General features: G+C 68.6%; 54 protein-coding genes (2 of these 54 running past the window's edge). 37 read left to right on the top strand and 17 right to left on the bottom strand.

Annotation, left to right across the window (positions count from 1 at the left end):
- Positions 1–271, bottom strand: partial view of a DUF2946 family protein gene (locus tag M2351_RS01035; protein ID WP_264654326.1) — the 5' portion only. It extends 125 nt beyond the left edge of the window; the window shows 271 of its 396 coding nt (coding positions 1–271); it begins with the start codon at positions 269–271; its stop codon lies off the left edge, out of view.
- Between the two features lie 280 nt (positions 272–551).
- Here M2351_RS01035 and M2351_RS01040 point away from each other — a divergent pair, with 280 nt between their 5' ends.
- Together M2351_RS01040 and M2351_RS01045 are read left to right on the top strand one after the other, a co-directional pair.
- A complete protein-coding gene (locus M2351_RS01040) occupies positions 552–1,436 on the top strand; it encodes an ABC transporter permease (protein ID WP_264654327.1) in 885 nt (294 codons plus the stop codon).
- Between the two features lie 10 nt (positions 1,437–1,446).
- The gene (locus tag M2351_RS01045; RefSeq protein ID WP_264654328.1) at positions 1,447–2,262 is read left to right on the top strand and encodes an ABC transporter permease; all 816 of its coding nucleotides are present in this window, start codon (positions 1,447–1,449) and stop codon (positions 2,260–2,262) included.
- A gap of 16 nt (positions 2,263–2,278) precedes the next feature.
- Here M2351_RS01045 and M2351_RS01050 read toward each other — a convergent pair whose 3' ends face one another.
- Positions 2,279–2,521 (bottom strand): hypothetical protein, encoded by a 243-nt coding sequence (locus M2351_RS01050; protein WP_209770548.1) that lies wholly within the window; start codon positions 2,519–2,521, stop codon positions 2,279–2,281.
- Between the two features lie 175 nt (positions 2,522–2,696).
- Here M2351_RS01050 and M2351_RS01055 point away from each other — a divergent pair, with 175 nt between their 5' ends.
- Both M2351_RS01055 and M2351_RS01060 read left to right on the top strand, forming a co-directional pair.
- The gene (locus M2351_RS01055) at positions 2,697–3,113 is read left to right on the top strand and encodes an acyl-CoA thioesterase (protein ID WP_264654329.1); all 417 of its coding nucleotides are present in this window, start codon (positions 2,697–2,699) and stop codon (positions 3,111–3,113) included.
- A gap of 11 nt (positions 3,114–3,124) precedes the next feature.
- Positions 3,125–4,444, top strand: a complete 1,320-nt coding sequence (locus M2351_RS01060; RefSeq protein WP_264654330.1) for a class I SAM-dependent RNA methyltransferase — start codon at positions 3,125–3,127, stop codon at positions 4,442–4,444.
- An 82-nt stretch (positions 4,445–4,526) separates the two neighbouring features.
- Here M2351_RS01060 and M2351_RS01065 read toward each other — a convergent pair whose 3' ends face one another.
- Both M2351_RS01065 and M2351_RS01070 read right to left on the bottom strand, forming a co-directional pair.
- Positions 4,527–5,735 (bottom strand): class I SAM-dependent rRNA methyltransferase, encoded by a 1,209-nt coding sequence (locus tag M2351_RS01065; RefSeq protein WP_264654331.1) that lies wholly within the window; start codon positions 5,733–5,735, stop codon positions 4,527–4,529.
- 55 nt (positions 5,736–5,790) lie between these two features.
- Positions 5,791–6,324 (bottom strand): hypothetical protein, encoded by a 534-nt coding sequence (locus tag M2351_RS01070; RefSeq protein ID WP_264654332.1) that lies wholly within the window; start codon positions 6,322–6,324, stop codon positions 5,791–5,793.
- Positions 6,325–6,567: 243 nt separating this feature from the next.
- Here M2351_RS01070 and ccoN point away from each other — a divergent pair, with 243 nt between their 5' ends.
- From ccoN to phoB, 17 genes are all read left to right on the top strand, one after another.
- Complete coding sequence (gene ccoN, locus M2351_RS01075; RefSeq protein WP_264654333.1) at positions 6,568–8,064, top strand: cytochrome-c oxidase, cbb3-type subunit I; 1,497 nt, start codon at positions 6,568–6,570, stop codon at positions 8,062–8,064.
- A gap of 21 nt (positions 8,065–8,085) precedes the next feature.
- Positions 8,086–8,826 carry a cytochrome-c oxidase, cbb3-type subunit II gene (gene ccoO / locus M2351_RS01080; RefSeq protein WP_264654334.1) on the top strand — a complete coding sequence of 247 codons (741 nt, stop codon included), beginning with the start codon at positions 8,086–8,088 and terminating at the stop codon, positions 8,824–8,826.
- A gap of 13 nt (positions 8,827–8,839) precedes the next feature.
- Complete coding sequence (locus M2351_RS01085) at positions 8,840–9,001, top strand: cbb3-type cytochrome c oxidase subunit 3 (RefSeq protein ID WP_209770558.1); 162 nt, start codon at positions 8,840–8,842, stop codon at positions 8,999–9,001.
- A gap of 3 nt (positions 9,002–9,004) precedes the next feature.
- Positions 9,005–9,892: a cytochrome-c oxidase, cbb3-type subunit III gene (gene ccoP, locus M2351_RS01090; RefSeq protein ID WP_264654335.1), complete on the top strand. Its 888-nt coding sequence runs from the start codon at positions 9,005–9,007 to the stop codon at positions 9,890–9,892.
- Between the two features lie 253 nt (positions 9,893–10,145).
- The gene (gene ccoG, locus M2351_RS01095) at positions 10,146–11,696 is read left to right on the top strand and encodes a cytochrome c oxidase accessory protein CcoG (protein ID WP_264654336.1); all 1,551 of its coding nucleotides are present in this window, start codon (positions 10,146–10,148) and stop codon (positions 11,694–11,696) included.
- 55 nt (positions 11,697–11,751) lie between these two features.
- Positions 11,752–12,276, top strand: a complete 525-nt coding sequence (locus tag M2351_RS01100; RefSeq protein ID WP_264654337.1) for a FixH family protein — start codon at positions 11,752–11,754, stop codon at positions 12,274–12,276.
- Positions 12,277–12,325: 49 nt separating this feature from the next.
- Positions 12,326–14,809 carry a heavy metal translocating P-type ATPase gene (locus tag M2351_RS01105; RefSeq protein WP_264654338.1) on the top strand — a complete coding sequence of 828 codons (2,484 nt, stop codon included), beginning with the start codon at positions 12,326–12,328 and terminating at the stop codon, positions 14,807–14,809.
- Complete coding sequence (gene ccoS, locus M2351_RS01110) at positions 14,715–14,915, top strand: cbb3-type cytochrome oxidase assembly protein CcoS (protein WP_264654339.1); 201 nt, start codon at positions 14,715–14,717, stop codon at positions 14,913–14,915. Before M2351_RS01105 ends, ccoS begins: the two co-directional genes overlap by 95 nt.
- A gap of 181 nt (positions 14,916–15,096) precedes the next feature.
- On the top strand, positions 15,097–15,759 hold the full coding sequence (locus M2351_RS01115) for a Crp/Fnr family transcriptional regulator (RefSeq protein ID WP_264654340.1): 663 nt from the start codon (positions 15,097–15,099) through the stop codon (positions 15,757–15,759).
- Positions 15,760–16,020: 261 nt separating this feature from the next.
- Positions 16,021–18,291 (top strand): NADP-dependent malic enzyme, encoded by a 2,271-nt coding sequence (locus M2351_RS01120; RefSeq protein WP_264654341.1) that lies wholly within the window; start codon positions 16,021–16,023, stop codon positions 18,289–18,291.
- A gap of 149 nt (positions 18,292–18,440) precedes the next feature.
- Positions 18,441–19,961, top strand: coding sequence for an ATP-binding protein (locus M2351_RS01125; RefSeq protein WP_264654342.1), 1,521 nt, complete (start codon positions 18,441–18,443; stop codon positions 19,959–19,961).
- 242 nt (positions 19,962–20,203) lie between these two features.
- The gene (locus M2351_RS01130; protein WP_264656811.1) at positions 20,204–21,202 is read left to right on the top strand and encodes a PstS family phosphate ABC transporter substrate-binding protein; all 999 of its coding nucleotides are present in this window, start codon (positions 20,204–20,206) and stop codon (positions 21,200–21,202) included.
- Positions 21,203–21,218: 16 nt separating this feature from the next.
- Positions 21,219–22,601 carry a phosphate ABC transporter permease subunit PstC gene (gene pstC, locus M2351_RS01135; RefSeq protein ID WP_264654343.1) on the top strand — a complete coding sequence of 461 codons (1,383 nt, stop codon included), beginning with the start codon at positions 21,219–21,221 and terminating at the stop codon, positions 22,599–22,601.
- A complete protein-coding gene (gene pstA, locus M2351_RS01140; RefSeq protein ID WP_406567350.1) occupies positions 22,594–23,892 on the top strand; it encodes a phosphate ABC transporter permease PstA in 1,299 nt (432 codons plus the stop codon). Before pstC ends, pstA begins: the two co-directional genes overlap by 8 nt.
- Positions 23,893–23,896: 4 nt before the next feature.
- Positions 23,897–24,727, top strand: a complete 831-nt coding sequence (pstB, locus tag M2351_RS01145; RefSeq protein WP_406567351.1) for a phosphate ABC transporter ATP-binding protein PstB — start codon at positions 23,897–23,899, stop codon at positions 24,725–24,727.
- A gap of 37 nt (positions 24,728–24,764) precedes the next feature.
- Complete coding sequence (gene phoU / locus M2351_RS01150) at positions 24,765–25,541, top strand: phosphate signaling complex protein PhoU (RefSeq protein WP_264654344.1); 777 nt, start codon at positions 24,765–24,767, stop codon at positions 25,539–25,541.
- Positions 25,538–26,242 (top strand): phosphate regulon transcriptional regulator PhoB, encoded by a 705-nt coding sequence (gene phoB / locus M2351_RS01155; protein WP_264654345.1) that lies wholly within the window; start codon positions 25,538–25,540, stop codon positions 26,240–26,242. Before phoU ends, phoB begins: the two co-directional genes overlap by 4 nt.
- A gap of 47 nt (positions 26,243–26,289) precedes the next feature.
- On the opposite strand, the gene M2351_RS01160 is transcribed toward phoB, so the two are convergent.
- Entirely contained in the window at positions 26,290–29,070 is a 2,781-nt protein-coding gene (locus M2351_RS01160; protein ID WP_264656814.1) for a [protein-PII] uridylyltransferase, read from the bottom strand.
- Positions 29,071–29,326: 256 nt separating this feature from the next.
- Here M2351_RS01160 and M2351_RS01165 point away from each other — a divergent pair, with 256 nt between their 5' ends.
- Both M2351_RS01165 and M2351_RS01170 read left to right on the top strand, forming a co-directional pair.
- On the top strand, positions 29,327–31,564 hold the full coding sequence (locus tag M2351_RS01165; RefSeq protein WP_264654346.1) for an ATP-binding protein: 2,238 nt from the start codon (positions 29,327–29,329) through the stop codon (positions 31,562–31,564).
- A gap of 76 nt (positions 31,565–31,640) precedes the next feature.
- The gene (locus tag M2351_RS01170; protein WP_264654347.1) at positions 31,641–32,012 is read left to right on the top strand and encodes a hypothetical protein; all 372 of its coding nucleotides are present in this window, start codon (positions 31,641–31,643) and stop codon (positions 32,010–32,012) included.
- Between the two features lie 124 nt (positions 32,013–32,136).
- Here the strand turns inward: M2351_RS01170 and M2351_RS01175 are convergent, their stop codons facing one another.
- Positions 32,137–32,658, bottom strand: coding sequence for a hypothetical protein (locus M2351_RS01175; RefSeq protein WP_264654348.1), 522 nt, complete (start codon positions 32,656–32,658; stop codon positions 32,137–32,139).
- Positions 32,659–32,905: 247 nt separating this feature from the next.
- On the opposite strand from M2351_RS01175, the gene mutS reads away from it, so the two are divergent.
- Positions 32,906–35,554 carry a DNA mismatch repair protein MutS gene (mutS, locus tag M2351_RS01180; protein ID WP_264656815.1) on the top strand — a complete coding sequence of 883 codons (2,649 nt, stop codon included), beginning with the start codon at positions 32,906–32,908 and terminating at the stop codon, positions 35,552–35,554.
- 96 nt (positions 35,555–35,650) lie between these two features.
- Here mutS and M2351_RS01185 read toward each other — a convergent pair whose 3' ends face one another.
- From M2351_RS01185 to M2351_RS01195, 3 genes are all read right to left on the bottom strand, one after another.
- A complete protein-coding gene (locus M2351_RS01185; protein WP_264654349.1) occupies positions 35,651–36,253 on the bottom strand; it encodes a GNAT family N-acetyltransferase in 603 nt (200 codons plus the stop codon).
- 110 nt (positions 36,254–36,363) lie between these two features.
- Complete coding sequence (locus M2351_RS01190) at positions 36,364–36,858, bottom strand: lysozyme (protein WP_264654350.1); 495 nt, start codon at positions 36,856–36,858, stop codon at positions 36,364–36,366.
- Between the two features lie 139 nt (positions 36,859–36,997).
- Positions 36,998–37,261, bottom strand: a complete 264-nt coding sequence (locus M2351_RS01195; RefSeq protein ID WP_264654351.1) for an usg protein — start codon at positions 37,259–37,261, stop codon at positions 36,998–37,000.
- 300 nt (positions 37,262–37,561) lie between these two features.
- Here M2351_RS01195 and groES point away from each other — a divergent pair, with 300 nt between their 5' ends.
- The 3 genes from groES to M2351_RS01210 all read left to right on the top strand — a co-directional run bounded on the left by groES (position 37,562) and on the right by M2351_RS01210 (position 41,494).
- On the top strand, positions 37,562–37,852 hold the full coding sequence (gene groES, locus M2351_RS01200; protein WP_209770591.1) for a co-chaperone GroES: 291 nt from the start codon (positions 37,562–37,564) through the stop codon (positions 37,850–37,852).
- Between the two features lie 51 nt (positions 37,853–37,903).
- Positions 37,904–39,547 (top strand): chaperonin GroEL, encoded by a 1,644-nt coding sequence (groL, locus tag M2351_RS01205; RefSeq protein WP_264654352.1) that lies wholly within the window; start codon positions 37,904–37,906, stop codon positions 39,545–39,547.
- Positions 39,548–39,760: 213 nt separating this feature from the next.
- Positions 39,761–41,494 carry a catalase gene (locus M2351_RS01210; RefSeq protein WP_319801860.1) on the top strand — a complete coding sequence of 578 codons (1,734 nt, stop codon included), beginning with the start codon at positions 39,761–39,763 and terminating at the stop codon, positions 41,492–41,494.
- A gap of 171 nt (positions 41,495–41,665) precedes the next feature.
- On the opposite strand, the gene M2351_RS01215 is transcribed toward M2351_RS01210, so the two are convergent.
- Positions 41,666–41,983: an antibiotic biosynthesis monooxygenase family protein gene (locus M2351_RS01215; protein WP_264654353.1), complete on the bottom strand. Its 318-nt coding sequence runs from the start codon at positions 41,981–41,983 to the stop codon at positions 41,666–41,668.
- Positions 41,984–42,038: 55 nt separating this feature from the next.
- Positions 42,039–42,926 (bottom strand): LysR family transcriptional regulator, encoded by an 888-nt coding sequence (locus M2351_RS01220; protein ID WP_264654354.1) that lies wholly within the window; start codon positions 42,924–42,926, stop codon positions 42,039–42,041.
- Positions 42,927–43,075: 149 nt separating this feature from the next.
- Here M2351_RS01220 and bla point away from each other — a divergent pair, with 149 nt between their 5' ends.
- The 3 genes from bla to M2351_RS01235 all read left to right on the top strand — a co-directional run bounded on the left by bla (position 43,076) and on the right by M2351_RS01235 (position 45,962).
- A complete protein-coding gene (gene bla, locus M2351_RS01225; protein WP_264654355.1) occupies positions 43,076–43,999 on the top strand; it encodes a class A beta-lactamase in 924 nt (307 codons plus the stop codon).
- A gap of 175 nt (positions 44,000–44,174) precedes the next feature.
- Complete coding sequence (locus tag M2351_RS01230; RefSeq protein WP_209770602.1) at positions 44,175–44,438, top strand: hypothetical protein; 264 nt, start codon at positions 44,175–44,177, stop codon at positions 44,436–44,438.
- Positions 44,439–44,705: 267 nt separating this feature from the next.
- Positions 44,706–45,962, top strand: coding sequence for a BaiN/RdsA family NAD(P)/FAD-dependent oxidoreductase (locus M2351_RS01235; protein WP_264654356.1), 1,257 nt, complete (start codon positions 44,706–44,708; stop codon positions 45,960–45,962).
- Here M2351_RS01235 and M2351_RS01240 read toward each other — a convergent pair.
- A complete protein-coding gene (locus M2351_RS01240) occupies positions 45,959–48,142 on the bottom strand; it encodes a transglycosylase domain-containing protein (RefSeq protein ID WP_264654357.1) in 2,184 nt (727 codons plus the stop codon). The two genes, M2351_RS01235 and M2351_RS01240, sit on opposite strands and share 4 nt — an antisense overlap.
- A 205-nt stretch (positions 48,143–48,347) precedes the next feature.
- Here M2351_RS01240 and M2351_RS01245 point away from each other — a divergent pair, with 205 nt between their 5' ends.
- Positions 48,348–48,659 (top strand): polyhydroxyalkanoic acid system family protein, encoded by a 312-nt coding sequence (locus M2351_RS01245; RefSeq protein WP_264654358.1) that lies wholly within the window; start codon positions 48,348–48,350, stop codon positions 48,657–48,659.
- A gap of 23 nt (positions 48,660–48,682) precedes the next feature.
- Here the strand turns inward: M2351_RS01245 and pspF are convergent, their stop codons facing one another.
- Positions 48,683–49,681, bottom strand: coding sequence for a phage shock protein operon transcriptional activator (gene pspF / locus M2351_RS01250; protein WP_264654359.1), 999 nt, complete (start codon positions 49,679–49,681; stop codon positions 48,683–48,685).
- A gap of 166 nt (positions 49,682–49,847) precedes the next feature.
- Here pspF and M2351_RS01255 point away from each other — a divergent pair, with 166 nt between their 5' ends.
- From M2351_RS01255 to pspC, 4 genes are all read left to right on the top strand, one after another.
- Entirely contained in the window at positions 49,848–49,994 is a 147-nt protein-coding gene (locus tag M2351_RS01255; RefSeq protein ID WP_264654360.1) for a hypothetical protein, read from the top strand.
- Positions 49,995–50,013: 19 nt separating this feature from the next.
- On the top strand, positions 50,014–50,685 hold the full coding sequence (gene pspA, locus M2351_RS01260; RefSeq protein WP_264654361.1) for a phage shock protein PspA: 672 nt from the start codon (positions 50,014–50,016) through the stop codon (positions 50,683–50,685).
- A gap of 180 nt (positions 50,686–50,865) precedes the next feature.
- The gene (gene pspB, locus M2351_RS01265) at positions 50,866–51,093 is read left to right on the top strand and encodes an envelope stress response membrane protein PspB (protein ID WP_264654362.1); all 228 of its coding nucleotides are present in this window, start codon (positions 50,866–50,868) and stop codon (positions 51,091–51,093) included.
- Between the two features lie 19 nt (positions 51,094–51,112).
- Entirely contained in the window at positions 51,113–51,544 is a 432-nt protein-coding gene (gene pspC, locus M2351_RS01270) for an envelope stress response membrane protein PspC (protein ID WP_264654363.1), read from the top strand.
- A gap of 81 nt (positions 51,545–51,625) precedes the next feature.
- On the opposite strand, the gene M2351_RS01275 is transcribed toward pspC, so the two are convergent.
- From M2351_RS01275 to M2351_RS01290, 4 genes are all read right to left on the bottom strand, one after another.
- Positions 51,626–51,748, bottom strand: coding sequence for a hypothetical protein (locus M2351_RS01275; protein ID WP_264654364.1), 123 nt, complete (start codon positions 51,746–51,748; stop codon positions 51,626–51,628).
- A gap of 139 nt (positions 51,749–51,887) precedes the next feature.
- Positions 51,888–52,400, bottom strand: a complete 513-nt coding sequence (locus M2351_RS01280; protein ID WP_264654365.1) for a hypothetical protein — start codon at positions 52,398–52,400, stop codon at positions 51,888–51,890.
- An 11-nt stretch (positions 52,401–52,411) separates the two neighbouring features.
- On the bottom strand, positions 52,412–52,990 hold the full coding sequence (locus M2351_RS01285) for a hypothetical protein (RefSeq protein WP_264654366.1): 579 nt from the start codon (positions 52,988–52,990) through the stop codon (positions 52,412–52,414).
- A 190-nt stretch (positions 52,991–53,180) separates the two neighbouring features.
- A complete protein-coding gene (locus M2351_RS01290; RefSeq protein WP_264654367.1) occupies positions 53,181–54,764 on the bottom strand; it encodes a diguanylate cyclase in 1,584 nt (527 codons plus the stop codon).
- Between the two features lie 324 nt (positions 54,765–55,088).
- Between M2351_RS01290 and M2351_RS01295 the strand changes: the two genes are divergently transcribed.
- Entirely contained in the window at positions 55,089–55,562 is a 474-nt protein-coding gene (locus tag M2351_RS01295) for a DUF411 domain-containing protein (RefSeq protein ID WP_264654368.1), read from the top strand.
- A 131-nt stretch (positions 55,563–55,693) separates the two neighbouring features.
- Positions 55,694–55,805: the 5' portion of a helix-turn-helix transcriptional regulator gene (locus M2351_RS01300; RefSeq protein WP_264654369.1), read on the top strand. Its footprint extends 782 nt past the window's final position; only the first 112 of its 894 coding nucleotides appear in the window; its start codon is at positions 55,694–55,696; the stop codon falls past the right edge of the window.

Here is a 55,805-nt window from a genome sequence, read left to right on the forward strand (position 1 = left end):
CGGCCGGACCAAGGACCTTGCCGCCGTGCAGCGACAGGCAGATCGGGCAGTAGGTGAAATGCCCCGGCATCCCCGCCGGGACCTTGCCGGACCCGCCATGGTCACCATGGGCGGCCATCGGCGTGTCCGTCTCCGCCATGCCATGGTCCATCCCATGGTCATGGCAGGGCTCGTCGGCGACCACGACGGCCGCCGCCTGCGACAGAGCGGCGGCGAGCGGCGGGGGCACGTGCGTGCCCATGACGATCGCGTGGACGAACAGGGTCAGCACGGCACACCATGCCGTTACCCATGTCGCCCTCGGTGCTGATCGCCACGCGTGCATAAGGTCACTATGAACGCATACGAAGAGCACAAAAACACAATAATTGTAAGGCCTTTCGCCCGTGCTGGACGGCCTCGCTTGCGCTCGGGAGCCTGCCCGTGATAGGCTTTCGATCCTACGACCCAGCCGGCGGGTGGCGGATGAAACAGCGCGACGTCCGACGTTTCACAGCGTTTCATTCCGTTTCATCCACCGGAGCCGTTTTCAAGAAGAGGGACCCCCGGCGATGACTGAGGTCCTGCGCCGCTACGGGCCGGTGCTGACGGGGCTCATCTTGCTGGCCGTCGCGGTCTGGCTGCTGCTGTTGGTCATTTTGCCGCAGCTGCTGATGGTGGACTTCTCCTTCCGGCCGTCGCTGCCCCCAAGCAAGCTCGGCGGGCCGGAGGACGTCTACACCGTCAAGAACTACGCGACGCTGTGGACCAACCAAATCCACCTCGCGATCTTCCTGAAGACGATCTGGGCCAGCAGCCTGGTCACCGCCGTCACGCTGGTCGTCTGCTACCCCGTGGCCTTCTACTTGGCGCAGGTGGCCCCCAGGCGCCGGCTGCCGACGCTCATGCTGATGCTGGTGATCCCCTTCTGGATCAACGAGCTGCTGCGCACCTTCGCCTGGTACATCATCCTGGCCTTCAACGGGCCGCTGAACACGCTGCTGGTGGGCTTGGGGATTTTCAGCGAGCCGCAGCGGCTGCTGGGCGGCGACGCGGGCGTCATCGTCGGGATGGTCTACGTCTACATCCTCTTCATGGTGTTCCCGATCATGAACGCCATGGAGTCGCTGGACCGCAACCAGATCGAGGCGGCGCGGGACCTGGGCGCCGGCTGGGTCCGCATCCACCGTCGCGTGGTCGTTCCGCACGCCAAGCCGGGCATCGCGGTCGGCTGCATCATGACCTTCATGCTGGCGGCGGGCAGCTACGCCGTGCCCGCCCTGCTCGGCGGGCCGCAGAGCCGCTGGTTCACCGAGGTCATCTACAACTGGTTCTTCGAGGGCGGGAACTGGAACCAGGGGGCGGCCTACGCCTTCATCCTGCTGGTCCTGTGCATCGGCTTCATCCTGCTGATGATGCGCCTGTTCCGCGTCGGCCTGACGGATATCGCGAAATGACGGGTGCCAAATGAGCGCCGCAAGCTTCCGCCGCTGGGCCACCGGGGCCTATCTCGTGGTCTTCTTCGGCTACCTGTTCCTGCCGCTGGGGATCATGGCGGCGGCGACCTTCAACAGCAGCCGCTTCCCCACCGTCACCCCCTGGACGGGCTTCACGCTCGGCTGGTTCTCCGCCCTCTGGGCCGACCAGCGGATGTGGCAGGCGTTGGGGACCAGCCTGCTGGTCGGGGCGGGGGTGATCGCGGTGGCGGTGCCGCTGGGGCTGGCGGCGGCCCTGCTGCTCGACCGGCTGCACAGCCGGGCGCGGACCTTCCTCTACGCCGTCATGGTGTCGCCGCTGCTGACGCCGGGGGTGATCGTCGGCATCTCCACGCTGGTCTTCTGGCGGCAGTGGTTCGGGGTGACCGGCGGCCTGTTCCTGACCATCGTGGCGCAGTCCAGCTTCATCGCCGCCTACGCGATGCTGCTGTTCCTGGCCCGCCTGCAACGCTTCGACCAGACACTGGAGGAGGCGGCGCTGGACCTGGGCGCCACGCACGGGCAGGTGTTCCGGCGCATCACGCTGCCGTACCTGACGCCGGCGATCCTGTCGGCGGCCTTCCTGGCCTTCCTGCAGAGCTTCGAGAATTACAACACGACTCTCTTCGTCCGCGGGCTCGACACCACGCTGACGGTCTACATCGCGTCCAAGGTGCGCACGGGGCTGACCCCGGCGGTCAACGCGCTGTCGCTGATCCTGATCGCGCTGACGGTGCTGGGCGCCGTCACCTACGAGATCCTGCGCCGGCGCGAGGAGCGCCGGCGGCAAGAACCCGCCCAGGAATAACGCGGAGGATGACGGATCAGTCCTCGTCCTCGTCGGCGTCGGCCTCGATCTGCGAGGCGAGGTCGCGCAGCATGTCGATGACATCCTCGTGGCTGGTCTCGTCCACGGCGGCGTTGACGGCGGCCTCGATCATGGCAACGGCGATGTAGGGGCCGAGAACGCCTCCCTCCTGGATCGCCGACTCAAGGTGCTTCTCGGCGATCGACAGGGCCTTCTCGAACAGGGCCTCGGCCGTCTGGTTGGTGGTGTCCTTGCTCATCGTTCGGTCCGTTGCGGGTGTTGGTCCGACTCCTATAACACCCGTGCGGGCGGCTTGGCGCGGCAAATCGGGCCCTTGACGGGATTGTGCGGGGAATGACCGCCATGCCCGGGCTTGCTCTCGCGCGACCGGCCGGCCACATTCCGGCAGGCTTTCCCCCATTTCCATGGCGACCATGACCGACCCGACCAGCCCCGACCATTACCGCTTCTGGATCGACGAGCACGTCCGCTTCGCCGACCTCGACACCCTCGGCCACGTCAACAACAACGCCATCGGGGTCTATTTCGAGCAGGCGCGCGTCCTCCTGTTCCGCGAGGCGAGCGGCTTCGGCGCGGAGTCGCCCTGGACCGTGGTGCTGGCCCGCAGCCTGATCGAGTACAAGGCGGAACTGCTGTACCCCGCCGACATCCGGGTCGGCGTCCGCGTTCTGAAGGTCGGCAACAGCTCCGTGGCGCTGGCCGTCGGCGTCTTCCAGGGCGACCGCTGCATCGCCACGCAGGAGGCCGTCTGCGTGATCGTCGACCGGGCCGCCCACCGCCCGACCCCCGCGCCCGACGACCTTCGCGCCGTGCTCGCCCGCTTCCAATGAGTTCCCCGCCCGTGACCCGTCCTGCCAAGCGTCTCCCTCCCAAGCGCCGCCCGCAACCGGCCGCCGAACCCCGCACCGTCGAGGTGACCGTCACCGAGGTCGGCGCCCGCGGCGACGGCATCGCCTCCGCCGAGGGGACCAAGCTCTTTGTCCCGCTGACCGTCCCCGGCGACCGGGTGCGGGTGCGCGTCCAGGATTCGGGCGGCGAGTCGAAGGGGGAGGGGCTGCGCGCCGAGCTTCTGGAGATTCTGGAACCCGGCCCGGGCCGCGGCACGCCGCCCTGCGGCCATTTCGGCAGCTGCGGCGGCTGCACGCTCCAGCACATGGACGATGCGGCCTACGCCGGCTGGAAGGTCGGTCTGGTGCGGGGGGCGCTGGCCCGGGTTGGTCTCGGCGACGCGCCCATGGCTCCGCTCTCCCGCACGCCGCCGGCCGCGCGCCGCCGCGCCCGCTTCGCGGCGCTGAAGCGGGGCCGGCGCGTCTGGTTCGGCTTCAACGAGCGGCAGAGCCACCGGCTCGCCGACCTGGAGGACTGTCCGGTCCTGCTGCCGCGGCTGGCCGCGCTGATCGAGCCCCTGCGGACCCTGCTGCTCGACGTCCTGCGGGACGGCGGCGGCTGCGACGTCATCGCCACCGACCTGGAGGGCGGCATCGACCTCGTGCTGGTCGGCCCGCGCAGCCTCGACCGCGCCGTGCGGGAGCGTTTGGTCGCGTTTGACGAGGCGGCGGTCGCCCGCATCTCCTGGCAGGCCGATGATCGGGGCATGCCGGAGCCCATCGTCCACCGGCGCCCCGTGGCCGTGCGTTTCGCCGGCCATCCGGTGACGCCGCCGCCCGGCGCCTTCCTGCAGGCGAGCGCCGAAGGTGAGGCCGCGCTGGTCGCGGCGGTGCTGGAAACGGTCGGGGAGGCCCGGCGTGTGGCCGATCTGTTCGCCGGGCTCGGCACCTTCGCGGTCCCGCTGGCCCAGCGCGCCGCGGTCCACGCGGTGGAGGGCGACGCCCCGTCGTTGGCCGCTCTGGCCAAGGAGGTCGGCGGGCTGCGCCTGACCACGGAGCGGCGCGACCTGTTCGAGAACCCGCTGACCGCGAAGGATCTGGCCCGCTTCGACGCGGTGGTCTTCGACCCACCGCGCGCCGGGGCGGCGGCCCAGGCCCAAGCCCTGGCGGGCAGCAAGGTGCCGCTGGTTGTCGGGGTGTCCTGCAACCCAGCCACCTTCGCCCGCGACGCCCGGACCCTGGTCGACGGGGGCTACGCGTTGGAACGTGTTTACCCCGTGGACCAGTTCCTGTGGTCCGCCCATGTCGAGGTGGTCGGGGTATTCCGGCGCTGAAGAACAAAGAGTCACCACAGAGACACAGAGAGTCCACGCCCTCCGTGCCTCTGTGTCTCTGTGGTGAATTTTCTCCTTACCCTCAGTCGAGCTGCATCACGATGGCCTTCAGGTAGGCCGACTCCGGCAGGTGCGGGTGCACAGGATGGTCCGGCCCAGCGCCGGCGCTGCGCAGGATGCGGCCCGTGCGGCCGGCGTCGGTCAGGCCGCGGGCGACCTGCTCGGCGAAGGTGGGCGTGTCGACGTTGTGGCTGCACGAGGCGCAGAGCAGGAAGCCGCCGGGCTTCGTGATCTTAGCGGCCAGGCGGGTCATCTTGCGGTAGGCGCGGCAGCCGACGGCGAGGTCCTTCTTGGACTTCACGAAGGCCGGCGGGTCGGCGATCACCACGTCGAAGAGTTCGCCGGCGGCGTTCAGCCGCTCCAGTTCGTTGAAGGCGTCGGCACGGCGCGCCTCGAAGCGGTCGGCGACTCCGTTGGCCTCCGCCGCGCGGGTCGCGTTGTCGAGCGCCCCCTGCGAGCGGTCCACCGACACCACCGACTCCGCCCCCGCCACCGCGCACAGCACGCCGAAGCCGCCGTTGTAGCTGAAGAAGTCGATCGCCCGCGCCCCCTTGGCGAGGCTGGCGATGAAGGCGCGGTTGTCGCGCTGGTCGTAGAACCAGCCGGTCTTCTGCCCGCCCAGCGGGTCGGCGAAGAAGGTGGCGCCGTTCTCCTCCAGCCGGATCGGCCCGTCGATCTCGCCCTTGACCAGCCGGGTCTCCTCCGCCAGCCCCTCCAGCGCGCGCTGGGTGCTGTCGTTGCGCAGGATCACCGCACGCGGGGCCAGCACCTCGTCCAGCGCCGCCAGGATGTCGTCGATCCGCTGGTCCATGAAGACGCTGTTGGCCTGCACCGTCACCACGTCGCCGTAGCGGTCCACGATCAGCCCCGGCAGCCCGTCGGCCTCCGCGTGGACGACGCGGTAGTAGGGCCGGTCGAACAGTTTCTCGCGCATCTCCACCGCGCGGCGGAGCCGGCCGGCGATGAAGGCGTGGTCCACCACCGTCGCCGGATCGGACGACAGCATCCGGGCGGCGATCAGCGTGTGCGGGTTGAACGTGGCGATGCCCAGCGGCGTGCCCCCGGGGTCGAGCAGGCGGACCGGGCTGCCCGGCGGGATCGCCTTGGCCGCCGTGTCCATCTGGACTTCGTTGGAATAGACCCAGGGGTGGCCGTGCAGGACGCGCCGCTGGCGGCCGGCCTGCAGATGAATCGCCCGGTACTTGACGGGTTTGGTCGTGGTGTCGGTCATGGGAGCGCATCCTAGCGCCTTGGCCGCCGGGCGCAATCCATCACGTTTGCGGACTCTACAGAGGGCGTTCGGCGTCCCGCGAATCGCTCTGCTGCGGCCGGGCCTTGTTGTCGTTGGCGCCGTCGAGCGGCTTGCACAGGCGCAGCGCCTCCGCCCGGTAGCCCTCGTTCCGGAAACAGCCCAGCAGGGACGGCTGCGAGCCCGGCTCCGCAGCGCCCTCCAGCAGGGTCGTGTGGATGGCCGAGCAGCCGTGGCCGCGCGCCAGCCCCTCCATGGAGCGCAGCAGCGTCTCCGCCGGGCCCGTCATGTCGAACAGGTCGAGCACGACGACGTTGGTCACGGCCAGGATTCGGCCGTGGCGGAGGCTCTGCTCGACCGTGAAGGAATACAGGCCGTGGATGTACCCCCGCGCGTTCTGGACGGTCATGATGCCGCTCGGCGCCGCGGGCGCCTCTTTCCGCGCGAGAAACACTGCGGCAAATGCGCGCCATTGCTCGACCGCCAAGTCCGGGGCGACCGCCCGCACCAGCGGATAGGCCTGGTCGATCTGGCGCTGACCGAGAGGTTTCGCGATGAAGCTGTCGTCCATGCCCATGCAGCCGCGTGAAGGACGATGAACGATGGCAGCGGGCGGTCGGAACGGTCGTTGACGTAGATCAATGTTGCCAAACCCACCCCTACACATATTGGGCCTATTGGAGGCAGGCGCGTCCGGCGTCGGCATGTGTGCATCGTGCGCGAACCTGCCCCCCTCCTTAACAGTACGTACCCAGCGGTGGTGCAACCTCAGAGGGAGCGGCCCGAGCCGCCCGGGGCAAACGGGAGAGATTGAATGACATCAGCGACTCTGACGCCAGGGGCCGCCCTGGGCAGCCAGCGGGTGTCGGAAAATGTGCGTTACCACGAAGACGCCGTCCGACTCTTCGTCATCGCTGCAGTGTTCTGGGGCGTCGTCGGCTTCCTGGCCGGCGTCTTCATCGCGCTGCAGCTTGCTTTTCCGGCGCTGAACCTCGGCCTTGAGTGGACGAGCTTCGGTCGCCTGCGGCCGGTCCACACGTCGGCCGTGATCTTCGCGTTCGGCGGCAACGTTCTGTTCGCCACCTCGCTCTACTCCGTGCAGCGCACCAGCCGCCAGTTCCTGTTCGGCGGCGACGGCCTCGCGAAGTTCATCTTCTGGAACTACAACGTCTTCATCGTCCTGGCGGCGCTCAGCTACGTGCTCGGCTACACCCAGGGCAAGGAATACGCGGAGCCGGAGTGGATCCTCGACCTCTACCTGACGGTCATCTGGGTCCTCTACGCCATCCAGTTCATCGGCACGGTGATGACCCGCAAGGAGTCGCACATCTACGTCGCGAACTGGTTCTTCATGGCGTTCATCCTGACCGTCGCGATCCTGCATCTCGGCAACAACGTCAACGTCCCGGTGTCGCTGACCGGGATGAAGTCTTACCCGTTCGTCTCGGGCGTCCAGAGCGCCATGGTGCAGTGGTGGTACGGCCACAACGCGGTGGGCTTCTTCCTGACCGCCGGCTTCCTCGGCATCATGTACTACTTCGTGCCGAAGCGCGCTGAGCGGCCGGTCTATTCGTACCGGCTGTCGATCGTGCACTTCTGGACCCTGATCTTCCTCTACATCTGGGCCGGCCCGCACCACCTGCACTACACGGCGCTGCCGGACTGGGCGCAGACGCTGGGCATGACCTTCTCGGTCATGCTGTGGATGCCGTCCTGGGGTGGCATGATCAACGGCATCATGACCCTGTCGGGTGCCTGGGACAAGCTGCGCACCGACCCGGTCCTGCGCTTCCTCGTCACGTCGGTGGCCTTCTACGGCATGTCGACCTTCGAGGGCCCGCTGATGTCCGTGAAGCCGGTCAACGCCCTGTCGCACTACACCGACTGGACCATCGGCCACGTGCACTCCGGTGCGCTCGGCTGGGTGGCCTTCATCTCCTTCGGCGCGATCTACTACCTGGTTCCGGTCCTGTGGAAGCGCTCGCAGCTCTACAGCCTGCGCCTGGTCAGCTACCACTTCTGGACCGCCACGATCGGCATCGTGCTCTACATCACGGCCATGTGGGTGTCGGGCATCATGCAGGGCCTGATGTGGCGCGCCTACGACAACCTCGGCTTCCTCCAGTACTCGTTCGTCGAGACGGTTGCGGCCATGCATCCCTTCTACGTGATCCGTGCGATGGGCGGTCTGCTGTTCCTGACCGGCGCCCTGATCATGGTCTACAACCTGTGGCGCACGGCGAAGGGTGACGTCCGCATCGAGAAGCCCTATGCCACCGCCCCGCACAAGGCGGCGGTCGGTGCGGCCTAACGCCCGGAGGATCTGAAGAAAATGGCTGAGGAAAAAAAGGGCTTTAGCCACGACACGATCGAGCGGAACACGCTTCTGCTCATCGTGCTGATCCTGATCACCGTGTCGATCGGCGGCCTCGTCCAGATCGTCCCGCTGTTCACGATCGAGTCGACCATCGAGAAGGTGGAGGGCGTCCGTCCCTACTCGCCGCTCGAGTTGGCTGGCCAGAACATCTACATCCGCGAAGGCTGCTACAACTGCCATAGCCAGCAGATCCGTCCGTTCCGCGACGAGGTGGAGCGTTACGGGCATTACTCGCTGGCCGCGGAAAGCATGTACGACCATCCCTTCCAGTGGGGCTCCAAGCGCACCGGTCCGGACCTTGCCCGCGTCGGCGGCAAGTATTCCAACGACTGGCAGGTCGCCCACCTGATCGATCCGCGCGCCGTGGTGCCGGAGTCGATCATGCCGGGCTACTCCTGGATGAAGGATCGTCCGCTGAAGTACGCCGACATTCAGGATCACATGAAGACCCTGAAGATCGTCGGCGTCCCCTACACGGACGACCAGATCGCCAACGCCAAGGCCGACCTCGAAGCGCAGAAGAGCCCGGACGGCGACACCGCCGGCTTGGCCAAGCGCTACCCGAAGGCCGTCGTGGCGAACTTCACGGGCAACAAGGGCGTCACCGAGATGGACGCGCTCGTGGCCTACCTGCAGGTCCTGGGCACGATGGTGGACTTCACCAAGTACCAGTCGCCGAAGCAGCTCCAGCAGTAACCGGGAGGGATCCATGGACTTGGATTCGATCACCATTGCCCTGCGGTCCTTCTGGACCATCTGGCTGACCCTGCTCTTCACTGGCATCGTGGTCTACGCCATGTGGCCCGGGAACCGGGGCAAGTTCGAAGACGCCGCCCGGATCCCGCTCAAGGATGATGGTCAGGAGTTTTAGGCCATGGCACAGAAGGAAAAGGACGCCCTGTCCGGCGTCGAAACCACCGGCCACGAGTGGGACGGCCTGCGGGAGCTGAACAACCCCCTGCCCAAATGGTGGTTGTACATCTTCTACGTCTGTATCGCGTGGGCGCTCGTCTACTACGTCCTGTACCCGGCTTGGCCGCTGGGCAAGACCTACACCAAGGGTCTGCTCGGCTACTCGCAGCGCGAGGAAATCGTCGCCAAGCTGGCCGAGGGCAAGAAGGCCCAGGAGAAGTACCTGACCGCGATCGCGGCCAAGTCGGTTGACGACATCCAGAAGGACAAGGATCTCCTTGCCTTCGCGATGGCCGGCGGCCGCTCCTACTTCAACGAGAACTGCGCCGCTTGCCACGGCGCCGGCGGCCAGGGCGCCAAGGGCTTCCCGACGCTCGCCGACGACGTGTGGCTGTGGGGCGGCACCACCGCCGACATCTACAAGACCATCCAGCACGGCATCCGTTCCGACGACGCGGACACCCGCGGCACGCCGGGCAGCGGCATGACGGCCTTCGGTCGCGACGGCATCCTGAAGCCGGAGCAGATCAACCAGGTCGCGGAGTATGTCCTGTCGCTGAACAAGCGCTCGACCGACGCCGCCGCCGCCGAGAAGGGCAAGGCCGTGTTCGACGAGAACTGCGCCGCCTGCCACGGCGACAAGGCGCAGGGCTCGCTGGCGGCCGGCATGGACGTCGGCGCCCCGCCGCTGGTCCAGGCGAACTGGCTGTACGGCGCGGACAAGGCGACCATCGTTCAGACGGTCACCAACGGCCGCGCCGGCGTGATGCCGGCCTGGTCGAAGCGTCTGGACGACGCCACGATCAAGTCGCTGGCGGTCTACGTCCACAACCTGGGCGGCGGCAAGTAAGCCAAGGCTTCGGTTGGTTCTACGGTGCCGGGGAGGCGACTCCCCGGCACTTTCTTTTTGCGCCCGCCGCACCGCCGGGCCGCCTCCGAATGCGCCCCGATTCCATTGATCCAGCGCAATGCCCCTGTGACGATCTGCCGCCATAGTCCCCTCGCCAAAGCCGCACCACGTCGGCACGGGCGTCCCGCTTTTTCGACGAACGGGCAGGCCCGCCGAACGCAGAAGCCCGACGAACGAACGAGAAGGCGAGGTCATGAGCACGAGCACGGACATCAAGCCGTCCAAGGGGCAGGCGCCCACCGCGCAATCACCGGCCGACACCACCCCGGGCGCCGAAGCCCTGACGGCCGCGCCGCCGAAGGCGCAACGGCGCGCGTCGCGGTCGATGTACCAGAAGCACAGCAAGGTTTATCCGAAGGCCGTGTCGGGCACCTTCCGCCGCCTGAAATGGACTGCGCTGGCCGTGCTGCTGGCGATCTACTACGTGCTTCCCTGGATCCGCTGGGACCGCGGGCCGAACGCCCCGGACCAGGCGGTCCTGCTCGATCTCGCCAACCGCCGCTTCTACCTGTTCGTCGTGGAGCTGTGGCCGCAGCAGATCTATTACCTGACCGGCGCTCTGATCCTGGCGGCGCTCGGTCTGTTCCTGGCGACCTCGCTCGCCGGACGCGTCTGGTGCGGCTACGCCTGCCCGCAGACGGTCTGGACCGACCTGTATGTGTGGGTCGAACGGCTGGTGGAGGGTGACCGCGGCGAGCGGATCCGTCTCGACCAGGGCCCCTGGACGGCCCGCAAGCTCGGCCGCAAGGCGCTGAAGAACCTGATCTGGCTGCTGATCGCCGCGGCGACCGGCGGCGCCTGGATCTTCTACTTCACCGACGCCCCGACGCTGCTGGGCGAGTTGGCTCGCTTCGAGGCCTCCTCGACCGCGGTCGGCTTCATCGCGCTGTTCACCGGCACGACTTACCTGCTGGCCGGCTTCGCGCGCGAGCAGGTCTGCACCTACATGTGCCCCTGGCCGCGCTTCCAGTCGGCGATGATCGACGAGGACAGCCTGATCGTCACCTACCAGGACTGGCGCGGCGAGGGCCGCAGCCTGATGCGCAAGTCGCAGAGCTGGGAGGAGCGCAAGGCCGAGGGGCTGGGCGACTGCATCGACTGTTTCAACTGCGTCCAGGTCTGCCCGGCCGGCATCGACATCCGCGACGGGTTGCAGATGCAGTGCATCGGCTGCGGCTTGTGCGTCGACGCCTGCGACGAGATCATGACCAAGGTCGGCCGCCCGACCGGGCTGATCAAGTTCGACACCCAGACCAACCAGGTGGCGCTCGCCACCACCGGCCAACCGGCGCCGACCCACCTGATCCGCCCGCGCACGATCCTCTATTCAATGATGATGCTGGTCATCGCCGGCGCCATCGCGATCGGGCTGGTCCTGAAGCCGGGGTTGGACATCAGCGTGCTGCGCGACCGCGCGCCGCTGTTCGTGACGCTGGCCGACGGCACGGTGCGCAACGCCTACACCTTCAAGATCTCCAACATGACCCGCGACCCGCGTGACTACACGCTGGCCGTGGCCGGGCTGACGGGCGCCCGCATCGCCGTCGCCGGCGAGGAGCAGGAGGACCAGGAGACGCAGCAGCGCCTGACCGCCGCGCCCGACATGGTCGCGACCTACCGCATCTTCGTGACCGCCCCGCGCTCCAGCCTGCAAGGCGCCTCCCAGCCTCTCACCTTCCGGCTGACCTCGGCCAACGGCGAGACGGCGACCTACGAGTCCGTCTTCATGGGGCCCGCCAACTAGCGGCCGGCCCCGCCCACCGCTTCGCTTCACCCTGACAACCAAGGTCCAAAACGCGATGACGATGTCCACCGACGCCGGAAACCGCCGCCTGCCGCCCCGCCGGATGGGCCGCCAGCCCGGCTGGTACATTCCCTGGATCTTCGTGGCCGGCTTCGCCGTGGTGATCGCGGTCAACGCCCTGATGGTGCACTACGCCATGTCGAGCTGGACCGGTGTGCAGACCGAACAGCACTTCATGAAGGGCATCAAGTACAACCAGGACCTGGCCGGCGCCCGCGCCCAGGCCGAGCGCGGCTGGAAGGTGGAGACGGAATTCACCGGGACCGAGTCGCAGAAGGGCCTCGTCGCGCTGACCCTGCACGATAAGTACGGCAACCTGCTGAAGGACGCCAAGGTGAAGGTCACCTTCATCCGCCCGACCAGCGAGGGCCACGACGTCGCCCTGGACCTGCCCTACCTGGGCGAAGGGCGCTTCGGCGCGCCAGTGGCGTTGCCCATGCCCGGCCAGTGGGACCTCCGTGTGGAGATCGAGCACGCGACCGGCGACTACCAGGACGAAAAGCGCATCACTGTGAAGTAAAATCGAGGCCAAGTAAGCCATCTCAAAATCCACATCCAGGTCTTGTGACATGACCGTCTGCCTCCATTGCGGACAGGAGCACGCGGAGGGAAGCGGCACCACCGCCTCCGACGGCGCCGGCCCCTTCTGCTGCACCGGCTGCGCGGCCGCCTTCGACCTCGTCCGCGGGCTGGGGCTGGAGCGCTACTACGAGCGGCGTTTGGTGGATCCCGCGGCCCGGCCCCTGCGGCCGGACAGCGATGCCCCGCCGACCGACTACGCCCCACACGCCAAGCGCGCCGCCGACGGCACCGCGACCTTGCACCTGATGGTGGACGGGATGCAGTGCGCCGCCTGCGTCTGGCTGATCGAGACGGCGCTGGGGCGGCAGCCGGGGGTGACGCACGCCCGGCTCAACATGACGACGCGCCGCCTGACCGTGACCTGGCGCGAGGACGCGACGGACGCCAACACCGTCATCGACACCATCGCGCGCATCGGCTACCGGGCCGTGCCCTTCGACCCAGAGCGGCTGGGCGACGCCCAGGCCAAGTCGGAGAAGGAGCTTCTGCGCTCGCTCGCCGTCGCCGGTTTCGGGGCCAGCAACGTCATGCTGCTGTCGGTGTCGGTCTGGGCCGGCCACGCCACCGGCATGGGGGTCGCCACGCGCGACCTGATGCACTGGATCTCCGCGCTGATCTGCATGCCGGCCATCGCCTACGCGTTGCGCCCCTTCGCGCGCTCCGCGCTGGGGGCGCTGCGGCGCGGGCGCACCAACATGGACGTGCCGATCACCATCGGCGTCCTGCTCGCCACGGGCATGAGCCTGTTCGAGACGATCCACAGCGGCGAGCACGCCTATTTCGACGGCGCGATGATGCTGCTGTTCTTCCTGCTGATCGGCCGCTACCTCGACCAGCGCGCTCGCGGGCGGGCGCGGTCGGCGGCGGAGCAGTTGCTCGGCCTGCACGCGACCTCCGTCACTGTTCTGCGGGAGGATGGCCGCAGCGCCATCGTCCCACCGGAGCAGGTCAGCCCCGGCGCCACCATCCTGGTCGCGGTGGGCGAGCGCATCGCTGTGGACGGCCGCGTGTCCGATGGTGTGTCCGACCTCGACACCGCGCTGATCACCGGCGAGACGGTGCCCGGCTCCGTCCGGCCGGGCGACCAGGTGTTCGCCGGCATGCTGAACCTGACGGCTCCCCTGCGCGTCACCGTCACGGCGGTGGGGGAGGGCACCCTGCTGGCCGAGATCGTCCGCCTGATGGAGGTGGCCGAGCAGGGCCGCGCCAAATACGTCGCCATCGCCGACCGCGTGTCGCGCCTCTACGCCCCCGTGGTGCATGTGACCGCGCTCAGCACCTTCCTCGTCTGGCTGCTGCTGGTCGGCGCCCCGTGGCAGGACTCGCTGATGAACGCGGTGGCGGTGCTGATCATTACCTGCCCCTGCGCGCTGGCGCTGGCCGTGCCGGTGGTGCAGGTGATCGCCAGCGGCCGGCTGATGCGGCAGGGCATCCTGCTGAAGACCGCCACGGCGCTGGAGCGGCTGGCCGTCATCGACACCGTCGTCTTCGACAAGACCGGCACCCTGACCGAGGGGCGCCCCGTCCCGCAGCTCGCCGGCGTGGCGGAGGACGACCTGCGCCTTGCCGCGTCGCTCGCCGGGGCGAGCCGCCACCCGCTGGCCCGCGCGCTGGCCCGCGCCGTTCCCGGTGTCGCCGTCGCCGCCGGCGTGCGTGAGATTCCCGGCGCCGGCCTTGCGCTCGACGCGGCCGACGGCGAGGTGCGCCTGGGCAGCCGCCGCTTCACCGGCGCGCCGGAGTCGGCAGAGGAGATGGCCGGGCCGGAGCTGTGGCTCGCCCGTCCGGGCGCAGCGCCCGTCCAGATCACCTTCCTCGACGCACCGCGCGCCGACGCCGCGGCGGTGGTCCGGGCGTTGAAGGCGCGGGGCATCGACGTCCGGCTGCTGTCCGGCGACCGCCGCGGCGCCGTGGCCGCCGTCGCCGCCCGGCTGGGCATCGAGGACTGGCGTGCCGAGCAGACGCCGGCCGACAAGACCGCCGTGCTGGCCGACCTCGCCGCCCAGGGCCGCAAGGTGCTGATGGTCGGCGACGGGCTGAACGACGCCCCGGCGCTGGCCGCCGCCAGCGTGTCCATGTCGCCCTCCACCGCGGTGGACGTCAGCCAGACCGCCGCCGACGTGGTCTTCCAGGGCCGCCACCTGCGGCCCATCGTGGAGGCCTTCGAGGTCGCCCGCCGCTCTGGCCGGCTGGTCCGGCAGAATTTCGGCATCGCGCTGGTCTACAACCTGTGCGCCGTGCCGCTGGCCATGCTGGGCCTGCTGACCCCGCTGCTCGCCGCCTTGGCGATGTCCTCCTCCTCCCTTATCGTCATTGCCAACGCGCTGCGGCTCAGCCGCGCCGCGGTGGCCAGGGATCTGATGCCCAGGGATCTAATGAATGACCGAGCTTCTCTATCTGATCGCGATCGCGCTGAGCCTGGGCCTGCTGGGGCTGGGGGCGTTCCTGTGGGCTCTCAAGTCCGGCCAGTTTGACGACCTGGACGGGGCGGCCCACCGCATCCTGTTCGACGACGATCCGCCCCCGCCGCAACCGAAGGCCGCGGCGGCGCCGGGCGAGACGCCCATGAAGGGTGCCTGACCGGAAGGTTTATGACAATCCGGCAGGGGGTCATGCGAGCACCGTTGCGAAACGGAACGATTATGACCATGATGGGGGCCTTGCACGGCTAGGGCTGGGTCACGCCATGCCACCCTTCGACATGGGACGCGCCCGCGAAAAGGGCGCCGCGAGCGACATGAACCCCTGTGGGGCCTGTCCCGTGCGCAGCCTCACGGTCTGCGCCGCCTTGGACCCGGAGGAACTGCGCCGTCTCGCCGACATCCTGCAGACCGTCCGCGTCGAAGCCAACCAGACCCTGTTCAGCGAAGGCGATGGCGCCGACGCGCTCTACAACGTCACCGCCGGCACGGTGAAGCTGTACAAGCTGCTGCCCGACGGCCGGCGGCAGATCACCGGCTTTCTGGTCACCGGCGACTTCCTCGGCCTCGCCGTCAACGAGAGTTACGCCTACACGGCAGAAACGGTCACCACCGCGACGCTCTGCCGCTTTCCGCGCAAGAAGATCGACGCGCTGATGGACGAGTTTCCGAAGATGCAGCGCCGCCTCTTCTCCATGGCGTCGAACGAGCTGGCGGCGGCGCAGGACCAGATGCTCCTGCTCGGCCGCAAGACGGCGAAGGAGAAAATCTGCTCCTTCCTGCTGATGCTGTCGCAGCGCGCCGCCCGGCGCGGCCACAAGGAAAACCCTGTCTACGTGCCGATGAGCCGGGCCGACATCGCCGACTACCTGGGCCTGACCACGGAAACGGTCAGCCGCACCTTCACCCAGCTGAAGACCGCCGGGGTCATTTCGCTTCAGGAAGGAAACAAGGTCCTGATCAGCGACATGGACGCCATCTACGACATGGCCGAGGGCTGCTGAGCCACCCGCTCCTTCAACAGGATCCTGAATCGTTGCGCTGCCGGTTTGATCGGCGGCGCCATTCCGATTCGGATCCGGAACGATCGCGACCAACGTCGTCCGTGGTCTGAAATGTCGCATATCGAGCGATTTTCGCATGATTCGTGCGAGCACCCCCTGGCAGGGCGCGCAAGAGAGGGCTAACATCGCCCGCCCGATGGCCGGCACCCTCACAAGAACAAGACCGGCCGCAACAGCCCCCGCTTCAGGATCCGAACAACGATGGCCGAGCCCGATACCAAGCGCGTCACCGACGAAGAAGCCCTGCTGCTCCATTCCTCCGGCCGCCCCGGCAAGCTGGAGATCACGCCGACGAAGCCGCTGACCACCCAGCGCGACCTGTCGCTGGCCTACTCCCCCGGCGTGGCGGTCCCCTGCCTGCGCATCGCCGAGGACCCGAGCACGGCCTACGACTACACGGCCAAGGGCAACGTCGTCGCGGTGATCTCCAACGGCACGGCGGTGCTGGGGCTGGGCGACCTGGGCGCGCTCGCCTCCAAGCCGGTGATGGAGGGCAAGGCCGTCCTGTTCAAGCGCTTCGCCGACGTGGACGGCATCGACCTGGAGGTCGACACCCGCGACGTGGATGAGTTCGTCAACTGCGTCCGCTTCCTGGGGGCGAGCTTCGGCGGCATCAACCTGGAGGACATCAAGGCGCCGGACTGCTTCATCATCGAGGAGCGCCTGCGCGAGCTGCTGGACATCCCAGTCTTCCACGACGACCAGCACGGCACCGCGATCATCGCCGCCGCCGGCCTGATCAACGCCTGCGACATCACCGGGCGCGACATCCGCGACGTGAAGATGGTGGTCAACGGCGCCGGGGCGGCGGGCATCGCCTGCGCGGAGCTGTTCACGACCATGGGCGTGCCGCGCGAGAACATCATGCTGTGCGACACCAAGGGCGTCGTCTACCGCGGCCGCACCGACGGCATGAACCAGTGGAAGTCGTCCTTCGCCGTTCAGACCGACAAGCGCACGCTGCAAGACGCGGTCGCCGGCTCCGACGTGTTCGTGGGCTTGTCGGCCAAGGGCGCCATGACGCCGGACATGGTCAAGTCCATGGCGGACAAGCCAATCATCTTCGCGCTGGCCAACCCCGACCCGGAGATCACGCCGGAGGAGGTGAAGGCGGTGCGCAGCGACGCCATCGTGGCGACCGGCCGGTCCGACTACCCGAACCAAGTCAACAACGTCCTGGGCTTTCCTTACCTGTTCCGCGGCGCGCTGGACGTCCGCGCCACGACCATCAACGAGGCGATGAAGATCGCCGCCGCCAAGGCGCTGGCGGCACTCGCGCGCGAGGATGTGCCGGACGAGGTGGACGCCGCCTATTCCGGCCGCCGCCTGCGCTATGGTCCGGAATACATCATCCCGGTGCCCTTCGACCCGCGGCTGATCGTGACGGTGCCCGCCGCCGTGGCCCAGGCGGCCATGGAATCGGGTGTCGCGCGCAAGCCCATCGTGGACATCGCCGGCTACAAGAGCAGCCTGCGCACCCGCCTCGACCCCACCGCCGACAGCCTGGAGCTGATCCTGGAGAAGGTGCGGACCAACCCGCGCCGCGTGGTCTTCGCCGAGGGTGAGGAGGAGCGCACGATCCGGGCGGCACTCGCCTTCCGCGCCGCCGGCTTCGGCACGCCGGTGCTGATCGGCCGCGAGGCGGTGATCAAGGAGCAGCTGGCCGCCATGGGCCAGCCGGGCGTGTCGCTGGAAATCCATAACGCCCGCGTCTCCGACTCCAACCGCCGCTACAGCGACTTCCTGTACCGCCGCCTGCAGCGCAAGGGGACCCTGCTGCGCGACTGCCAGCGCATGGTCAACCAGGACCGCAACGTCTTCGCCGCGCTGATGGTGGCGCAGGGCGACGCGCACGCCATGGTGACCGGCCTGACCCGCACCTTCGGCGTGGCCTACGACGAGATCCGCCGCGTCATCGACCCCAAGGCGGACGAGACGGTCTTCGGCCTGCACCTGTTCCTGACCCGCAACCGCACGGTCTTCATCGCCGACACCACGGTGCATGTCCGGCCGGATGGCAAGACCCTGGCCGACATCGCCATCGGGGCCGCGGCCAAGGCGCGCCAGATGGGGCACGAGCCGCGCGTGGCGCTGCTGTCCTTCTCCAACTTCGGGCAGCACCCGCACCCCAACGCCGATCCGCTGCGCGAGGCCATCGCCATCCTCGACAGCCGCCGCGTCGACTTCGAGTATGACGGCGAGATGTCCGCCGACGTGGCGATGGACTACCAGCTGATGAAGCGGGTCTACCCGTTCTGCCGCCTGTCCGGCCCGGCCAACGTGCTGGTCATGCCGGGCCTGCACTCGGCCAACATCACGGCCAAGCTGCTGAACAAGATGGCTGGCGGCCAGATGATCGGCCCGCTGCTCATCGGCCTCGACAAGCCGGCGCAGATCGTGACCATGGGCGCCTCGGTCAACGACCTCGTCACCGCGGCGGCGCTGGCCGCCCATGACTCGCTGCCCTGGTAAGCCTGTCTTTAAACCCCCTCTCCCTGCTCCACAGGGAGAGGGGAAGGTTGGGGGCTTCGCGGGTTAATCTTTTGTGACGCACGCCCGCGGGGCTCGGCAATGGTGTAAGAACAGGCGTCAAGCCCCGCGACGCACGAGTTCCGCCGCCCATGAGCCCCAAGGTGATGCCGCCGCCCCGGTTGATCGTCGGTGCCCTGCTGATGCTGGGGCCGCTCGCGGCGTCGCTGTACCTTCTCCTGCACGCTGGGCTGATCGCGCCGGTCGTCGCGGTCATCGTCGGGCTGCTGGCCCTGGCGGGCGTCGCGGTGATCCTGCGCTCCCAGCACCGCGACTCGCGCGCGGTGGCCGATTACGTCGCGCGGCTGACCAACGATCCCTCCAGCCCGGCTCCTCCGCCGGCGGCCCCCACTTCCGTGCGCGGGCTGACCGCGGCGGTGGCGCGCCTGCACCGGGTGATGACCGGCCGGGTCGAGCAGGCGCAGGTGCAGCTGGAAGCCAACGAATCGATCCTGGAGGCGCTGCACGACCCGCTCGTGCTGGTCGGGGCGGACCGGCAGGTGGTGCGCGCCAACCAAGCGGCGCGCGGCCTATTCGGCGACCGCATCCTCAACCGCGACCTTGCCGCGTCCTTGCGGAACCCCAGTGTGCTGGAGGCGGTGGACGCCGTGCTCGGCGGGGCGGCGTCGCGCATCCTTGAATTCAGCCTGCCGGTCCCGGTGGAGCGCATGTTCGAGGTGCGCGTGAAGCCCTTCCAGCGGCGCCTCCCGCGCCCCGTTCCCGACGAGAACGCCCTGGTGCCGGAGGATCCGGCCCCCGCGCCACCGGTCCACGGGCGGATGGTCATCCTGACGCTGCACGACATCACGGCGCTCCGCCGGTCGGAGCAGATGCGCGCCGACTTCATCGCCAACGCCAGCCATGAGCTGCGCACGCCGCTGTCGTCGCTGCTGGGCTTCATCGAGACGCTGCGCGGCCCCGCCCGCGACGACCTGGAGGCGCACGAGCGTTTCCTCTCCATCATGCACGACCAGGCGAGCCGCATGGCCCGCTTGGTCAACGACTTGCTGTCGCTGTCGCGGATCGAGTTGGACGAGCACATGCCGCCGGCCGGCCGGGTGGACGTGCTGGACCGGCTGGACGGGGTCATCGCCGCGCTGGAGCTGAAGGCGGCCAGTCGCCGCATCCGCCTGAAGCTGGAAGCGCCGGAGCATCTGCCCCCGGTCGTGGGGGACGAGGACCAGCTGACCCAGGTCTTCCAGAACCTCGTCAGCAACGCGATCAAATACACGCGCGAGAACACCGACGTGACCGTCGCCGTGTCGCTCGCCGACGGCGCCATGGTCGGCTTCACCAGCGCGGTTCCGCTGGCCCAGCGCAACGGCCGCGGAAGCCCGATGGTCGCGGTCGCCGTGCGCGACCAGGGAGAGGGCATCGCCCGCACCCACCTGCCGCGCCTGACCGAGCGCTTCTACCGGGTGGACGCGGCGCGGTCGCGCGCCATGGGCGGCACGGGGCTCGGCCTCGCCATCGTCAAGCACATCCTGAACCGCCACCGCGGGCGGCTGACCATCGAAAGCGCGGTCGGGGTGGGCAGCACCTTCACCGTCTACCTGCCGGCCGCGGCCGACGCGGCGCTCCCCGCGGAAGAGCCGGCGCGGCGGCAGGCCTGAGGGCGATGACCGAAAAAAGACGGCGTCATAAAACTGTCATGAAACTGTAATCAACGAGTCGCGGTCGCTGATTAACGTCCCGCCGCAAGCCGCCGCCCCCTTTAGGCTGGGCGCGGCGCGGCACGGTGCGGGCGCATCGCGTTCCCCCCGTCACAGCGATCATCGATTTTCGGAGGGGAAATCCCGTGACCACCAGGACGCTCACCCTCACCGTCGCCGCGAAGGTCGCCCTGGCCGTCGCCATGACCGCCGCCCTCTCCGGCGCGGCGCACGCCCAGTCGCGCGACCAGATCCGCGCGGTCGGTTCGTCCACGGTGTTCCCCTTCACCACCGCGGTGGCCGAGGCATTCGGCAAGGGCGGCAAGTTCAAGACGCCGGTCATCGAGTCGACCGGCACGGGCGGCGGCCTGAAGCTGTTCTGCGCCGGCGTCGGCCCGCAGCACCCGGACATCGCCAACGCGTCCCGCCGCATCAAGACGTCGGAGGTCGAGCAGTGCGCCGCCAACGGCGTCACGCAGATCACCGAGCTGAAGATCGGCTTCGACGGCATCGCGCTGGCCTATTCCAAGGCCGCCCCGCACATCGACCTGACCACGGAGATCCTGTGGAAGGCGCTGGCCAAGGAGGTCCTGGTCGGCGGCAAGATGGTCGCCAACCCCTATAAGAAGTGGTCGGACATCGACGCCAAGCTGCCGAACAAGGACATCGAGGTGCTCGGCCCGCCCCCGACCTCCGGAACCCGCGACACCTTCAACGAGCTGGTGATGCTCGAAGGCTGCAAGAAGGTGAAAGAGGTCAAGGACGCCGTTCCGGACGAGAAGGCGCGCGAGAAGGCCTGCATGACCATCCGCGAGGACGGCGGCTACGTTGAGGCCGGCGAGAACGACAACCTGATCGTCCAGAAGCTGACCGCCAACCCCGACAGCTTCGGCGTGTTCGGCTACAGCTACATCGACCAGAACCGCGACAAGCTTCAGTGCGCCAAGATGGACGGCGAGGAACTGACCCCGGAGGCGGTCGCCGCCGGCAAGTACGAGCTGGCCCGCCCGCTCTACGTCTACGTCAAGACCGCCCACGCCGGCGTGATCCCGGGCATCCGCGAGTTCATCGCCGACTACACGGCGGAGAAGGCCTTCGGCGACGACGGCTATCTGGCCGACAAGGGCCTGATTCCGCTGCCGAAGGCCGACCGCGACGCGGCCCGTGCCGCTGCGGCGAACCTGGCTCCGCTCCAGCTCTGAGCGTCGGCGGGCTCAAATGCAGATCATGGCGCTGCTTCTCGTTCTGGCCCTGCTCACGGTCATCGGTTTCCAGCTCGGCCGGTCGCGCGCCACTGCGTCGGTCGGCGGGCGCACCGTCGAGCTTCACTCGGTGCCGTCCTACCACGGCTTCTACGTGGCGCTTTGGGCCGGTCTGCCGGCCCTGCTGCTGTTCGCGCTGTGGACCGCGTCGGAAGGCTGGATGGTCATGCAGATGGTGCTGGCCGGCCTGCCGGGCCGGCTGACCCATGTGGACGGCCAAGCTCTGAGTTTGCTGCGCGCCGACATCCTGAACCTCGCGCACGGCGTCAACACCGGCCGCGTGCCCGACCCGGCGGTGGCCGCGGCGGCGGAGCAGTATGTCCGGCTGCGGTCGCTCGGCGACTGGAGTTTGCTGGTCATCGGCTCCTGCCTGGCGATGGGCGGGCTGCTCTTTGCGCGGGGCCGCATCACGCCGGACCTGCGCGCCCGCAACCGGGTGGAGCGCACGGTCAACGTCGCGCTGGTCGTCTGCTCGCTGGTTGCCATCCTGACGACCATCGGCATCGTGCTGTCCCTGCTGTTCGAGGCCATGCGCTTCTTCGCGGCGGTGTCGCCGATCGACTTCCTGTTCGGCACGCACTGGAGCCCGCAGATGGCCATGCGCGCCGACCAAGTGGGGTCCAGCGGCTCCTTCGGCGCGATCCCGCTGTTCGCGGGCACGCTGCTGATCACCGCCATCGCCATGGCGGTGGCCGTCCCGGTCGGGCTGATGTCGGCCATCTTCATGTCCGAATACGCCAACCCCACCCTGCGCACCTGGCTGAAGCCGATCCTGGAGGTGCTGGCCGGCATCCCCACCGTCGTCTACGGCTTCTTCGCCGCCCTGACCATGGCCCCCTTCGTGCGCGGGCTGGGGCAGGCGGTGGGTCTCGACGTCAGCTCCGAATCGGCGCTGGCGGCGGGCATCGTCATGGGGGTGATGATCATCCCCTTCGTCAGCTCGCTGTCCGACGACGTCATCAACGCCGTGCCGCAGAGCTTGCGCGACGGCTCCTACGGGCTGGGCGCCACCAAGTCGGAGACGATCCGGCTGGTCGTGCTGCCGGCGGCCCTGCCGGGCATCGTCGCCGCGGTCATGCTGGCGGTCAGCCGCGCCATCGGCGAGACGATGATCGTCACCATGGCCGCCGGCCTGACCGCGAACCTGACCGCCAACCCGCTGGAGGCGGTGACCACCGTCACGACCCAGATCGCCACGCTTCTGGTCGGCGACCAGGAGTTCGACAGCCCCAAGACGCTGTCGGCCTTCGGGCTGGGGCTCGTGCTGTTCCTGGTGACGCTCACGCTCAACATGGTCGCCCTGCGGGTGGTCCAGAAGTACCGAGAGAAGTATGACTGACCTCGCGCAACAGGGTTCCCGTCACATGTCGGTCACCGCCACCAAGTCCCGCTACCAGAGCGCGGAATTCGCGGACCGCCTGCGCCGCCGCTACGCCGCCGAACGGCGCTTCCGCCTGGCCGGAATGGCCGCGGTGGGCATCGCCTCGCTGATGCTGGTCGTGCTGCTGGGCTCCATCGTCGGCAAGGGCTACACGGCCTTCTGGCAGACGCAGATCCGGCTGGAGGTCACCTTCGACAAGGCGCAGGTGGAGGAGGGCAACACCATGCCGCTCCTTCGCCAGGCGCTCTACGCCGTGGTGCCGGAGGTGACCGACCGCGCCGGCCGCCGTTCGCTGAACGAGCTGCTGTCGTCCGGCGCCCCCTATCAGCTGGAGGCGATGGTCAAGGCGAACCCGGCGCTGGTCGGCACCAAGCAGACCGTCTGGGTGCTGGCCGACGACGAGGTCGACCAGTTCATGAAGGGTTTCATCCGCCGCGACGTGCCGGAATCGGAACGCCGGCTGAACGACATCAAGATCGGCGCGCTCGACAAGCTGGCTGCGGCCGGCGCGGTGAAGAGCGCCTTCAACACCACCCTGTTCACCGCCGGCGACAGCCGCGAGCCGGAGCAGGCGGGCATCTGGGGCGCTATCGTCGGGTCTTTCCTGACGCTGACCGTCACCATGCTGCTGTCGGTGCCCATCGGCGTCGCCGCCGCGGTGTATCTGGAGGAGTTCGCGCCCAAGAACCGCTGGACCGACCTGATCGAGGTGAACATCAACAACCTCGCCGCCGTGCCGTCGATCATCTTCGGCCTGCTGGGTCTGGCGGTCTTCCTGGGCTTCTTCGGCATGCCGCGCTCCGCCCCGCTGGTCGGCGGGCTGGTGATGGCGCTGATGACGCTGCCGGTCATCATCATCGCGTCCCGCGTCGCGCTGAAGGCGGTGCCGCCGTCGATCCGCGAGGCGGCGCTGGGCGTCGGCGCCTCGCCGCTCCAGACCGTGGCCCACCATGTGCTGCCGCTGGCCATGCCGGGCATCCTGACCGGCACCATCATCGGCATGGCCCGCGCGCTGGGCGAGACGGCGCCGCTGCTGATGATCGGCATGGTCGCCTTCATCGTGGACATCCCGCACGGCCTGACCGACAGCGCCACGGCGCTGCCCGTGCAGATCTACATGTGGGCGGACAGCCCGGAGCGCGCCTTCACCGAGCGCACCTCGGCGGCGATCCTGGTCCTGCTCGCCTTCCTCATCCTGATGAACGGCCTGGCCGTGTTCCTGCGCAAGAAATTCGAGAGGCGTTGGTAGTCCCATGAGCGTGCAGACCCAGTACCCGACCGCGTCCGTTCCGCCGCGCGCCGAAACCCAGGTCAGGGCCGGCGGGCCGGGCGTGAAGATGGTCGCCCGCGACGTGAAGGTTTATTACGGGGCCAAGCAAGCGCTGAAGGGCATCGACCTGGACATCCAGGAGAACCGGGTGATGGCCCTGATCGGGCCGTCGGGCTGCGGGAAGTCGACCTTCCTGCGCTGCCTGAACCGCATGAACGACACCATCGAGAACTGCCGGGTCGAAGGGCTGATCGCGCTCGACGGGGAGGACGTCTACGGCCGGACCATCGACGCGGTGCAGCTGCGCGCCCGCGTCGGCATGGTCTTCCAGAAGCCGAACCCCTTCCCGAAGTCGATCTACGACAACATCGCCTACGGGCCGCGCATCCACGGCATCGCCACCCACCGCGACGAGATGGACGAGATTGTCCAGACCTCGCTGGAGCGCGCCGGCCTGTGGAACGAGGTGAAGGACCGCCTGCGGGAGCCCGGCACCGGCCTGTCCGGCGGCCAGCAGCAGCGCCTGTGCATCGCCCGCGCCATCGCCGTCAGCCCGGAGGTGATCCTGATGGACGAGCCCTGCTCGGCGCTCGACCCCATCGCGACCGCGCACATCGAGGAGCTGATCGACGAGCTGCGCGAGAACTACACGATCGTCATCGTCACCCACAACATGCAGCAGGCGGCCCGCGTGTCCCAGAAGACCGCGTTCTTCCACCTGGGCGAGATGGTGGAGTGCGACGACACCGAGGAAATCTTCACCAACCCGCGCGACGAGCGCACCCAGGGCTACATCACCGGCCGCTACGGCTGATCCGGTGGGGAGCTGTTGCCCGGAGAGGGAGCCGGCCATGACCGACCACATCGTTCGCTCCTTCGCCCAGGAGTTGCAGCGCCTGTCCAACCTGATCACGCAGATGGGCGGCGTGGCGGAAGCGCAGGTGGACGCCGCCGTGAAGGCGGTGGCCCGCCGCGACGTCGCGCTGGCCGCCCAGGTGATGCAGTCCGACCAGCGCATCGACGCCTACGAACGGGACATCGACGCGGAGGCGATCCGTCTTCTGGCGCTGCGCCAGCCGCTGGCGCAGGACCTGCGCGAGATCGTGTCGGCGCTGAAGATCTCCTCCGACCTGGAACGGATCGGCGACTACGCCTCCAACATCGCCAAGCGGTCGCTGGCGCTGGCCCAGGTGCCGGCGGTGCGGCCGGTGGTGGCCGTCCCGCGCATGGGCCGGCTGGTCGAGGCGATCATGAAGGACGTGCTCGATGCCTACATCGAGCGCGACGTGGGCAAGGCCATCGCCGCCTGGGAACGGGACGAGGAGCTGGACGACCTCTACACCAGCCTGTTCCGCGAGGTCCTGACCTACATGATGGAAGACCCGCGCACCATCACCCCCTGCACCCACCTGCTCTTCATGGCGAAGAACCTGGAACGGATCGGCGACCACGCGACCAACATCGCGGAAACCATCCACTTCCTGGTGGTCGGCGCACCGCTGCGCGTCGAGCGGCCGAAGAGCGACGGCAGCAGCTTCGCGGTGGTGAGGCCGGCCACCGACCCGACCATTGATCCAAACACCGACCCAACCACCGAAAACGAATCCGACCGAACGGGGCAAGCATGAACTCGGCGCTGAAGCCGCTCGTCCTCATCGTCGAGGACGAAGCCGACATCGTCACGCTGTTGAAGTACAACCTGGAAAAGGAAGGCTTCCGGGTGAACGCCGCAACCGACGGCGAGGAGGCCCTTCTCCTGGCCGGGGAGCAGACGCCGAACATCGTCCTGCTCGACTGGATGCTGCCGCTGATGTCGGGGCTGGAGGTCTGCCGGCAGATGCGGCGCAACACCAAGATGCGCGACATCCCCATCATCATGCTGACCGCCCGCGGCGAGGAGGCCGACCGGGTGCGCGGCCTGAACTCCGGCGCCGACGACTACATCACCAAGCCCTTCTCCCCGACCGAGCTGGTCGCCCGCATGCGCGCCGTCCTGCGCCGCGCCTCGCCGGGCATGGCGGAGGAGGTGCTGCAATTCTCCGACGTCACCATGGACCTCGCCGCCCACCGCGTGCGCCGCAACGGCCGCGACGTCCACCTGGGCCCGACGGAGTTCCGCCTGCTGCGCCACTTCATGCAGCACCCAGGCCGCGTCTTCTCGCGCGAGCAGCTGCTCGACGTGGTGTGGGGCCACGACGTCTACGTCGAGCCGCGCACCGTGGACGTCCACATCCGCCGCCTGCGCAAGGCCATGAACGACGACACGGAACTGGACCTGATTCGCACCGTCCGCTCTGCCGGCTACGCGCTCGACACCAAGTCGATCTGACGGGCGGGCCTGTTGGGTTGCGACAGCGCAACCCAACACCCGCACCATCACCCCGCCGGATCGGCCAGAGCCGAGAGCAGGCGTTCGCGGATCTGCGCCAGCTTGTTGTCGTGGCTGACCTTCAGGCCGAAGACGTCCTTCACGTAGAACACGTCGATGGCCTTCTCCCCGTAGGTCGAGATCTTCGCCGAGGAGATCTGGAGCGTCAGGTTCGACAGCGCGCGGGTCAGGTCGTACAGCAGGCCCGGCCGGTCGCGGCCGTTCACCTCGATCACCGTGTGGGTGGTGGAGGCGTTGTTGTCGATCAGCACGCGCGGCGGCACGTGGAAGACCCGCGTGCGGCTGGCGTGCGGCGCCTTGCGCTTGGCCAGCTCGTGCAGCGGCTTCAACTGGCCGGACAGCACCTTGTCGATCATCACCGACAGCTTGGCCAGCTTGTCCCCGCTCTCGAAGGCGCCGCCGCCGGCCGCGTCCTGCACGGTGAAGACGTCCAGCGCCATGCCGTTGGTCATGGTGAAGATGCGCGCGTCCACGATGTCCGCTCCCGAAGCCGCCAGCGCGCCGGCAAGGCGTGAGAACAGGCCGTGGTGGTCGGTGGCGTAGATCGTCACCTCAGTGATCGCCCGGCCGCGGTCGATGCGGGTGTCCACCGTCAGCGGCCGTTCCTCCCGGTTCGCTTCGCGGACCAGCCGGGCGTGGCGCCCCAGCGTCTCCGTGTCGAAGGCCAGCCAGTAGGCGGGGTAGCCCAGCGCCGTGTGCCGCTCGAAGTCGGCGTCGTCGAAGTCCGACAGCTCGGCCCGGAGCGCCGCCTGCGCCGCCTGGATGCGCCGCCCGCGCCCTTCCACCGACAGGCCGCCGGACATCAGCTCTTCCGACCGGTTGTACAGCTCGCGCAGCAGCGTGGCCTTCCAGTTGTTCCAGCGCTGCGGCCCCACCGCCCGGATGTCGGCCACGGTCAGCACCAGCAGCAGGCGCAGCCGCTCCGGCGACTGGACGAGCGAGACGAAGTCGCGCACCGTCTTGTCGTCCTCCAGGTCGCGCTTGAAGGCGACCTGCGACATGGCCAAGTGCCAGCGCACCAGCCAGGCGACCGTCTCCGTCTCCTCCGCCGACAGGCCGAGCCGCGGGCACAGCTTCTCCGCCACGCGGGCGCCCAGCACGGAATGGTCGCCGCCGCGTCCCTTGGCGATGTCGTGCAGCAGCACCGCGACATAGAGCGCGCGGCGCGACACCACCTTGTGGATCACTTCCGACGACAGCGGCAGCTCGTCCTTCAGGTCGCCGGTTTCGATCTTGTGCAGGATGCCCAGCGCGAACAGCGTGTGCTCGTCCACCGTGTAGACGTGGTACATGTCGTACTGCATCTGCGCCACCACCCGGCCGAAGTCGGGGATGAAGCGGGCCAGCACCCCGGCCTCGTTCATGCGGCGCAGCGTGATCTCCGGGTCCTTCGCTCCGGTCAGGATCTCCAGGAACAGCCGGTTGGCCTCCGCGTCCGCGCGCAGCTTCGGCCCCACCACCGACAGCGAGCGCGTGATGGCGCGCAGCGCGTTGGGGTGGATGTCGATGTCGTTCTGCTGGGCGGTGTGGAACAGCCGGATCATGTCCAGCGGCTCGTCCTTGAACTGCCGGTCGTTGCGGACGTTCAGCCGCTCCCCGTCGACGACGAAGCCGTCCACGTCCTTGCGGCGGGTGAGCGCCGCCAGCCGCAGGATGTTGAACTTGGGCGGGCGCTTCGATTCCGCCTCCAGCGCCGCGCAGAAGATGCGCGTCAGGTCGCCCACGTCCTTGGCGACCAGGAAATAGTGCTTCATGAAGCGTTCCACGCCCTTGGTCCCGGCGTGGTCGGTGTAGCCCATGCGCCGGCCGATCTCCGTCTGCACGTCGAAGGTCAGGCGGTCCTCCATGCGGCCGGCCAGGTAATGCAGGTGGCAGCGCGCGGTCCACAGGAAGTTCTGCGCCTTGGCGAAGCGCTGCGCCTCCTCCGGCAGCAGCACTTTCTTGCCGACCAGATCCTCCACGTCCTCGACGCGGTACAGGTACTTGGCAATCCAGAACAGGGTCTGCAGGTCGCGCAGGCCGCCCTTGCCGTCCTTCAGGTTGGGCTCCAGCACATAGCGGCTGTCGCCCAGCTTCAGGTGGCGGTTGTCGCGCTCGGCCAGCTTGGCCTCCACGAACTCCGGCCCGGTGCCGGCGACGACCTCCTTGTCGTAGCGGCGGCGCAGCTCCGCGTAGAGCTTGCGCGGGCCCCAGAGGTAGCGGGCCTCCAGGATGGCGGTGCGGATGGTGACGTCGGCCTTGGACTGCCGGATGCACTCGTCCACGCTGCGCACCGCGTGGCCGACCTTCAGCCCCAGATCCCACAGGATGTAGAGCATGTACTCCACCACCTGCTCCACCCGCGGCGTGCGCTTGTAGGGCAGCAGGAACAGCAGGTCGATGTCGGAGAAGGGGGCCAGTTCGCCGCGCCCGTAGCCGCCGGTGGCAGCGATGTCGAACACCTCGCCCGAGGTCGGGTTGGCGGTCGGGTAGATGTGCGTCACCGTGAAGTCGGCCAGCGCGCGGACCAGCCCGTCGGCCAAGTAGCAGTTCTGCCGGACGCAGTCCTCGCCCGACCCCTTGGCCTCGAACCGGCTGCGCACCTCCGCACGCCCGTCGTTCAGGGCGGCGCGCAGGCAGGCGATCAGGGCCGGGCGCAGCGCGTCGCCGGTCCCGTGCGTCTCGACCAGCCCTTCCAACTCCTCCGCCAGCTTGCGCCGGGACAGGATGGCGCGCTTGTTCGCGATCTGTGGGGCGTCGGCGGGTTCGGTGGTGCGGGTGGAAAGCATCGGCAAAGCGGTAGGCCTTCGCAAAGGGTGGTGGGCCCCGACGGCGACGGGACGCTGATTATATAGCGGGAAACAGCGGCGACCGCACGCCCTGGACCCGCATCGCACGAATATCTCCTTCATCCCCGCCGCGGATTGTCTTACGCTGGTTGAGGGGGGCGGCCGATGATTGCAACCCTGCGGGTGCGCCCGGCATCCCGCATCGCCCGCGGCATCACGTGAGTCTCCAGATGGGCCACCGCCGGATGGATCGCTGATGGCACAGCCCGTAACATCACCCGTGACATCGCCGATGCGCAGCCTGCTGGCGATCCTGGTCGCCAGCGTCGTGCTGCCGCTGGCCATCTTCGCCGGTGTGGCGGCCTACGACCGCGCGCGCATCCTGGAGGCGGCGGAGGAGTCGCTGGCCCGCACCGCCGACATCCTGCGCGAACACGCCCTGCGCGTGGTGGAAATCCAGGACCTTGTGCTCCGGCAGGTGGACCGCCGCGTCGCCGGCCTGTCGTGGGAGGAGATCGGCCGGTCGGAGGAGGTGCACCGCTTCCTGCGCGACCTCGACCAGGGGCTGGAACCGGTGGACTCCATCTGGCTGACCGCGCCGGACGGGGTAACGGTCAGCGGCAGCCGCTTCTTTCCCGCGTCCCGGCCGGACGTTGGCCACCGGGAGCATTTCGCGGCGCTGCGCGGCGGCGGGACCGACCTCGTCATCTCCCGCGCCTTCCGGGAAAACGCCACCGGGGAGAACGTCTTCGTCGTGGCGCGCCGGCGCACGCCGACACATGGTGCTGGGGCGGATGGCGCGGCGCCGGGGACCTTCGACGGGGTCGTGGCCGTGTCGGTCAAGGCCGACACGCTGCTGCGCCTCTACCGCGAGACGGCCCCCCACCAGAACCATTCCGTCGGGCTGGTCCGTGCGGACGGCGTCTTCCTGATCCGCGACGCCGAGGTGCCGCCGCCGGACGGCGCGCCGCAGCTGGCCAGCGGGAACTTCCGCGCCGCGGTGGCCCAGCGCCCCGACGTCGGGATCTTCACCGGAACCTCGGCCATCGACGGGGTGACCCGCATCGTCGCCTACCGGAAGGTCGGCGCCTACCCGCTGCACATCCTGGTGGCCGCCGGCACCGACGCGGTGCTGCAGCCGTGGCGCCAGCACACGCTGATCCTCGGCCTGCTGTGCGGCGGGGCGTCGCTGTCGCTGGTCCTGATGACCCTGCTGGCCCTGCGCCGCACCGGGCGGGAGCGCGCGGCCCTCCAGCGGCTGGAGCAGGAGGCGGCCAAGCGCGAACTGGCCGAGGCCGCCCTGCTGCAAAGCCAGAAGCTGGAAGCCATCGGCAAGCTGACCGGCGGCATCGCCCACGATTTCAACAACCTGCTGACCGCCATCATCGGCAGCCTGGAGACGATCCGCAGCCGCGCCGCCGGCGGGGCGCCACCCAATGTGTTTGCGGACCTTGCCGGCCCGCTCGACATCGCATCGCAGGGCGCCAACCGCGCGGCCAACCTGACGCAGCGCCTGCTCGCCTTCGCCCGCCAACAGCCGCTGAACCGCAGCGCGGAGGACCTGAACCTCCTGGTGGAGGGGATGGAACCGCTGCTGCGCCGCTCGCTGACCGAATCCACCGTGCTGGAGACGGCCCTGGGCGACGGCCTGTGGCTCACCTCCTGCGACCCGGTGCAGGTGGAGACGGCTCTGCTCAACCTCGTCATCAACGCGCGCGACGCCATGCCCGGCGGTGGGCGGCTGAGCGTCCGCACCGCCAACGTCCGGCTGGACGGCGCGCAGGCCGCCGCCGTCGGCGACGTGACCCCCGGCGACTATGTCCGCCTGTCGGTGTCCGACACCGGCACCGGCATGACCGCGGACGTGCTGGCCCGCGCCTTCGACCCCTTCTTCACCACCAAGCCGGTCGGGCAGGGCACCGGGCTCGGCCTCAGCCAGGTCTACGGCATCGTGCGGCAATGCGGCGGCACGGCGCGGATCCTCTCCGGAACCGGTGAGGGCACGACGGTGGAGCTGTACCTGCCGCGCCTCCTCCGCGAGGACACCGTCACCGCCACTCCCGTCCCGGCCCCCGCTCCCCGTCCGGACGGCGTCGCAGAGGCCGACGGGCCGGCGCGCATCCTGCTGGTGGAGGACGAGGCCATCGTCCGCTTCGTCGCCGCCGAGGCGCTGCGCGAGGCCGGCTATGAGGTGGAGGAAGCGGAGGACGCGGACTCCGCCCTGGCGCTGATCGAAGGGGCGGGGGTCTTCCAGCTGATGCTGACCGACGTCGGGTTGCCCGGCCTGAACGGCCGCCAGCTGGCCGAGATGGCCCACCGCCTGCGCCCGGCGATGAAGACCGTGTTCATGACCGGCTACGCCGGCGTCGCCGGGGAACCCTCGGTCGCGGTGGGAGCGCCGCTGCTGGCCAAACCCTTCACCCCCGACGCCCTGCTGCGCAAGGTCCGCCAGACGCTGGATGAGGACGCCTCGTCCTTTGAGACGCTCGTGTGACCGCCGTCACTGCGGAGGCTGGCATTCGCGGGTATGAACTCAACCCGGACGCTGCTTGGCAACGGGGAGGGGGCCGATGAGGGGGGAACGCGAGACGTCACGGCGCGAGCTGGCCAGCCTGGGCAACGCGCTGACCCTGGCTGAACTGACCCTGGCTGAACGCGGCCAGCCGCGCCACAGCCCGGCCGACCTTATGGCGTGGCTTCTGCGCGTCGCGCGGCTGTACCCGGCGGCGCTGGCCGACAGCACGCTTCTTCAGCTGTGCGACGTGATCTCCGGGGATTTCGTCGAGGACGAGGACAAGGTCGCCCTGGTCCGCATGAGCTGGGCCGCCATCGTCCAGGCCGAACACAAGCAGCGCGGCTTGGCGCTCATCGAGGGCGGCGTCGGCGTCAGTGCTCGATTCTCGTTGGACAACAGGGACACACGGATTTCACGGATTTTTTGATGCTCGCCCAGCGGCGGCCCTGACGACGGGCGCGCGGTGACGCAAGACCAACGAAAAATCCGTGGAATCCGCGTTCAAATCCGCGAAATCCGTGTGAATCTTTGTTCCCGGCTGCCCGCCTTCGCTACTCCGCGCGCACGGCCAGATGCACGTTCTTGCCGCCGTTGGTTTCCAGCAGCTCCGCGGCCTTGACCTCCTCGGCCGTGTCGTCGGCGCAGACCCACAGGATCACGCCGCCGGCCTCCAGCGCGCGGGTGAACTCGTCGGTGTCCGGGTGGCTGGTCAGCTCGTCCAGGTAATCCTTGATGGCGACGCCGCCCAGCCCGGCGGTGACCAGCGCCGCCAGCGGGGCGGCGATCGGCCCGCCGACGATGGCGAGCAGCCCGGCGGTGGTCAGGGGGAAGGCGTATTTCAGCTCGCCCACCAGCCCGGTCAGCGCCTCGTCGCGCGGGGTTGGCGGGACCCGGTCCGCCGCCTCCAGCGAGGTGTGGCTGGCGAGCACCGACAGTTCCTCCCGCTCGAAGCCGGCGGCCAGCAGGGCGGCGACGGCGCGGTCGAAATCGGCGCGCGTCTCGAACAGGGCAACGACCTCGCGCACCTCGCGGCCAATTCCCCCGGTGCCATTGTTTTCGGACGCTTGCGTCAAGGCACTCTCCTTCCCAGCTTCCTCAAAGGTCCGGCTCGGACCTCGACAGGCACCACCAGTCTACCACCGGACCAGGTCCGCCGGAACCGGCCCGGAGGAAACCCCTCTCTCCTGCGGCGCTTCGCCCGTGCTAGGGTGGCGCCCCCGTAGACCCCTTCCACGCAGATTTGGTTCCCGATCCGTGTCCGACGCCATCGCCGCCCCCGCCCAGATCCCTGCGTCCTCCATCCCCGCGGACGCCACCCCGATGATGGCGCAGTACCTGGAGATCAAGCAGGCGCACCCCGATTGCCTGCTGTTCTACCGGATGGGCGATTTCTACGAGATGTTCTTCGACGACGCGGTGAACGCGGCCCGCACGCTGGACATCGCGCTGACCAAGCGCGGCCAGCACCTGGGGGAGGACATCCCCATGTGCGGCGTGCCCGTCCACAGCCACGAATCCTACCTCCAGCGCCTGATCCGCCAGGGATTCCGCGTCGCCATCTGCGAGCAGATGGAGGACCCGGCGGAGGCGAAGAAGCGCGGGTCCAAGTCGGTGGTGAAGCGCGGCGTCATCCGCATCGTCACCCCCGGCACCCTGACGGAGGACAGCCTGCTCGACAGCCGCTCCTCCAACTGGCTGGCCGCGGTCGCGGAGACGGCGGGCGGCCTGGGCCTCGCCTGGTTGGAGCTGTCGACGGGCGAGCTGGTGGTGCAGCCGGTGGAGCGTCCCGGCCTGGGTGCAGCACTCGGCCGCCTCGACCCGCAGGAGGTGCTGGTCTCCGAGAAGCTGTGCCAGAGCCCCGACCTGTACGAGCTGTGGGCGGAGTGGAAGTCGCGCCTGACCGTGCAGCCCACCCCGCGCTTCGACAGCGAGAACGGCAAGCAGCGCCTGCTGGCGCTCTACGGCGTCGGCACGCTGGACGCCTACGGCCAGTTCTCCCGGGCCGAAGTCGCGGCGGCCGGCGCGCTGGTCGCCTATGTGGAGCTGACGCAGAAGGGCCGCGTGCCCCGCCTGTCGCCGCCGCGCCGGCTCGGCCCCGGCGCGGTCATGGAGATCGACGCGGCGACCCGCCGCAACCTGGAACTGACCCGCACCCTGACGGGGGAGCGGCGCGGCAGCCTGCTGGCCACCATCGACCGCACGGTGACCGGCGCCGGCGCCCGCCTGCTGGCCGCCCAGCTCTCCGCCCCGCTGACCAATCCGACGGCGATTGCCAAACGCCTGGACATGGTCGAATACGCCATGGCGGAGGAGCGGCTGCGCGCCGACCTGCGCGAGTCCCTGCGCCGCTGCCCGGACCTGGAGCGCGCGCTGTCCCGTCTGGCGCTGGGGCGCGGTGGCCCGCGCGACCTCGCCGCCGTGCGCGACGGTCTGGCCCAGGCGTCGGCCATCCGCCTGCTGCTGAACGACAACCCCGGCGGCCCGCTGCCCGACGGCCTGTCCGCCGTCGCCCGCGGCCTCGGCGAGCATGGCGAGCTGGTCCAGCAGTTGACGCAAGCCCTGGCGCCGGAGCTGCCTCTGCTCGCCCGTGATGGCGGCTTCATCGCGCGGGATTATTCCTACGCGCTGGACGATTTGGTGACGCTGCGCGACGAGAGCCGCCGGCTGATCGCCGGACTCCAGGCCAAATACGCGGACATCGCCGGGGTGCCGGCGCTGAAGGTCAAGCACAACAACGTGCTCGGCTACCACATCGAGGTGACGGCGACCCACGCGGACAAGCTGATGTCCGAGAAGGGGCGCGAGGTCTTCATGCATCGCCAGACCATGGCAAACGCCGTCCGCTTCGGCACGGTGGAGCTGTCGGACCTGGAGCGCCGCATCTCCGAGGCCGCCGACAAGGCGCTGGCCGTGGAGCTGGAGCTGTTCAACGAGCTGGTGGAGTCGGTGACCGGCCGCGCCGAGGCCATCGCCCAGGCCGCCCACGCGCTGGCCGCGCTCGACGTCGCGACCTCGCTGGCGGAGCTGGCGGTGGAGCGGCGCTACAGCCGGCCGGTGGTGGACGACAGCCTGTCCTTCGTCATCAAGGGCGGCCGGCATCCGGTGGTGGAGGCGGTGCTGGACGCCGCCAACGCCGGGCCCTTCGTGGCGAACGACTGCGACCTCGCCCCGGACAACCGGCTGTGGCTGCTGACCGGCCCCAACATGGCCGGCAAGTCGACCTTCCTGCGCCAGAACGCGCTGATCACCGTGCTGGCCCAGATGGGCAGCTTCGTGCCGGCGGACAGCGCGCGCATCGGCGTGGTCGACCGGCTCTACAGCCGCGTCGGTGCCGCCGACGACCTGGCGCGCGGCCGCTCCACCTTCATGGTGGAGATGGTGGAGACCGCGGCCATCCTGAACCAGTCCGGATCCCGCGCCCTGGTCATCCTGGACGAGATCGGGCGCGGCACGGCGACCTTCGACGGCCTGTCCATCGCCTGGGCCTGCGTGGAGCACCTGCACGACGTCAACCGCTGCCGCGCCCTGTTCGCCACCCATTACCACGAGCTGACCATGCTGGCCGGCAAGCTGCCCGGCCTGTCCTGCCACACCATGCGCATCAAGGAATGGCAGGGCGACGTGGTCTTCCTGCACGAGGTGACCGCAGGCGCCGCCGACCGCAGCTACGGCATTCACGTCGCGAAGCTGGCCGGCCTGCCCGGCGCCGTCGTCGGCCGCGCGGAGGAGGTGCTGACCATCCTCGAATCCGGTGAACAGAACGCCGCCATCCACCGCCTCGCCGAAGACCTGCCGCTGTTCAGCGCCGCCCTGAAGCGCCCCCCGGCGCCGTCGGTGTCCTCCGCCCCCGCCGCCCCACCGGAACCCTCCCCGGTGGAGGAGGCGCTGAAGTCCATCGACCCCGACAGCCTAACGCCACGGCAGGCGCTGGAGGAGCTGTACCGGCTGCGCGGGATGGTGGCGCGGTAGCAAGTATCCCCCTCTCCCGGCTCCGGCGGGAGAGGGAGGGACCCACGCCCATGGCGTGGGAGGGTGAGGGCAAGGTCATCCCGAGAATCTTAGCCCTCACCCTCCCTCTCCCTGCGGAGCAGGGCGAGGGGACTTCCGTGCCCGCCATTCCTCGCGCGTGATCTCCCACACCTCGCTCAGATGCTCGCCGGACACGTAGGCGTGCATCTCCGTGCGGATCACCCGCATCCCCGTCCGTTCCGACACGCGGCGGGAGGCGCGATTCGCCGCCGCCTTCGGCACGCGCAGAACCTCGCGCCCCAATTCCTCGAACCAGAAGTCGGTGACCGCCTCCACGGCCTCGCTCATCAGCCCTTGCCCCTGCCAGGGCAGGCCGAGCCAGAAGCCGCGGTTGTTGCCCTCCTGCGCCATCAGGGCGATGGCCCCGATCAGGTCGTCCGGCCGGTCCTTCAGCCGGATCGACCAGTGCCACTCCTCGCCGCGCGCCATGGCGGGCAGGGCGATGTCGCGCAGGTAGGTCAGCGCCCCGTCGGCGGGGTAGGGCCAGGGAACGCGGCCGTTGACGAAGCGCACGATCTCCCAATGCGGAAAATGCCGCTGGATGGCCGCGGCATCCTCCAAAACCAGCGGGCGCAGCAGGAGGCGCGCGGTGGTCAGCGGCGTGGCGGGGGGTGCGGCGGGGTGATGGGCCTGGGGCATCCGCGAACATACTCCAGACATCGGCCGGGGCGCCATTGAAGCGCCCCAGTCGATGCTCTCCGGTCCCGATGCTCTCCAGTCCCGATGCCTCCCGGTCCGCTTGGCGACGGTTACGCCACGCCGTCGGCCGTGGTGACGCTGGCTTGCGGCTGGGTGCCGGTGCTGCCCTCGAACAGATCGGCCTCGGCGGCGCGGCGCTTGACAAGGCCCGGCAGCTGCGTCTTCACGCCGTTCACCGTGGCGTAGACCCAGCGGCCGAACTGGCCGGCCGCGTCGGCGTAGTCGCCCTTGTTCAGCAGGACCAGCAGAGTGGAGCTTTGCAGGCTTCCCGCCCCCAGATTGAACACGAAGGAGGCGAGGGCGCCGCGCTGCTGCGGGTTCAGCGCCACCTTGACCAGCTTATCCACCTGGGCCGCGGCGGCGGTCAGGTCGGCTTGCAGGAACGCGTCGGCGTCCGCGGCGGTGATGGTCTGGCCCATCTTCACCCCGGCCGTGTGGCCGTAGCCGATGGTCGGCACGCCCGCCGGGCACAGGTAGGCGTTGAGGTACAGGCCCTCGAAATGCTTCACCAGATTGACGGCTTCCTCGCAGACCGGCGCTGTCATGATTCCGCTTCCTTCAAAGTCCGGCGACGTGCATCGGGGCGATCCCGTCGCGCGTCGTGGAAGGTAGCGGAATGTCGCCTCCCGCAAAACGGGATTTTTCATAAGAGTACTCCCGTATGGAGGCGTGCGGCGCGCGCCGCTACTGCCAGCGGAACTCCGCCGCGACCACGCGGGCCTCCGCCGGCGTGATCAGCTTCTGGGTCGCCAGTTTCACGGAGTGCAGCTTGCCGTCGAGATTCGCCTGCCAGAAGTCGAGGAACCGGCGCAGCACCGGGTATTCGGGCGCCAGGTCCAGATCCTGCCAGAGATAGCTTTGCAGAAGCTTCGGGTGGTCCGGCATGTGGTAGAGGATCTCCGCCGTCGTCAGGCGGTAGTCGCGGAGCTGGAGACTGAGGTTGGCCATGCGCTGACTCCGTGCTGGTGGAACCGTGGCGCCCTTCCCATGCGGGTCTTTGGTGTGACCCCTTGATGAAAGTTTGCCTTCGCCAACAACAATGTTCAACGGAATTTTTTGTTCCACATCAATACGTTAGCAGCCACCTGAGACGAGTGCTGCCAGTATTTGAGACGATTGTCCGCACGACCCTCTTGAATCGAAACGCGTCCTCCATTAGCTGTCTGGCACTCGCCGGGGGGGGAGTGCTAACAACCGCCCCGGACCAATCCTTTGACCCAATAAGCCTTGATCCTAGGAGGCATCCCCATGAAGTTCCGTCCGCTGCACGACCGCGTCGTCGTCAAGCGTCTGGAGTCCGACACCAAGACCAAGGGCGGGATCATCATCCCCGACACCGCGAAGGAAAAGCCCCAGGAGGGCCAGGTGATCGCGGTGGGCCCGGGGGCTCGTGACGAGAGCGGCAAGGTCGTTGCCCTCGACGTTAAGGCCGGCGACCGCATCCTGTTCGGCAAGTGGTCGGGCACCGAGGTGAAGATCGAGGGCGAGGATTTCCTGATCATGAAGGAATCCGACATCATGGGCGTCATCGAGGGCTAAGTCCTCCGCCCGGTAAACCCCGATCAACCCGAATACAGAGGATAGTGAGCAATGGCTGCCAAGGAAGTTAAGTTCTCCGCCTCCGCGCGCGAGAAGATGCTGCGCGGTGTGGACATCCTCGCCGACGCCGTGAAGGTCACGCTGGGCCCGAAGGGCCGCAACGTCGTCATCGAGAAGTCCTTCGGCGCTCCGCGCATCACCAAGGACGGCGTGTCGGTCGCCAAGGAAATCGAACTGTCGGACAAGTTCGAGAACATGGGCGCCCAGATGGTCCGCGAGGTCGCCTCGAAGACCAACGACCTGGCCGGTGACGGCACCACCACCGCGACGGTCCTGGCCCAGGCCATCGTCCGCGAGGGCGTGAAGTCGGTCGCCGCCGGCATGAACCCGATGGACCTGAAGCGCGGCATCGACCTCGCGGTCGAGACCGTCGTGAACGACATCCGCGGCCGCGCCAAGAAGGTCACGACCAACGACGAGATCGCCCAGGTCGGCACCATCTCCGCCAACGGCGAAGCCGAGATCGGCAAGATGATCGCCCAGGCGATGGAGAAGGTCGGCAACGAGGGCGTCATCACGGTTGAAGAGGCCAAGAGCCTGGAGACCGAGCTGGACGTCGTCGAGGGCATGCAGTTCGACCGCGGCTACCTGTCGCCGTACTTCATCACCAACGCCGACAAGATGATCGCGGATCTCGAGAACCCGTTCATCCTGCTGCACGAGAAGAAGCTGTCGGGTCTGCAGGCCCTGCTGCCGGTCCTGGAGGCCGTCGTGCAGTCCTCGCGTCCGCTGCTGATCATCGCCGAAGACGTCGAGGGCGAGGCCCTGGCGACCCTGGTCGTGAACAAGCTGCGTGGCGGCCTGAAGGTCGCCGCCGTGAAGGCCCCGGGCTTCGGTGACCGCCGCAAGGCGATGCTGGAAGACATGGCCATCCTGACCGGCGGCCAGGTCATCAGCGAAGATCTCGGCATCAAGCTCGAGAACGTCACCATCGACATGCTCGGCACCGCCAAGAAGGTCGTGATCTCCAAGGAGAACACCACCATCGTCGACGGCGCCGGCTCGGCCGACGACATCCAGGCCCGCATCGCCCAGATCAAGGCGCAGGTCGAGGAGACCACCTCGGACTACGACCGCGAGAAGCTGCAGGAGCGTCTGGCGAAGCTGGCTGGCGGCGTTGCCGTCATCCGCGTCGGCGGCGCCACCGAGGTCGAGGTGAAGGAGCGCAAGGACCGCGTTGACGACGCGATGCACGCCACCCGCGCCGCGGTGGAAGAGGGCGTCGTCGCCGGCGGCGGCTCGGCCCTGCTGTACGCCACGAAGGCTCTGGACACCCTGAAGCCGATCAACGACGAGCAGCGCGTCGGCATCGAGATCATCCGCCGCGCCCTCCAGGCTCCGGTCCGTCAGATCGCCTACAACGCGGGCACCGACGGTTCGATCGTGGTCGGCAAGCTGCTCGACCAGTCCGACGCCAACTTCGGCTACGACGCCCAGAAGGGTGAGTTCACCGATCTGGTCGCGGCCGGCATCATCGACCCGGTGAAGGTGGTTCGCACCGCCCTGCAGGACGCGGCCTCGATCGCCGGCCTGCTGATCACCACCGAGGCGATGATCGCCGAGAAGCCAGAGAAGAAGGCCCCGCCGGCCGGCATGCCGGACGACATGGGCGGCATGGGCGGCATGGGCTTCTAATAAAGAAGCCTGCGTCTCTCCAGACGTTCGCGGAAAGGGCGGTCCCTCGGGGCCGCCCTTTTCCATTTGGACACGTCCTTACGCACAGAAGGAGGCTTTCAGCCATCTCAGATTGGAACGCTTCCAAACAATGGTGGTTTTGACCATCAACCGGCGCCGTCACGGCGGCCGGCCCATAACGCCGTTCACACAACGCCGTTCAGGGAGCATGCGATGGCTGACAAGAAGACGACCGGGCAAAAGACGACCGGTTCCGGGGCGACCGGGCCGAAAACGACGCTGACCAACCGCCAAGGCCACCCGATCACCAACAACCAGTCCCAGCGCACCGTGGGCAGCCGCGGCCCGGCGACGCTGGAAAACTACCAGTTCCTGGAAAAGATCACCCACTTCGACCGCGAACGCATTCCGGAGCGCGTGGTCCACGCGCGCGGCTTCGTCTGCTACGGCGAACTGGAAGTCACCGGCAAGATCGGCGACGAGCCGGCGTCCAAATACACCCGCGCCAAGCTGTTCCAGACCGCCGGCAAGAAGACGCCGCTGGCCATCCGCTTCTCCACCGTCATCGGCGGGCGCGATTCGTCGGAGGTGGCGCGCGACCCGCGCGGCTTCGCCGTGAAGTTCTACACCGAGGACGGCAACTGGGACCTCGTCGGCAACAACCTCGCGGTCTTCTTCATCCGCGACGCCATCAAGTTCCCGGACGTCATCCACTCGCTGAAGCCCGACCCGGTCACCTTCCGGCAGGAACCGAACCGCATCTTCGACTTCATGTCGCAGACGCCGGAAGCCATGCACATGCTGACCCACCTGTTCAGCCCGCGCGGCATTCCCGCCAGCTACCGCCATATGGAAGGCTTCGGCGTCAACACCTACAAGATGGTGAACGCCAAAGGCGAGACGGTGCTGGTCAAGTACCACTTCCACCCCCGCTGCGGCGTCGCCAGCCTGACGGCGGCGGAGGCGGCCAAGGTGCAGGGCCAGGACCTGGGCTCCGCCTCCAAGGACCTGTTCGAGGCGATCGAGCGCGGCGACCACCCGCAGTGGGACATGTACGTCCAGATCATGGAAGACCATGACCATCCCGAACTGGACTGGGACCCGCTGGACGACACCAAGATCTGGCCGGAGAAGGATTTCCCTCTGCGCCACGTCGGCGTCATGACGCTGAACCGCAACGTCGAGGATTTCTTCAATGAGAACGAGCAGATCGCCATGGGCACCGGCGTGCTCGTGGACGGGCTCGACTTCTCCGACGACAAGATGCTGATCGGCCGCACCTTCTCCTACTCCGACACGCAGCGCTACCGGGTCGGCACCAACTACCTGCAACTGCCGGTGAACCAGCCGAAGAACGCGCGCGTCGCCACCAACCTGTCCGGCGGCCAGATGTCCTACCAGCGCGACCTGGCGCCCGGCCAGAACCCGCACATCAACTTCGAGCCGTCCATCCACAACGGCCTGCGCGAGGAGCCGCGGGAGGAGCCGAACAACCCGCCGGAAATCCGCGGCCGCCTGACCCGCAGCGTTCTGGAACGCCGCAACGACTACGTCCAGCCGCGCGCCCGCTACTGCACCATGATGGACTGGGAACGCGACGATCTCGTCCAGAACATGGGCACCCTGCTCGGCCAGTGTGAGCGGGACGTCCAGGAACGCATGCTCTGGCACTTCTTCCTGGTCCACGACGACTACGGCAGCCGCGTCGCCGGGATGCTCGGCATGACTGCGGACGACGTGAAACACCTCCAGCCCCTGCCCAAGCAGGTGCTGACCGACGAGGACCAGAAGCGGCTGAAGAGCCTGGGCCGGAACGGCGACAAGATCGACCCGACCGTCTGGGGCCAGTGGACCAGCTCCGTCAAGAACCACAAGGCCACGGCCGACGAGGTCACAGGCGTCATGCGCGGCGGATCGCAAATGAAGGCCGGCAAGGCCGCGGAGTAGGACGGTCCGCCCCCTCTCCCCATGGGCTCATAGCCCTCTCCCCTCCGGGGAGAGGGTGGCCCGGAGGGCCGGTGAGGGGGTTGCGCTTTTGCCGGACGTACCAAGGTGGCGGGACCCCCTCACCCTAACCCTCTCCCCAGGGGGGAGAGGGGACTGTGCGCGTCAGCGATGTTACGTTTTCTCCACCGTCTGGATCACCTCGAACCCCTCGAACTCCGGCGGGCCGAGGTAGAGCGGCTTGTTGCCCTGCGCTCCCTTGTGGGCCATGCGGAAGGCCTCCGACCGGGTCCAGTCGAGGAAATGCTGTTCCGACGCCCACACGGTGTGGGAGGAGTAGAGCCGGTGGTCCTCCTTGCGCGGGCCGCGCAGCAGGTGGAACTCCACGAAGCCCGGCACCGCGTTCAGATGGACCTCGCGGTTCAGCCAGACCTCCTCGAAATCCTGCTCCGCGTCCGGCCGGACCTTGAAGCGGTTCATGGCGATGTACATGGCGGCTTCTCCTCGGTTGATGCGGTCGTCGTGACGCCCGACACTATCTGGGGCCTTACGCCGCCGTCTCCAGGGCCGCCACCTCCAGGATCCAATCCCGGAAAGCCGCCATGGCCGGCGTGGGATAGCGCGATTTCAGGTGCGTCAGCCAATAGCTGCCGACCGACGCGGTGACGGCGAAGGGCTGCCGGATGTCGCCCGACGCCAGTTCCCGCCCGAACATCAGCGGCGGCGCCAGCGCCACCCCCGCCCCCTGCAAGGCCGCCTGCATCATGGCGAGCGAGCTGTCGAACACCATCCCCTTCGCCAATGGCGCCGGAAAGGCCACGCCCGCCGCGGCGAACCAGGCCGTCCACTCGTCGGTGCGGTAGGAGCGCAGCAGCGTGTGGTTCACCAAGTCCGCCGGCTCCCGCAGGCCATCGGCGATGGACGGGATGCACAGGACCGACAGCGGGGCGGGGAACAGGTGCACCGCCTCCGTCCCGTGCCAGGCGCCGTTGCCGAAGCGGATGGCGTAGTCCAGCCCCTCCGCCGCCATGTCCACGCGGTTGTTGTTGGTGGACAGCCGCAGCTCGATGAAGGGGTGCTTCTGCTGGAAGTCGGGCAGGCGCGGCAGCAGCCACCCCACGGCGAAGGTGCCGACCGCGCCGATCATCAGCACGTCGCGGACATGCCCGGCCTCGAACCGCTCCAGCATGTCGGCCATCCGGTCGAAGCTGTCGCGCAGCACGGGCAGCAGCGCCTCACCCTCCGGCGTGATCATCAGGCCGCGCGGCAGGCGCTTGAACAGCGTGACGTTCAGCCGCGTCTCCAGCAGCTTCACCTGATGACTGACGGCCGCCTGGGTGACGCACAGTTCCACCGCCGCGCGGGTGAAGCTCAGGTGCCGGGCCGACGCTTCGAAGGCGCGCAACGCGTTGAGCGGCAGGTGGGGCCGGACCATGGATGCCCAAATTCAATTTATGGCTCCTCCGAAATAACGTGGTTTGCGGCCCCGGTCAAACCGCCCCTATCTTGCCCTCACCGGCGCGCGCCCTCGCACTTTCAAAGCCAAATCCCAAAGCCAAAAACCCAAAGGTTCGGAGGACCGAAATGCCCATCGAGACGCCCACGTCGATCTCGCGCCGGGCGGCGCTGTCCCGCGCCCTGATGGCCGCCACCACGATGACCCTCGGCGCCACCCTGGCGCGCGGCGCCCTGGCCCAAACGCCCAAGAACACGCCAAAGGATGACCACGCTGCCGCCCGCCTTGCTGAGCTGGAGCGCAAGAACGGCGGCCTGCTCGGCGTCGCCGCGCTCAACCTCGCGACCGGCGCCCGCATCGGCCACCGCAACGCGGAGCGCTTTCCGATGTGCAGCACCTTCAAGCTGCTGGCCGGCGCCTTCGTGCTCTCCCGCGTGGACCGCGGGCAGGAGCGGCTGGACCGCCGCATTGTCTACGGCAAGGACAAGCTCATCCCCTACGCGCCGGTGGCGGAGAAGCACGCCGACGGCTCCGGCCTGACGGTGGCGGAGCTGTGCCACGCCGCCATCACGCTCAGCGACAACGTGGCGGCCAACCTCCTGCTGGAAAGCTTCGGCGGCCCGGCCGCCCTGACCGCCTGGCTGCGCTCCATCGGCGACGAGGTCACGCAGCTGGACCGCTGGGAGCCGGAGTTGAACGAGGGTACCCCCGGCGACCCGCGCGACACCACCACGCCCGATGCGATGCTCGACACCATGCGCCGCACCCTGTTCGGCGACGCGCTCAGCGAAGCGTCCCGCAAGCAACTCGCCGACTGGGCCGTCGCCACCTCCACCGGCGGCAAGCGCCTGCGCGCCGGCTTCCCGGCGGACTGGCGCGCGGGCGACAAGACCGGCACCGGCCAGCGCGGCATGACCAACGACATCGCGGTGGCTTGGCCGGCAAAGGGCGGCCCGCTGCTGGTGACCGCCTATTACCGCGACAGCACCATCCCCGCCGACCGGCGCGACGCCGTGATCGCCGAGGTCGGGCGGATCGCGGCGGGGGTGTGACGGATTTATGCCGTGGGTTCGCTCCGTCCGCGGAATGATCGCTGCGGCGTGAACCCGAAGCTGCTAAGAGGGGTTTTCCTCACGGACCCGGTGCTCGCGGTGCCCTCCCTTGGAACGGGGGCCGCGGGAACCGGGGCCGTGACGCCGACGACCACTTGAGAAAGAGGACCCCGCGATGTCGACACTCCACAAGCAAGCCATGGAAGCGGTCCTTCAGGCCGCCTCGCACGACATCGTCGGCACGCTCCAGGAGCGGGGCGTCAGCGACAAGCACAGCGAGGAAGGCGACCTCGCCGTCCTCGACGTCGCCATCCTGCACGCCTACCGCATCTTCATGCGGATCTGCGAGGAGAACGGGCTGGAGGTGGACGCCGGCTACTTCGCCGACATGGCCAACGACCTCGCCGACGAAGTGGCCCAGGAGGAGGAGCAGGACTGACCGGTCCCGCCCACCGGGGCGGCTCCCTCCAGGGCCGCCCCGGAATTGCGCCCGCGCGCGTGATGCGTTAGGAATATAGTCAATTCGTTCTTTGCCGCCGAGCCGACCGCCCGTGATTGCCATCGCCCCCATACCGCCATCCGCCACGGTGCCCGCAGCCTTCACACCCCACTTCCCCCTGGGGAGAGGACAGGGGGAGGGGGCCAGTGCGACATCACCGCGTTTGATGTTTCATAGTGTTTCATGGCGTTTCACGGAGGCCCACCGATGACCACGGAACAGGCCCCCAACACGGCCCCCAACACGGCCCCAAAAAATCCCGACGTCGCCATCATCGGCGCCGGGCCGGCCGGGCTGATGGCGGCGGAGGTGATCGCCTCCGCGGGGCGCACGGTCGCGGTCTATGAACAGATGCCGACCCCGGCGCGCAAGCTGCTGCTGGCCGGGCGCGGCGGGCTGAACCTCACCCATTCCGAGCCGGTCGAGGCCTTCACCGCCCGCTATGGGGAGCAAGCCGGCCGCTTCGCCGACCTGCTGTCCGGCTTCTCGCCGGCCGACCTGCGGGCCTGGGCGGAGGGGTTGGGGATCGAGACCTTCGTCGGCTCCAGCGGGCGCGTCTTCCCGGTGCAGATGAAGGCCTCCACGCTGGTGCGCGCGTGGCTGCGCCGCCTCGACGGGCTGGGGGTGACGCTGCACGCCCGGCACCGCTGGCTCGGCTGGGACGGGGAGGGCGCCTTGCGCTTCCGCGCCGCCGATGGCGGGGAGAGCACCGTGGCGCCGCGCGCCACCCTGCTGGCGCTGGGCGGGGCGAGTTGGCCGCGCACGGGTTCCGACGGGTCCTGGACTGAGCTGCTGGCCGCCCGTGGGGTGGAGGCGGCGCCGTTGCGCCCGTCCAACATGGGGTTCGAGGTGCCCTGGTCCGATCACCTGCGGGAGCGCTTCGCCGGCCAGCCGGTGAAGAGCGTCGGCCTCGCCTTCGGCGACCGCCGCCTGAAGGGCGAGTTCGTCATCACCGAGACGGGCATCGAAGGCGGCGCCGTCTACGCGTTGAGCGCCCCGCTGCGCGACGCCATCGAGCGGGAGGGCTGGGCCACCCTGACGCTCGACCTGCTGCCCGAACAGACGGAGTCGGCGATTGCCAAGCGGCTGGGCCGGCGCGGGGCGGAGTCGCTGTCCACCTTCCTGAAGAAGTCCTTCTCCCTGACCGGCCCGCGCACCGCCCTGCTGCGGGAATTCGCGCCGGCCGCCGACCTCTCCGACCCAGCGGCGCTGGCCCGGCACATCAAGGGTCTTTCGGTGATCCTGACCGGCGTCCGCCCGATCGAGCGCGCCATCTCCACCGCGGGCGGCGTCCGCTTTGGGGATGTGGACGACGCCCTGATGCTGACCCGCCTGCCGGGCACCTTCGTCGCCGGCGAAATGCTGGATTGGGAGGCGCCGACCGGCGGCTACCTCCTCCAGGGCTGTTTCGCCATGGGCGTGCGGACAGGGAAGGGGATGTTGGGGTACCTGGGGACCCCTTAACGCATCTGGTTCCCGTAATCGTACTGGACCCGCGGCGCGGTGCCGCCGCCAGGGCCGCCACCGCCGGTCAGCTTGTCGATCAGGGAACCGATGCCCGACGCAACACCCCCACCGGAACTGCCGCGCGGCGGGGCGGCCGGGGCGGGGCGGGTCGGCTCCGGGATGCCGGCGGAGACGTAGGTCGGGGCGCCCTCCAGCCCCGGCAGGGGGCGGGGCGGCTTGCCGGCGTGGGCGTCCATCATGAAGCCGTGCCAGACCTTGGCCGGCAGCGACCCGCCGGTGACCTTCTTCATCTCGTCGTTGTTGTCGTTGCCCAGCCACACCCCGGCCACAAGGTCGGCGGTGAAGCCCACGAACCAGGCGTCGTGGTAGTCCTGGGTGGTGCCGGACTTGGCTGCCGCCGGCCGGTCGAGCTTGGCCGCCTTGCCGGTGCCGTACTCGATGACCCCGGTCATCATGCGGGTCAGCTGCACCGCGTGGACCGGGTCCACCACGGGCGCCGCGCCACCGCTCTGCCGCCGGTACAGGACGTTGCCGTCGCGGTCCCGGATCTCGGCGATCGCGTAGGGCCAGACCGGCGCGCCGCGGTTGGCGATGCCGGCGTAGGCGCGGGTCAGCTCCAGCAGGTTCACCTCGCTGGTGCCCAGCGCCAGCGACAGGTCCTTGCCGATGGGTGAGCTGATGCCGAGGCCAGCGGCGATCTTGCGCACCCGCTCCACCCCGACCCGCTCGATGATCCGGACGGTGGCGGTGTTGGACGAATAGGCCAGCGCGTTGGCCATGGTGATGGTGCCGCGGAACTTGCCCTCGTAGTTGCCGGGGCTCCAGTTGCCGATGCGGATCGGGCCGTCCTCCACTGGGCTGTCCGGCGACCAGCCGGACTCCAGCGCCGCCAGATAGACGAAGGGCTTGAAGGAGGATCCGGGCTGGCGCAGCGCCTGGGTCGCCCGGTTGAACTCGCTGTTGTCGTAGTCCCGGCCGCCGACCAGCGCGCGCACCGCCCCGTCCGGGGTCATGGCGACGACGGCGCCCTGCCGCGCGTTGGCGGCGGCGCCCGGTCCGGCCAGGATCTCCTCCAGCCGCTGCTCGGCCGCCCGCTGGATCTTCAGGTCCAGCGTGGTGCGGACCACGACGTCGCCATGGTCCGGACCGATGAAGCCGTTCACCAGATCGGTCACCCAGTCGGCAAAGTAGCGGCCGTCGCCGCCCGGCTTGCGCTTCGGCCCCAGCGGGGTGGTGCGCGCGGTCTCCGCCTCCTGCGCGGTGATGAAACCGGCATCCGCCATGGCCATCAGCACGACGCGCGAGCGCTCCGCCGCCTCGTTGGGGTTGGAGTTGGGGGAATAGCGGGACGGCGCCTTCAGCAGGCCGGCGATGATCGCCGCCTCGCGCAGCTCCAGCTGGGTGGCGGGCTTGCCGAAGTAGGTCCGCGACGCCGCGTCCACGCCGAAGGTGCCGGCGCCCAGATACACGCGGTTCAGGTAGGCGGTGAGGATCTGGTCCTTGGTGAAGCGGTGCTCCAGCCAGAGCGCCAGCATGGCCTCCTGGATCTTGCGCTTCAGCGACTTCTCGGGCGTCAGGAACAGGTTCTTGGCGAGCTGCTGCGTGATGGTGGAGCCGCCCTGCGCCGACCGCCCCGACCGCCAGTTGACGTAGACCGCACGGGCAAGGCCGATGGGATCGACGCCGAAATGGGAGTAGAAGCGTCGGTCCTCGATGGCCAGCACCGCGTTCACGAGGTTCGGCGGCAGGTCCTTCACGCTGAGCGTCGTGCCGTACAGGTCGCCGAACCGTGCGAACTCCGTGCCGTCCGCGGCCAGCACGGTAACCGAGGCGCGCCGTTCGAACTGCGCGACCTTGGAGATGTCCGGCAGATCCAGCGCGAACCATGCCAGCACCGCGCCGACCGCGACGCCCAGCCAGACGGCGGCCACCAGCGCGGCGTTGACAAGCGAGCGCAGGATCGACCGCCGCGCACCGCCCCCGCTCGCCTTGCGCGCCGGCTTGGCCTGCTTTGGGGGCTTGGGTGGCTTGGCCGCGCGCGGCGGCTCCGGCTGGCGTTCGGGCAGCTTCGGAAGCTTCGGCAATTTCGGCAGCTTGGGGCGCAAGGACGGTTCGTCCTCGCGAGACTGGACGGAGCGCGGCCCAGCAAACAGGTCACCCGGTCGATCGTTGCTCACGGCGCGCTCCCGGCTCCCATTCCTGGGCCCCCAATGACATCCCAGATTGCGTCTATACGCCGCGGGCGCCCTACCACGAAAGGGCGGCCGCAATTCGGACAAGATTTGTCTTAGGACCGTTGCAGAGAAACGACGGGGGTGGAAGAAAACGCCACCTGCGCTGTTGTCCTGTCGAATGTTCGTTGACGATGCGGAGAAGGTTTTCATGTCCAAGCCGCTCACCCTGACCATCCCCCACCAGCTGGGCCGGGACGAGGCGAAAAGGCGTCTGTCGGAGGGCGTGGGCCAGGCCCGCTCCTACCTCAGCGCGGTGGCGTCCAGCATGGACGACCACTGGACCGACGACCGGATGGACTTCCGCGTGGTCGCGGCGGCCCAGACGGTCACCGGCTTCATCGACGTGCAGGACGACTGCGTCAACGTGGAGGTGCAGCTTCCCTGGGCGCTGGGCATGTTGGCGAACAAGGTGAAGGACCGCATCCAGCAGCAGGGCACGCTGATGCTGGAGAAGAAGTGACCGGAGACAGGGGCGCTTAGGTTCTACCCGCCGATAAGCCCGTGCTTCTTCAGAAGCCCGCGCAGCTGGTGGTAGCCGAGGCCGAGCGACTGGGCGGTCTGGCGCTGGTTGAAGCGGCTTTTCTCCAGGGCGGTGCGCAGCAGGCCGGCCTCGAAGGCCCGCACCTGTTCCTGGAAGTCGTCCGGAGACGGTTCGGCATCCTCCTCCGTGGGCTCCGGCGGCGCTGACGCGGGCGCCGGGGCCGCCGGGCGCCAGGGAGAGGCGAAGGGGTCGAGGGTGACCTCGTCCACCGGCGCCTCCGGGTCCGACGCCGCCACGGCGCGCTCGACCGCGTTGCGCAGCTCGCGCACGTTGCCGGGCCAGCCGTGGCCGAGCAGCTGGTCCATCGCCTGCGGCGTGAATCCGGGGAACAGCGGCCGGCCCAGTTCCCGCACCATGCCCAGCGCGAAATGCTCGGCCAGCCGGGGGATGTCCTCCCGCCGGGCGCGCAGCGGCGGCAGGGTGACGACGTCGAAGGCCAGCCGGTCCAGAAGGTCGGCGCGGAACCTCCCGGCCTCGGCCAGCGCCGGCAGGTCGGCGTTGGTGGCGCCGATCACCCGCACGTCCACAGTCTGCGTTCGCCCGCCGACGCGCTCGATTTCCCCATACTCGACGGCGCGCAGCAGCTTCTCCTGCACGGCGGGGCTGGCGGTGGCGATCTCGTCCAGGAACAGGGTACCGGTGTCGGCCTGCTCGATCCGGCCGATCTGGCGGCGCACCGCGCCGGTGAAGGCCCCGGCCTCGTGCCCGAACAGCTCCGAATCCAACAGCGTCTCCGGCAGGGCGGCGCAGTTCACCTTGACGAAGGGGCGGTCCCACCGCCGGGACAGATAATGCAGGCGGGCGGCCACCAGCTCCTTGCCGGTGCCCCGCTCCCCGATGATGAGGAGCGGCCGTTCCAGCGGGGCCACGCGGGAGACGTGGGCGAGCACGGCGTGGAAGGCTGGGGACTCCCCCAGCAGCGGCGGTGGGTTCTGTGTCATCGCGGTTTTGGCGAATGGTTCGTCAATTTCGCCAATGTATGGCAGGAAGCGCGAACTGCAAAGGCCGGCGTCGTGCGTCGGACCCCAGCAACCGCGGGGCTTCGCGGCCGCCATCGGGATTGGCACGCGCTTTGCGATCCCATGGGCCAAGGTTATGGAGACCCTGATGAGCCATTACAGCGACTATCACCGCCGCTACACCCAGGAGGCCCGCCCCCTGGTGGCGCGCGTCCGCACCTACCTCAGCACCCGCCCGACCGAGAGCTGGGTGTTCTTCGCCGCCGGCCTTCTGGTCGCGACGATCCTCGGCTGACAAACACAGAGAAAAAACCATGAGCATCTTTTCGCGCCTGACGGACATCGTGCAGTCCAACCTGAACTCTCTGCTCGATCGCGCCGAGGATCCCGAGAAGCTGATCCGCCTGATCATCCAGGAGATGGAGGACACGCTCGTCGAGGTGCGGTCCTCCACGGTGAAGATCATCGCCGAGAAGAAGGAGGTTGAGCGCCGCGTCGCCAATCTGAACCGCGAGCGCGACGACTGGGACCGCAAGGCTGAGGTCGCGCTCAGCCACAACCGCGAGGATCTCGCCCGCGAGGCGCTGAAGGCCAAGTCCAAGGCCGCCGACGAGGCGGAGGTCCTGACGCAGCAGATGGTCCAGATCGAGGAGGCGCTGTCCAAGGCCAACGAGGACATCGGCCGTCTGCAGGCCAAGCTGACCGACGCCAAGAACCGTGAAAAGGCGCTGGTCGCCCGCACGCAGACCGCCGCGAACCGGGTCCGCGTCCGCTCCACCCTGCACGACGAGCGCATCAACGACGCCTTCTCCCGCTTCGAGCAGGTGGAAAAGAACCTCGACGAGCTGGAAGGCCGTGTCGAAGCCTACGACGTCGGCCGCACCAAGACGCTGAGCGAGGAGATCGCGGAGCTGGAAGCCGACAAGAAGGTGCAGGACGAGTTGGCCGCGCTGAAGGCGCGGGTCGCCGCCCGTCGGGAAGGCTGATCATTTCAGCCGCACCGCAGGCCGGGATGGGCCGGCAGACGAGCCCGGCACGCCCCCGCGTCTCGCCCCGCCGGGTTCCGCCTGCGCCCCACCCGGCCTGCGGTTTTCTTCCCGAGGCTTTCGTTCGGAAGTTATCTTCCCGATCCTGGCTCAACCAGAACAAGAAAGGCTTGACCCTTGATGAGCGGTTTCGGCTTCGTGCTCGCGGTGCTGTTCATGACCGTGGTGGCACCGCTGTGGATCATCTTCCACTACATCACCAAGTGGCGCTCCCAGCGCGGGCTGTCCGCGCAGGACGAACGCCTTCTGGCCGAACTGTGGGAGATCGCCAACCGGCTGGAGGGCCGCATCCACGCGCTGGAACGGGTGCTCGATGCCGAGGCGCCCAACTGGCGCAACAAAATCTAACCTGACAGGAGAGGTTCCCATGGACCGCTCTACGCGGCATTCCGCGTCGTCCCAGCCGTCGTCACCGTATGACTCGCCGAACCCGCACAAGCTCTACCGCGATCCGCAGAACGGCGTGATCGGCGGCGTGTGCGCCGGTGTCGCGGATTATTTCGGGATTCAACCGATCCTGGTGCGGCTAGCCTTCGCGCTGGGGCTGTTCTTCTTCGCGCCGCCGCTGATCCTGGGCTATGTGATCGCCGTCCTGGCGCTGCCCGTCAAGCCGCCGCGGCTGTACAGCAACCCGGACGAGGAAGCCTTCTGGCGGGGCGTGTCCATCAAGCCAGACCGCACCCTGGCCGGCTTGACGCAACGCTTTCGCGACTTTGATAAGCGCGTGGGAAGCTTGGAAGCCTACGTCGCCTCCAAGGAGTTCGAACTCAACCGCGCGATCCGCGACCTGGATCGCTGACCGCGGGCATGAAACCGTCCCCTGGCCGCCATCACTCGGCCTCCATTGCCGGCCGGTGACCGCCGTGGGCCGGCGCTGAAATCAGCGCTGGCGGCGGCGGTCCCGACTGCGAACGCGCACCGGCTTCATAGCCGGGCGGGCTGCGGCAAGACCGGCGAGGGCCGCGGCCATCGCACCAACGAGCACAACCAGATCGAGATCCATCACGGCTCCTCCGCTTGTCTTGCTCAGAATGACGCAAGTAAGATGCACATGGTAGCGAAAAGAGGTGATGGCAACCGTCCGGCCGGCCGATAACGACCGGCGGAGTAACTCCACCCGGCGCGGCCAACCCTTCCGCCGGTCAGTCGAGGTGCGGCCCGATCGCCCGGATGGTGAAGCCCTTGTGGTCGGGATAGCGCGCGTTCGTCTTCTCCCGCGCCTTCTTTTCGTCCAGTCCCCAGACCAGGAAGCGCCGGCCGCGCTTCCAACGTTCCCGCGCGTCCGGGTCGAGGTCGACGTTGACGCGGCCTGCATAGTCCGGGTTTGCCACCGTCACCATCCAGCCGAGGTCGGCCGGCGTGTGGCGGTCGTCCATGACATAGACCCGGCGATCCGTCGCGTTGCTCGCCTTCAGGCGCTGCTCCAGGTCCTCGCAGGCGAGTTCGATCGACGCCTCGCGGCGTCGTGCGTCGCGCAGGTCCCGCGCCTGCTGGAGCGTGCCCCGGGCGGTGCGGCGCAGCCGTTCCACCTGCGCCTGCTTTCGGGCCACGGCGTTGACGATGCGGTCCTCGGCCGTCTTCAGGCGTCGCATGGCCAGGGCCAGGGCGAAGGCCAGGGACGCCACGCCAACCAGGACCGCGAAAAGGTAGGGCATGTCGGGTGTCCTCAGCTTGCCTTCGCGACAGGGGCGTCGTCGTCCGTCCGCTTCCCCGTCCGCGCGTCCTGCAGCCGTAGGACGACATAGCCGAACGCGGGAGGGTAGCGCCGCTCGATCTCCGACCGCGCGACCGGCATGGTGCGCGCCCAAACCTCCATCGTCTGGGGCAGCGCCCAGGAGGAGTCGATGAAGGCGTGCTGCTTCTGCTGGGTGGTGGATCCCACATACTTGTTCACCACCTGGGCGATGTAGCAGGGCGTGCCCGCCAGCTCCTCGCCGATGAGACGGACGAGCTGGTTGCCGGACTGCTGCGCGTCCCTCAGCTGCCGTTCCAACGCTTGCCGGCGGCGCAGCAGGTCGCGGGTTTCCTCGTCGACCTTGCGCAATTCCGCGGCGCGCTGCTCCTTGCGGGCCTCCAGCCGGCTCTCCAGCTTGGCGCGCCGGGCGATCACCTCGCGCACGCCGCCGGTGCCGTGCCGCCGCTCGATGGCGCGCTCGCCGAGCACGATCGCCGCCTTGCCGATGCCGAACGCGATGCCGGACAGCGCAAACGCGGTGAAAAGGGCCTGGGCATACTCGTTCCACATGGGCCTGGACCTGATCCGTGCGCCTGGGGCCTACGCCATTCGGGTGTGGGATGCGCTACAGGTAAACCAGGGTGTTGGACCATTCAACGCCCATGTGCACCACCGCAGCGCTTCGCAAGCTTCGTAGTCGACCGCGAAACAATGCTGTCGGAATGCGGGAATCCATGAAACCGGCAGCACAGTTCCGGTGTTACGGCGTTGCCGCGCACACCCGATTTCGGCCGGCCTGCTTGGCGTCATAGAGTGCGGTGTCGGCGCGCCGCAGGGTCTGCTCGATGGACGGTTCGGCCCCGTCCCACTCCGCCACGCCCAGGCTCCCGGTGATCGGGACGGCCCGGCCCTCCACCGCGACCGGCGCGCCGGCGATGGCTGCGCGAACGCGCTCGGCGACGACGTGGGCGCCGGCGAGGTCGGTTTCCGGCAGCAGGATGGCGAACTCCTCGCCGCCGAACCGCGCGATCTGGTCGGAGGTGCGCAGCGCCTCCCGCGCGCGGCTCACGGCGACCCGCAGAACCTCGTCACCGGCGGCGTGGCCATAACCGTCGTTCACCGCCTTGAAATGGTCGAGGTCGAGCAGGAACACGCTGAGCCTGCGCCCATGGCGCCGCGCCCGGCCCAGCTCCGCCCCGGCGAGTTCCAGGAAATGCCGGCGGTTCCACACGGCGGTCAGCGGGTCGACGGTGGCCAGCCGTTCCAGCTTGGCGTTGGCATCCTCCAGGGCGCGGGTGCGCTCGGCCACGCGCGCCTCCAGCGTCTCGTTCGCTTCCCGCAGCCGTTCGTACAGGCTGACGTTGGCGAAGCTGATGGCGATCTTGGAGGCGAACACCTCGACCAAGCCACGGTCCACCTCGTCCAGCGGACGGTCGGTGTGGATCCAGGCGGCGACCTCGTTTCCGTCCGGCACGCGGATGAACAAGGTCGTCTCGTTCTGGCCGTAATGGCTCTGGCGGCTGCGGAAGGCGGTGGCGATCCGATCCGCAAGGTCCACGGGGATCCCGGCGCCGGCTTGTCCCGCCGCCTCGGCGTAGGAACCGACACCGGCCAGCACATAGATCGATCCATCCGGCAGGGCGCCGCTGCTCCAGGCGGCGTCGCCCGGCGTTTCGCCGCCTGTTCTGTCGTCATGAAGCGTTCCGCGCTGGGCGCAGAGGATGGCGTCGGGCTTCACGCGCAGGAAGGCCGAAAGCTGAGTCAGCACGCCGGCCGCGAACTGCCGCATGGAGCGCATTTCGAACAGCCGGTCGGTCGACTGGATGATCTGCTGCAACCCGCGGCGGTTGGTTTCCAGAGCGACGATGTCCGAATAGGCGCGCAACGCCGCGATCACCGACGTGAACAGCTTCTTGGCGGTCAGTTCGGTCTTCGACTTGTAATCGTTGATGTCGTAGGCGAGGACGACGTCCTCCTCCGGCGCCTGGCCGGGCTGGCCGGTGCGCAGGATGATGCGGATCGCCAGATTGCCGAGATCCTCGCGGATGAAGCGGACCAGCTTCAGGCCGGCGTCGTCCGTCTCCATCACCACGTCCAGCAGGATGATGGCGATGTTGTCCTCGGCCCGAAGCACCGCGGCCGCCTCCGCCGCCGACATGGCGCCCAGCAGCTCCAGCCGCCGGCCCTTGTAGCGCAGGTCGCCCAGCGCCAGCCGCGTGACGGCGTGCACCTCGACATCGTCGTCGACGACCAGGATGCGCCACGGCTCCGCCTCGGAGGCGGTCGGCTCCGGAGATGCATCCGGCAGCAGGTCGTCGTCGATGAACAGAAAGTCGGAGCCCATGCGCGCGTCTTGTCCGGCTTGGCCGGTCGGGATCAACACGTGATCGCGCCTGCCCTCGATCCATGCATGGATCTGTGGTTCATCCCTCAAGCATTTAGCCGTAACCGATGCAACATGACGCACGCAACGGGTTCGTTATCCTGATGGGGCGAATTCGGTCCTTCCTGGACCGCTTTCCGGACCGGTAGGCGCCGCTTGAACGATTCGGCCACTTGAACGATTTGATTGAGCGTGATCAACGCATCCGGGATTGACGGGCATCAAGATGGGCGTCTCGCGCCGGAACGACCTTCTGGGCCGGAATGACCTTCTGGGATTGTGACCATGGAACTGAATCGTCGCACGTTCGTAAAAGCCCTGACGGCCAGCCTGTCGGTCGGCGCCCTGGCGGTCGCCGCGCGCGGAGCGGTCGGCGCGGCGTCCGCCAAGGCCGCCGAGGTGAGCGTGTGGAAATCGGCGTCCTGCGGCTGCTGCGAAGGCTGGGTCCGCCACATGCGCGACGCCGGCTACATGGTCACGGTGCATGAACTGGACGAAGTCGATCCGGTGAAGGACCGGCTTGGTGTGCCCGCCTCGCTCCGCTCCTGCCACACCGCGGTCGTGGACGGCTACATCCTTGAAGGCCACGTCCCGGCCGACAGCGTCGCGCGCCTGCTGCAAGAGCGGCCGTCGGCCAAGGGCCTCGCCGTGCCGGGAATGCCCCAGGGGGCGCCGGGCATGGAGACGGGCGTCAAGGAGCCCTACGCGGTGGTCCTGTTCGGCGCGCCCACCGGCAGCTCAGTCTACGAACAGCGCTGAAGGGAACGGCCGAGTCAGAACGGCCGAGTCCGCGTCTTGCAAACGCGCCCCCTCCCATCATAATCGGCCCACCATAATTGGATGGGCCCCGACCGACGGACAAGGGCGGGATGCTTGGGGGGAGGGACTTGGTGGTCGAGCTGCTCAACACGCGCGAGGTCGCGGATTACCTGCGCCTGAAGCAGCGCAAGATTTACGATCTGGTGCAGCGGGGCGACATCCCCTGCACCCGCGTCGGCGGCA

This window comes from Azospirillum canadense (assembly GCF_025961225.1).
Classification (GTDB): Bacteria; Pseudomonadota; Alphaproteobacteria; order Azospirillales; family Azospirillaceae; genus Azospirillum; species Azospirillum canadense.

What these genes read in the sequence shown, in the direction of transcription:
- M2351_RS01040 (WP_264654327.1), top strand. Translation starts at nt 552, where the DNA reads ATGACTGAGGTCCTGCGCCGCTACGGGCCGGTGCTGACGGGGCTCATC.
- M2351_RS01045 (WP_264654328.1), top strand. Translation starts at nt 1,447, where the DNA reads ATGAGCGCCGCAAGCTTCCGCCGCTGGGCCACCGGGGCCTATCTCGTG.
- M2351_RS01050 (WP_209770548.1), bottom strand. Translation starts at nt 2,521, where the DNA reads ATGAGCAAGGACACCACCAACCAGACGGCCGAGGCCCTGTTCGAGAAG.
- M2351_RS01055 (WP_264654329.1), top strand. Translation starts at nt 2,697, where the DNA reads ATGACCGACCCGACCAGCCCCGACCATTACCGCTTCTGGATCGACGAG.
- M2351_RS01065 (WP_264654331.1), bottom strand. Translation starts at nt 5,735, where the DNA reads ATGACCGACACCACGACCAAACCCGTCAAGTACCGGGCGATTCATCTG.
- M2351_RS01070 (WP_264654332.1), bottom strand. Translation starts at nt 6,324, where the DNA reads ATGGACGACAGCTTCATCGCGAAACCTCTCGGTCAGCGCCAGATCGAC.
- ccoN (WP_264654333.1), top strand. Translation starts at nt 6,568, where the DNA reads ATGACATCAGCGACTCTGACGCCAGGGGCCGCCCTGGGCAGCCAGCGG.
- ccoO (WP_264654334.1), top strand. Translation starts at nt 8,086, where the DNA reads ATGGCTGAGGAAAAAAAGGGCTTTAGCCACGACACGATCGAGCGGAAC.
- M2351_RS01085 (WP_209770558.1), top strand. Translation starts at nt 8,840, where the DNA reads ATGGACTTGGATTCGATCACCATTGCCCTGCGGTCCTTCTGGACCATC.
- ccoP (WP_264654335.1), top strand. Translation starts at nt 9,005, where the DNA reads ATGGCACAGAAGGAAAAGGACGCCCTGTCCGGCGTCGAAACCACCGGC.
- ccoG (WP_264654336.1), top strand. Translation starts at nt 10,146, where the DNA reads ATGAGCACGAGCACGGACATCAAGCCGTCCAAGGGGCAGGCGCCCACC.
- M2351_RS01100 (WP_264654337.1), top strand. Translation starts at nt 11,752, where the DNA reads ATGACGATGTCCACCGACGCCGGAAACCGCCGCCTGCCGCCCCGCCGG.
- M2351_RS01105 (WP_264654338.1), top strand. Translation starts at nt 12,326, where the DNA reads ATGACCGTCTGCCTCCATTGCGGACAGGAGCACGCGGAGGGAAGCGGC.
- ccoS (WP_264654339.1), top strand. Translation starts at nt 14,715, where the DNA reads ATGACCGAGCTTCTCTATCTGATCGCGATCGCGCTGAGCCTGGGCCTG.
- M2351_RS01120 (WP_264654341.1), top strand. Translation starts at nt 16,021, where the DNA reads ATGGCCGAGCCCGATACCAAGCGCGTCACCGACGAAGAAGCCCTGCTG.
- M2351_RS01125 (WP_264654342.1), top strand. Translation starts at nt 18,441, where the DNA reads ATGAGCCCCAAGGTGATGCCGCCGCCCCGGTTGATCGTCGGTGCCCTG.
- M2351_RS01130 (WP_264656811.1), top strand. Translation starts at nt 20,204, where the DNA reads ATGACCGCCGCCCTCTCCGGCGCGGCGCACGCCCAGTCGCGCGACCAG.
- pstC (WP_264654343.1), top strand. Translation starts at nt 21,219, where the DNA reads ATGCAGATCATGGCGCTGCTTCTCGTTCTGGCCCTGCTCACGGTCATC.
- pstA (WP_406567350.1), top strand. Translation starts at nt 22,594, where the DNA reads ATGACTGACCTCGCGCAACAGGGTTCCCGTCACATGTCGGTCACCGCC.
- pstB (WP_406567351.1), top strand. Translation starts at nt 23,897, where the DNA reads ATGAGCGTGCAGACCCAGTACCCGACCGCGTCCGTTCCGCCGCGCGCC.
- phoU (WP_264654344.1), top strand. Translation starts at nt 24,765, where the DNA reads ATGACCGACCACATCGTTCGCTCCTTCGCCCAGGAGTTGCAGCGCCTG.
- phoB (WP_264654345.1), top strand. Translation starts at nt 25,538, where the DNA reads ATGAACTCGGCGCTGAAGCCGCTCGTCCTCATCGTCGAGGACGAAGCC.
- M2351_RS01160 (WP_264656814.1), bottom strand. Translation starts at nt 29,070, where the DNA reads ATGCTTTCCACCCGCACCACCGAACCCGCCGACGCCCCACAGATCGCG.
- M2351_RS01165 (WP_264654346.1), top strand. Translation starts at nt 29,327, where the DNA reads ATGGCACAGCCCGTAACATCACCCGTGACATCGCCGATGCGCAGCCTG.
- M2351_RS01170 (WP_264654347.1), top strand. Translation starts at nt 31,641, where the DNA reads ATGAGGGGGGAACGCGAGACGTCACGGCGCGAGCTGGCCAGCCTGGGC.
- mutS (WP_264656815.1), top strand. Translation starts at nt 32,906, where the DNA reads ATGATGGCGCAGTACCTGGAGATCAAGCAGGCGCACCCCGATTGCCTG.
- M2351_RS01185 (WP_264654349.1), bottom strand. Translation starts at nt 36,253, where the DNA reads ATGCCCCAGGCCCATCACCCCGCCGCACCCCCCGCCACGCCGCTGACC.
- M2351_RS01190 (WP_264654350.1), bottom strand. Translation starts at nt 36,858, where the DNA reads ATGACAGCGCCGGTCTGCGAGGAAGCCGTCAATCTGGTGAAGCATTTC.
- M2351_RS01195 (WP_264654351.1), bottom strand. Translation starts at nt 37,261, where the DNA reads ATGGCCAACCTCAGTCTCCAGCTCCGCGACTACCGCCTGACGACGGCG.
- groES (WP_209770591.1), top strand. Translation starts at nt 37,562, where the DNA reads ATGAAGTTCCGTCCGCTGCACGACCGCGTCGTCGTCAAGCGTCTGGAG.
- groL (WP_264654352.1), top strand. Translation starts at nt 37,904, where the DNA reads ATGGCTGCCAAGGAAGTTAAGTTCTCCGCCTCCGCGCGCGAGAAGATG.
- M2351_RS01210 (WP_319801860.1), top strand. Translation starts at nt 39,761, where the DNA reads ATGGCTGACAAGAAGACGACCGGGCAAAAGACGACCGGTTCCGGGGCG.
- M2351_RS01215 (WP_264654353.1), bottom strand. Translation starts at nt 41,983, where the DNA reads ATGTACATCGCCATGAACCGCTTCAAGGTCCGGCCGGACGCGGAGCAG.
- M2351_RS01220 (WP_264654354.1), bottom strand. Translation starts at nt 42,926, where the DNA reads ATGGTCCGGCCCCACCTGCCGCTCAACGCGTTGCGCGCCTTCGAAGCG.
- bla (WP_264654355.1), top strand. Translation starts at nt 43,076, where the DNA reads ATGCCCATCGAGACGCCCACGTCGATCTCGCGCCGGGCGGCGCTGTCC.
- M2351_RS01230 (WP_209770602.1), top strand. Translation starts at nt 44,175, where the DNA reads ATGTCGACACTCCACAAGCAAGCCATGGAAGCGGTCCTTCAGGCCGCC.
- M2351_RS01235 (WP_264654356.1), top strand. Translation starts at nt 44,706, where the DNA reads ATGACCACGGAACAGGCCCCCAACACGGCCCCCAACACGGCCCCAAAA.
- M2351_RS01245 (WP_264654358.1), top strand. Translation starts at nt 48,348, where the DNA reads ATGTCCAAGCCGCTCACCCTGACCATCCCCCACCAGCTGGGCCGGGAC.
- pspF (WP_264654359.1), bottom strand. Translation starts at nt 49,681, where the DNA reads ATGACACAGAACCCACCGCCGCTGCTGGGGGAGTCCCCAGCCTTCCAC.
- M2351_RS01255 (WP_264654360.1), top strand. Translation starts at nt 49,848, where the DNA reads ATGAGCCATTACAGCGACTATCACCGCCGCTACACCCAGGAGGCCCGC.
- pspA (WP_264654361.1), top strand. Translation starts at nt 50,014, where the DNA reads ATGAGCATCTTTTCGCGCCTGACGGACATCGTGCAGTCCAACCTGAAC.
- pspB (WP_264654362.1), top strand. Translation starts at nt 50,866, where the DNA reads ATGAGCGGTTTCGGCTTCGTGCTCGCGGTGCTGTTCATGACCGTGGTG.
- pspC (WP_264654363.1), top strand. Translation starts at nt 51,113, where the DNA reads ATGGACCGCTCTACGCGGCATTCCGCGTCGTCCCAGCCGTCGTCACCG.
- M2351_RS01275 (WP_264654364.1), bottom strand. Translation starts at nt 51,748, where the DNA reads ATGGATCTCGATCTGGTTGTGCTCGTTGGTGCGATGGCCGCGGCCCTC.
- M2351_RS01280 (WP_264654365.1), bottom strand. Translation starts at nt 52,400, where the DNA reads ATGCCCTACCTTTTCGCGGTCCTGGTTGGCGTGGCGTCCCTGGCCTTC.
- M2351_RS01285 (WP_264654366.1), bottom strand. Translation starts at nt 52,990, where the DNA reads ATGTGGAACGAGTATGCCCAGGCCCTTTTCACCGCGTTTGCGCTGTCC.
- M2351_RS01290 (WP_264654367.1), bottom strand. Translation starts at nt 54,764, where the DNA reads ATGGGCTCCGACTTTCTGTTCATCGACGACGACCTGCTGCCGGATGCA.
- M2351_RS01295 (WP_264654368.1), top strand. Translation starts at nt 55,089, where the DNA reads ATGGAACTGAATCGTCGCACGTTCGTAAAAGCCCTGACGGCCAGCCTG.